Genomic DNA, 55761 nt, shown 5'->3' with positions numbered 1-55761 from the left:
ACGTAGTTGCCCAGACGGATACCACGCGAGTTGTCAGTGACCTTGCGGATCATCTGCGTCACGGCGGTGTCGGTGCCAGGGTTCTTTTGGTAGAAGCCGGACTTCTCGGTCAGCTCATAGGCAGCCATCGTCACAGGCAGGTAGCCGGTGCGCTGGTGCGAAGCGGCCTGCACCTTGGTTTGCGACAGGAACTCGAAGAACTTGGCCACGCCCTTGTATTCTTCCGACTTCTTGCCAGCCATCACCCACAGCGATGCGCCACCGATCACGGTGTTCTGCGGCGCGCCCTTGACGTCAGGGTAGTAAGGCAGCGCAGCCAGGCCGTAGGCGAACTTGGCGTTCTTGGCCACGTCGCCGTAGAAACCGGACGAGGTCTGGATCATCGCGCATTCACCGGCAGTGAACGATGCCTGGGCGGTGGAAGCACGGCCCTTGTAGACGAACTCACCGGCCTTGGCCGCAGCGGCCAGGTTGTCGATGTGCTTGACGTGCAGCGGCGAGTTGAGCTTGAGGCGGGCCTTGTAGCCGTTGGCCGAGAGGCCGTTGTGCTCGGTCGCGAACTCGACGTTGTGCCAGGTGGAGAAGGACTCCAGCTGGGTCCAGCCTTGCCATGCCAGGGTCATCGGGCAGCTGTGGCCGCTCTCCTTGAGCTTCTTGGCCGCAGCGAACACTTCAGGCCAGGTGGTGGGCGCCTTTTCCGCGTCCAGGCCTGCCTTCTTGAAGGCGTCCTTGTTGTAATAGAAGATGGTCGTCGAGCTGTTGAACGGGAAGCTCAGCATCTGGCCGTTGGGCGCGGTGTAGTAACCGGCCACGGCGGGGATGTAGGCCTTGGGGTCGAAGGACACGCCGGCGTCCGACATCACCTTGCCCACGGGCACGGTGGCACCCTTGGAAGCCATCATCGTGGCGGTGCCCACTTCAAACACTTGCAGGATGTGGGGCGCATTGCCCGAGCGGAAAGCCGCGATCGCTGCAGTCATCGACTCGTCGTACACACCCTTGAAGGTGGGCACAACCTTGTATTCCTTCTGGCTCTCGTTGAACTCCTTGGCCAGGTCGTTGACCCATTCGTTGTTCACGGCGGTCATGGAGTGCCACCATTGGATCTCGGTGACGGCATGGGCGGACAGGCTGGTAGTGGCTGCAATACCGGCAGCGATGACCAAACGCTTGAAGTGCATGAATGCTCCTAGGGGTTTATAAAACGCTCAAAAACGAATCGTATGTGGCGTTTGTGAATGTTCTGTGACGTTGTGGCATATCCGCTGGTTTTAGGCAACTGGGGAAAGCCAGCGCCCGTCCGTACAGCGTCAACAAATACAAGGCGTTACGATTGTAGTTCAGCCGCCATTCGTAATCGAGAGAAAAGTGTAACCTTAGGGCTTTAGCGGCGGCCCGGGTTTGGGGTTGTCACATGGGGCTGTCAAACAGTTGTGGTAGAGGAAACCGCTTGGCTCGAAATGCTCAATTTCGATCAAATAAGAAAAAATAGGAAAAAGGGCGCGGCGCCGGAGGCCGAGGCTGGCGCAGGGTGGGGCTGGCCGATGGTGCAGGGCAAAGTCAGACTGCGGCGTACCATGTTTTAGAAGGGCCAGCCATGCGTGCAAGCCCTGTGTCATAAAATCGGTGGCCCCACTGCTTACCCATATAAGGGAGCGCCCGCTCCCATACAGGTCCCACACATGAACGCACCGATTGCGCTGGCAAGCTTGCAAGCACAGGTTGACGGGCCCGCCCGTCTCCGCGAGATCCCCTACAACTACACCTCGTTCTCCGACCGCGAAATCGTGATTCGCCTGCTGGGCTCGCAGGCCTGGGATCTGCTGGACCAGCTGCGCCAGGAGCGCAAGACGGGACGTTCGGCCCGCATGCTGTACGAGGTGATGGGCGATATCTGGGTGGTGCAGCGCAACCCCTACCTGCAAGACGACCTGCTGCACAACCCCGGCCGCCGCAAGCAGCTGGTGGAAGCGCTGGAGCACCGCCTGGCCGAGGTGCAAAAGCGCCGCGCGCCCGCCGAGGACCCGGCGCGCGATGCCTTGGTGGGGCAGCTGATTGCAGCAGCGCAGGTGGCGGTGTCCGAGTTCGACACCACGTTGCAGGAGGCCACCGAGCTGCGCCGCAAGGTGCTGCGCACCTTCAAGCCGCTGACCGCGAAGGACAACGTCAAGTTCGACGGCCTCTCGCGCGTGAGCCATGTGACCGACGCGACCGACTGGCGCGTCGAGTACCCGTTCGTCGTGTTGACGCCCGACACGGAGGAAGAAATGGCCGTGCTGGTCAAGGCCTGTATCGACCTGGGGCTGACCATCGTGCCCCGCGGAGGTGGCACCGGATACACCGGCGGCGCCATTCCGCTGAGCTGGCGCAGTGCCGTCATCAACACCGAGAAGCTGGAGAAGATGTCCGAGGTGGAGATGGTGTCGCTGCCGGGCATCGACCACCCGGTGCCCACCGTCTGGTCGCAGGCCGGCGTGGTGACCCAGCGCGTGGCCGATGCCGCCGAGCGCGGTGGTTTTGTGTTTGCGGTCGATCCGACCTCGATCGAGGCCTCGTGCATCGGCGGCAACATCGCGATGAACGCCGGCGGCAAGAAGGCCGTGCTCTGGGGCACGGCGCTGGACAACCTGGCCAGCTGGCGCATGGTCACGCCCGATGCGCAGTGGCTGGAAGTCACGCGCCTGGACCACAACCTGGGCAAGATCCACGATGCGGAGATGGCCAGCTTTGAGCTGAAATACCTGGAGGCTGACGGCAAGACCCTGGTGCGCACCGAGCGCCTCGACATTCCCGGCTACAAGTTCCGCAAGGAAGGCCTGGGCAAGGATGTGACCGACAAGTTCCTCTCGGGCCTGCCGGGCATCCAGAAAGAGGGCTGTGACGGCCTGATCACCAGCGCGCGCTGGGTCGTGCACCGCATGCCGTCGCACACCCGCACCGTCTGCCTGGAGTTCTTTGGCAATGCCAAGGATGCCGTGCCCTCGATCGTCGAGATCAAGGACTATATGTTTGGCGAGCAAAAGCGCTGCGGCGTGTTGCTGGCCGGGCTGGAGCACCTGGATGACCGCTACCTGAAGGCAGTGGGCTATGCCACCAAGAGCAAGAAGCATGGCGGCCTGCCCAAGATGGTGCTGTTTGGCGACATCGTTGGCGACAACCCCGATGAGGTGGCGCGCGTGACCAGTGAAGTGGTGCGCATTGCCAACTCGCGCAGCGGTGAAGGCTTTATCGCCATCAGCCCCGAGGCCCGCAAGAAATTCTGGCTGGACCGCAAGCGCACGGCGGCCATCAGCCGCCATACCAACGCCTTCAAGATCAATGAAGACGTGGTGATTCCGCTGCCCCGCATGGCCGAGTACACCGACGGCATCGAGCGCATCAACATCGAGCTGTCGCTGAACAACAAGATCAAGCTGTGCGATGCACTGCACGACTTTTTTGCCAAGGGCAAGCTGCCGCTGGGCAAGCAGGATGACGCCAACGACATCCCGTCCGCCGAGCTGCTGGAAGACCGCGTGGCCCAGGCGCTGGTGCTGCTGACCGAAGTGCGCGGCCGCTGGCAGGCATGGCTCGATGGCGTGGCCGAGAATTTCCGCCAGCTGCAGGACCACAGCCTGCGCGCCAGCTGGAAGAGCGATCTGCGCGCGCCGCTGGCCGCCATCTTTGCCGGCTCGGCCTACCAGCCGATCATGGACGAGGTCATTGCCATCCACCAGCGCGTGCTCAAGGGCCGCGTGTTTGTGGCACTGCACATGCACGCCGGCGACGGCAATGTGCACACCAACCTGCCGGTCAACAGCGATGACTACGAAATGCTGACCACCGCGCATGCCGCCGTGGCCCGCATCATGGCGCTGGCGCGCAGCCTCGATGGCGTGATCTCCGGCGAGCACGGCATCGGTATCACCAAGCTGGAGTTCTTGAGCGACGACGAGCTGCGCCCCTTTGCCGAGTACAAGGCCAAGATCGACCCGCTCGGCCACTTCAACAAGGGCAAGCTGCTGCGCCCCGAAGAGCGCCGCCTGCTGCTGGAGCAGACCTATGCCGGCGACAAATCGCGCAAGTCGCTGATGTACGCCGATCTGACCAATGCCTACACGCCATCGTTCGGCCTGATGGGGCATGAGTCGCTGATCATGCAGCAAAGCCATATCGGCGCGATTGCCGATTCGGTCAAGGACTGCCTGCGCTGCGGCAAGTGCAAGCCGGTTTGCGCCACCCATGTGCCGCGCGCCAACCTGCTCTACAGCCCGCGCAACAAGATTCTGGCGACGTCGCTGCTGGTCGAGGCCTTCCTGTATGAAGAGCAGACGCGCCGTGGCGTGTCGATCCGCCACTGGCAGGAGTTCGAGGACGTCTCGGACCACTGCACCGTCTGCCACAAGTGCGCCACGCCTTGCCCGGTCAAGATCGACTTTGGCGATGTGACGATGAACATGCGCAACCTGCTGCGCCAGATGGGCAAGAAGAGCTTCCGTCCGGGCAACAAGGTCGCCATGGCCATGCTCAATGCGACCAACCCCGACACCATCAAGCTGCTGCGCAAGACCATGGTGGGCGTGGGCTTCAAGGCCCAGCGCCTGGCGGTCGATGTGCTCAAGGGTTTTGGCAAGCGCCAGACCGCGCACCCGCCTGCCAGCGTCGGCACCGCGCCGCTCAAGGAGCAGGTGATCCACTTCGTCAACAAGAAGTTGCCCGGTGGCCTGCCCAAGCAGACGGCGCGCGCGCTGCTCGATATCGAGAACAAGGACTACGTACCCATCATCCGGGACCCGAAGACCACCACCTCCGAGACCGAGGCGGTGTTCTATTTCCCCGGATGCGGCTCCGAGCGCCTGTTCAGCCAGGTGGGCCTGGCCACGCAGGCCATGCTCTGGCATGCCGGCGTGCAGACCGTGCTGCCACCGGGCTACCTGTGCTGCGGTTATCCCCAGCGCGGCTCGGGCCAGTTCGACAAGGCCGAGAAGATGATCACCGACAACCGGGTGCTCTTCCACCGCGTGGCCACCACCTTGAACTACCTGGACATCAAGACCGTGGTGGTGAGCTGCGGCACCTGCTACGACCAGCTGCAGGGCTACCAGTTCGACAAGATCTTCCCCGGCTGCCGCATCATCGACATCCATGAATACCTGCTGGAAAAGGGTGTGACCTTGCAGGGCAAGAGCTCCTACCTGTACCACGATCCCTGCCACACACCGATGAAGCAGCAGGACCCGATGAAGACCGTCAAGGCGCTGGTCGGTGACAACGTGCTCAAGAGCGAACGCTGCTGCGGCGAATCGGGCACCTTGGGCGTGACCCGTCCCGATATCTCGACGCAGATCCGCTTTCGCAAGACCGAAGAAATCCGCAAGGGTGAAGCGCAGCTGCGCGAGTCCGGCCAGGTGGAGGCCAAGGAGAACGTCAAGATCCTGACCAGCTGCCCGAGCTGCCTGCAGGGCTTGAACCGCTACCAGGGTGACCTGCAAAACGGGCTGCTCGAAGCCGATTACATCGTCGTCGAGATGGCGCGCGAGATTCTGGGCGACAACTGGATGCCCGACTATGTGCAACGCGCCAACAACGGTGGCATCGAGCGGGTGCTGGTATGACCCATCCTGCGATCGAACCGAACCCCAGCTGCCCGCTGTGCCATGGTACAGGCGGCCGTCTGGTGTGGCAGGGCGCTCGTGCGGGCGGTGCCTTGCGTGTCATCCATGCGGAAGAAGCGGGTTTTCCTGCTTTCTACCGGGTGGTCTGGGCTGCACATGTGGCAGAGTTCTCCGATCTGCCCGACGCGCAGCGCCAATGGTGCATGGATGCTGTGGTGGCTGTGGAGCTGGCATTGCGTGCAATGACCCCCGCGCCGCGCAAGATCAATGTGGCTGCACTGGGCAATATGGTGCCGCATCTGCATTGGCATGTGATTGCTCGCTACAGCGGCGACAGCCACTTTCCGGGCTCGGTATGGGCTGCGGCGCAACGTGAGCGCAACGCTGCGCTGGAAGCTGAGCTGACCGCGCAGCTGCCAGCCGCCGAGGCGCGCATGGTGGCTGCGCTAGAGCGCCTCGTTGCGGCATAATTGCTATTGTTTTTGATAGCATTGCGCACGCCAGTTGTGCGTAATGAGCTGTTTTATCCGCAGTGTGCGCTGCGGGGTTGTAAAGGAATCCCATGGCTGGCTTGAACCGCGATACCCCGACACCGACCGCGTTGACGGTGCATGGCGCAAGCCGCGTGCTGGAAGTGCAATATGCCGACGGCGCGGTATTCAAGCTGCCGTTCGAGCTGCTGCGCGTGTATTCACCGTCGGCCGAAGTGCAAGGCCATGGCCCGGGCCAGGAAGTGCTGCAGACCGGCAAGCGTGATGTGGCCATCGTGGCGGTGGAGCCGGTGGGCAACTACGCCATCAAGCCCATCTTCTCCGATGGCCATGAAAGCGGACTCTACAGCTGGCAGTACCTCTACGAGCTGGGCAGCCGCCAAAGCGCGCTGTGGCAGGACTACCTCGACCGCCTGCAGGCAGCAGGTGCCGACCGCGACCAGCCGATGCCAGGCAAGGCGGGCAGTGCCTGCGGACACCAGCATTGAGCCAGCGCCGGCCCTGCTGGGCCAAGGGCGGCGTGGTCATTCGGAAAAATTTTGTATTTAAAGCTATTAAAATAATAGCTTCAACTATCCGTCATCCATAGCCTTGGGCGTTTTATGCGTTGAAATGCATACCCTCGAATAATCCGGGGTATGGGGGTCGGACGTTACAGAGCTTGCTAGCATTCACACCATGAGCACCACCCACTTTGGATTTGAGACCGTTGACGAGAAGGACAAGGCGCGCAAGGTGCGCGGTGTGTTCGACTCGGTCGCGAGCAAATATGACGTGATGAACGACCTGATGTCCGGTGGCTTGCACCGGGTCTGGAAGCATTACACCGTCATGGTTGCCAACCTCAAGGAAGGCCAGCGGGTGCTGGACATCGCAGGCGGTACCGGCGATCTGTCGTTGGCGTTTGCGAAAAAGGTCGGCCACAGCGGCCAGGTGGTGCACACCGATATCAACGAGGCCATGCTGCGCGTGGGCCGCGATCGTCTGATCGACAAGGGGCTGAACCTGCCCACCACGGTCTGCGATGCGGAAGCCCTGCCTTTCCCGGACCAGCACTTTGACGTGGTGAGCGTGGCCTTCGGTCTGCGCAACATGACCAACAAGGACCAGGCGCTCAAGGAAATGTGCCGCGTGCTCAAGCCGCGCGGCAAGCTGCTGGTGCTGGAATTCTCCAAGGTGGCCAAGCCGCTGGAGAAGGCCTACGACTTGTATTCCTTCCAGGTGCTGCCACGTATAGGAAAGATGGTGGCCGGCGATGCCGACAGCTACCGCTACCTGGCCGAATCGATTCGCATGCATCCGGGCCAGGCTGAGCTCAAGGCCATGATGCAAAAAGCAGGCTTTGGCCATGTGGACTACCACAACATGACGGCAGGGATTACCGCCTTGCACGTCGGGATCAAATGCTGAAAAAGTAAGACGCGATACCGGTCGCAAAGCCAGGTGCCTGCCCAGCGCCCAGCGCAATACAACACAACAGACCGGAGTTGCTGAGAAGCGGGCGTGAACGCAATAGCCGGCGCCAAGGCGTGCCGGCACTAACAAAACGGAGCAAATATGACAAAACTGTGGTCAGTGGTCTTGGTGGTACTGCTGGCATTTGTGCACCTCGATGCCGATGCCAAGCGCATGGGAGGTGGCAAGTCCATGGGCCAGCAGTCCGGTAATGTGACCCAGCGGCAGGCCACGCCGGCGCAAGCGCCTGGCAACAATGCCACCGCACCTGCGCAGGCCCAGCGTCCCGCCACCCCGAATGCCGCCTCTGCTGCCCCCAAGAAGCCTTGGGGCGCGATGCTGGGTGGCCTGGCCGCCGGCCTGGGTCTGGCCTGGCTGGCCCATTCGCTGGGCTTTGGTGAAGCCTTCGCCAACATGCTGCTGATCGGCCTGGCCATCATGGCCGTGCTGGCCATCGTCAGCTTTGTGATGCGCCGCAAGGGTGCAGCTGCTGCACAGCCTGCGCAGTCGCCGTTTGCGTTCCAGGGTGCAGGCAATGCCGCGCCGCAAGCGCCGGTATCGGCACCGGTGGCCCCGCAGTACAACCCCGAGAAGGTCGGCAACGATGCATCGGCCCGCCCCTGGGAGCAGGGTGCAGCGCCCGCCGCTGCCGCTGGCGGCAGCATGATCGGCTCCGGCCTGGCCGGTGCGCAATCCTGGGGCGTGCCGGAAGGCTTCGATACCCATGGCTTCCTGGAAGCTGCCAAGCGCAATTTCGTGACCCTGCAATCTGCCTGGGACCGCTCGGACATCAACACACTGCGCTCGATGATGACCGACGACATGCTCGGCGAAGTCAAGGGCCAGCTGCAGGATCGTGAGCAGCACCGTGAAGGCGTGCAGCCCAACCAGACCGACGTGGTGATGCTCGAAGCCCAGTTGCTGGGCATCGAGGATGTGGGCAATGCCTACATGGCCAGCGTCGAGTTCTCGGGCATGATCCGCGAAGAAGCCCATGTCGGCCCGAGCCCCTTCCGCGAAGTCTGGAACATGACCAAGCCCAAGGATGGCACCAGCGGCTGGCTGGTGGCAGGCCTTCAGGCCCTTCAGTAAGCAAACCGTAAAACTCCACCGCTTTGCCTGTTAATGCTTACGACGGGCAGCGGACTTGGGGAATAATTGGGGACTATGGCAACACAGTCCCCTTTTTCTTTTCCGGGCGGCATTTTTGCGCGCATTCTGGAGTCGGCCCAACCCCCGCAGTGGCTGGTGTCGGAGGTGCAGCACCGCGTGGTGCTGTTCCTCAACCATGTGCTGATGCAGGAAAGTGCGGCCATGGAGCGCCTGGTGCGCCAAAGCGGACGCGTGGTCCAGGTGCAGTGGCGCAGTATCGTGCTGGCGCTGAAGATCACCCCCGCCGGCCTGCTGGACCTGGCTGGCGCCCAGGAAACCCCCGACTTGCGCGTGCAGGTGGTGGACGACTCGCCGCTGGCCTTGGCGCGCGGCGTCATCCAGGGCGAAAAGCCCGCCATCCGCATCGATGGCGATGTGCAGTTTGCCGCCGAGATCCAGTGGCTGGTGGACCATGTGCGCTGGGATGTGGAAGAAGATCTGGCCCGCCTGGTGGGTGACACCCCCGCGCATTGGCTGGCCCAGCTGGGCCAGCGCGTAGCGGCGGCGCTGCGCCAGTTCGTCAGCATGGGTGTGCGTACAGCCGACCGCTTTGGTGCCGGCCGCTTCAGCGCACAGGCCCAGCCGCCGGCGCCGCCAACGCCTCCCGGCTATGGTGCCGACAGCAGCGACACGGCCAGCGAGCGCAAACCGACATGACGCGCTTTCTACGCGGCTTCACCATATTGTGGGTGGTCTGGCGCTATGGTCTGCATGACATGGTGCTGTCGAGCTTCAACCATCCCTGGCTCAAGGGCATCACCCGGGTACTGCGCATAGGCCGCAAGTGGACGGAGCCGCGCGGCCAGCGCCTGCGTGAGGCGCTGGAGCAACTGGGCCCCATCTTTGTCAAGTTCGGCCAGGTGCTGTCCACCCGGCGCGACCTGCTGCCCCCCGATATCGCCGAAGAGCTGTCCCTGTTGCAGGACCGCGTGCCCTCGTTCGACCCGCGCATTGCGGTGCAGACCATCGAGCGTGCCTTCCGCAAGCCGCTGGCCGAGGTCTTTGTCAGCTTTGACGAAAAGCCCATAGCCAGCGCTTCGATTGCCCAGGTGCACTTTGCCACCATCCGCACCCGTGCGGGTGAGCTGCGCGATGTCGCCGTCAAGGTGCTGCGCCCGGGCATGCTGCCGGTGATCGACAGCGACCTGGCACTGATGCGCACGATGGCCGAGCTGGTCGAGAAATTCTCTGCCGACGGCAAGCGCCTCAAGCCGCGCCAGGTGGTGGCCGAGTTCGACACCTACCTGCACGACGAGCTCGATCTGATGCGCGAGGCCTCGAACGCCGCCCAGCTGCGCCGCAACATGGAAGGTCTGGACCTGGTGCTGATCCCCGAGGTGTTCTGGGATTTCTGCCACCAGGAAGTGATGGTGATGGAGCGCATGAATGGCGTGCCCATCAACCAGGTCGATACTCTGCGCGCTGCCGGCGTCGATATCCCCAAGCTCGCCCGCGATGGCGTGACCATTTTCTTCACCCAGGTGTTCCGCGATGGCTTTTTCCATGCGGATATGCACCCGGGCAATATCCAGGTGAGCCTGGAGCCCGAGAGCTTCGGCCGCTATATTTCGCTGGACTTCGGCATTGTCGGCACCCTGACCGAGTTCGACAAAGAGTATCTGGCGCAGAACTTCACCGCCTTTTTCCGCCGCGACTACAAGCGCGTGGCCGAGCTGCACATCGAAAGCGGCTGGGTGCCGCCCGACACCCGGGTCGATGAACTGGAGGCCGCCATCCGCGCGGTATGCGAGCCGTATTTCGACCGCCCGCTCAAGGAGATCTCGTTGGGCATGGTGCTGATGCGCCTGTTCCAGACCTCGCGGCGCTTTCAGGTCGAGATCCAGCCGCAGCTGGTGCTGCTGCAAAAGACGCTGCTCAACATCGAAGGCCTGGGCCGCCAGCTCGACCCGGACCTGGACCTGTGGAGCACCGCCAAGCCCTTTCTCGAGAAATGGATGCTCGACCAGATGGGCCCCCAGCGCCTGTGGCGCGAGCTCAAATCCCAGGCGCCGCGCTATGCCAAGCTGCTGCCCGACATGCCGCGCCTGGTGCACCAGTACCTGGCGCGCAACAGCCAGGGCCCGGACAGCGACCTGATGCTCAAGGAGTTGCTGGTGCAGCAGAAATTGACGAACAAGCTGCTGCAGATCATCATCTGCGGTGGTATTGGCTTCGTGCTGGGGCTGGTGGTGCTGCAACTGCTGATCCGCGTCCGAATTTTCTAATCCTCAATCCCCAGCCTTACCCTTTGCAGGAGTGACAACGTGCTGCTCTACATGGTGATCGCCTACCTATTCGTGACCATTGGCGTAGGTCTGTGGGCCGCCAAGCGGGTGAAGAATACCGCCGACTTTGCGGTCGCGGGCCGGAACCTGCCGCTGTTCATGATCATTACCACCACGTTTGCGACCTGGTTCGGGTCGGAGATCGTGCTGGGCGTGCCGGCCAAGTTCATCGAAGGCGGCCTGCGCAATGTGGTCGAAGACCCGTTCGGTGCCGGCACCTGCCTGATCCTGGTGGGCCTGTTCTTTGCGGCCAAGCTCTACCGCATGAACCTGCTGACCATCAGCGACTACTACCGCAAGCGCTACGGCAGCGCGGTGGAGATCATCTGCTCGCTGATCATCATGCTGAGCTATCTGGGCTGGGTCTCCGCCCAGGTCACGGCCCTGGGCCTGGTGTTCAACCTGCTCTCGGGCGGCGCGGTCAGCATCTCCATGGGCATGGTGATTGGCGTGGTGTCCATCCTGGCCTACACCTTGTTTGGCGGCATGTGGTCGGTGGCCGTCACCGATTTTGTGCAGATGATCATCCTGGTGGTCGGCCTCATGGTGCTGGCCTTTTTCGCCTCGGACATGGCCGGCGGCGCTGGCAAGGTCATCGACCTGGCCACCAGCCGCGATCTGTTCCAGTTCTGGCCCGAGCCGACCTGGCATGACATCGTCTTCTTCTTTGCCGCAGCCATCACGATGATGCTGGGCTCGATTCCGCAGCAGGACGTGTTCCAGCGCGTGATGTCGGCCAACACCGAGAAGTCGGCCGTGCGCGGCACGGTGATTGGCGGCTCGGCCTATATTTTGTTCGCCTTTGTGCCCATGTTCCTGGTAGCCAGCGCACTGATCATCATGCCCGAGGCCACGGCCAGCCTGCTCAAGGACGACCCGCAAAAGGTGCTGCCCACGTTGGTGATGGAGAAGATGCCGTTTGTGATGCAGGTGCTGTTCTTTGGCGCGCTGCTGTCTGCCATCAAGTCCTGTGCCTCGGCCACCTTGCTGGCCCCGAGCGTCACCTTCACCGAGAACATCTGGCGCCAGTTCCGCCCCCAGGTGAGCGACCGCGAGAACCTCAAGACGATGCGCATCAGCGTGCTGGTGTTCAGCGCCTGCGTGCTGGCCTATTCGATCCGCATGCAGGGCACCCCCATCTATGAGCTGGTCTCGGGCGCCTACCAGGTGCCGCTGGTCGGCGCCTTTGTGCCGCTGGTGATGGGCCTGTACTGGAAACGTGCGACCACGCAGGGGGCGCTGCTGGCGGTGTTCCTGGGCATCGGCGTCTGGCTGTCAGGCTTGAACATGGCCTGGGGCGCTGCGTTCCCGGCCCAGCTGGCCGGCGTGCTGGCTGCCTTCACCGGCATGGTGGCCGGCTCGCTGCTGCCGCAGGCCATCCGCAACCAGAAGACGGATGTGCAGGCCTTTGTGGCCGATACCGCGCCTGCTGCCGGCGCAGCAGTGGCGGGACGCTGAGCGAGCAGGGCTGGACGGCGGGCGTAGTGCTTAGCCTACGCCCGGGATCGGTTTTGCAACCCGCCTATAATCAAGAGTTTCCCTCCGTTTTCTTACACGCGCGATGCCTATTTACGCCTACAAGTGCAGTGCCTGCGGCTATGCCAAGGATGTTTTGCAAAAGATATCGGATGCGCCGCTGACGGACTGCCCCGAATGCAAGCAAGCCAGCTTTTCCAAGCAACTGACGGCCCCGGGGTTCCAGCTCAAGGGTACGGGCTGGTATGCCACCGATTTCAGCGGCAAGTCGGCCAGTGCCGCGCCAGCGGGTGCGCCTGCCGCTGAGGCGGCCGCGCCCGCAGCGGCACCCGCACCTGCGTCTGCACCCGCACCGGCTGCCAGCAGCAGCTCGGCGGTCTGAAAGCGGCGTGCGGTGATGGCGTCCCTGCGTAAATGGTTGCTGACCGGGCTGCTGGTCATTGTGCCGGGGGTCATCACGGTCTGGGTGCTCAACTGGATCATCGGCACGCTCGACCAGACCTTGCTGATCCTGCCGCAACACTGGCAGCCAGACGAGGTCCTGGGCTACCATATTCCCGGCTTTGGTGTGGTGCTGACCTTGGCGATCCTGCTGATCGTCGGCGGCATTGCGAGCAATTTTGTCGGCCGCAAGCTGGTCGCCTGGGGCGATGCGCTGGTCAGCCGCATTCCGGTGGTGCGCTCGATTTACTCGAGCGTCAAGCAGGTCTCCGACACCTTGTTTTCCGAGAGCGGCAATGCCTTCCGCACCGCCGTCATGGTGCAGTGGCCCCATCCCGGCATGTGGACCATCGGCTTTGTGACCGGTGCTCCCAGCGGTGAGCTGGACAGCCACCTGCGCCAGAACCCGGACAGTGCCGATACCGCTTTTGTCAGCGTCTATGTGCCCACCACGCCCAACCCGACGGGCGGCTACCTGGTGATGGTGCCCAAGCGCGATTGCATTGAATTGAACATGAGCGTGGATGCTGCGCTTAAATACATCGTCTCGATGGGGGTCGTGGCTGCGCCAGATGCCCCGGCGGGGTCTAAATAACTGAGAACTAAGGCACCTTTGTCGGTGCAGGAAGATTGGCTATGGCAATGCGTTCCCAATACTGCGGTCAAGTGACCGAAGCCCAGATGGGCGAAACCGTGAGCCTGTGCGGCTGGGTCAATCGCCGCCGTGACCACGGTGGTGTGATTTTCATCGACCTGCGTGACCGCGAAGGCTATGTGCAGGTGGTCTGCGATCCCGACCGCGCCGAGATGTTCAAGGTCGCCGAGGGCGTGCGCAATGAGTTCTGCGTGCAGGTCAAGGGCCTGGTGCGTGCCCGTCCTGACGGCACCACCAACGATTCGATCAAGAGCGGCAAGATCGAGGTGCTGTGCCACGAACTGAACGTGCTCAATGCGTCGGTAACGCCTCCGTTCCAGCTCGACGACGAGAACCTGTCGGAGACCGTGCGCCTGACCAACCGCGTGCTGGACCTGCGCCGCCCCGCGATGCAGCGCAACATGATGCTGCGCTACAAGACGGCCATTCAGGTGCGCAACTTCCTCGACAAGGAAGGCTTCATCGACATCGAAACGCCGATGCTGGGCAAGAGCACGCCCGAAGGCGCGCGTGACTACTTGGTGCCCAGCCGCGTGCACGACGGCGAATTCTTCGCGCTGCCCCAGTCGCCCCAGTTGTACAAGCAGATGCTGATGGTAGCCGGCTACGACCGCTACTACCAGATCACCAAGTGCTTCCGCGACGAAGACCTGCGCGCTGACCGCCAGCCCGAGTTCACGCAGATCGACTGCGAAACCTCGTTCCTGAACGAAGAAGAGATCCGCGCGATTTTCCAGCGCATGATCAAGGAAGTGTTCCAGACCCAGCTGAATGTGGATCTGGGCGAGTTCCCGATCATGACCTACCAGGACGCAGCCTTCCGCTTTGGCTCGGACAAGCCGGACCTGCGCGTCAAGCTGGAGTTCACCGAGCTGACCGACGTGATGAAGGACGTGGACTTCAAGGTCTTCTCCGGCGCTGCCAACATGAAGGGCGGCCGCGTGGTGGGTCTGCGTGTGCCAGGCGGCGCGCGCGAGCAGGGCGGTCTGTCGCGTGGCGACATCGACGCCTACACCGACTTCGTCAAGATCTATGGCGCCAAGGGCCTGGCCTACATCAAGGTTAATGAGCTGGCCAAGGGCCGTGACGGCCTGCAGTCGCCGATCGTCAAGAACATCCATGACGCCGCGATTGCCGAGATCCTCAAGCGCACCGAAGCGCAGGACGGCGATCTGATCTTCTTTGGCGCCGACAAGGAAAAGGTGGTCAACGACGCCATCGGCGCGCTGCGCATCAAGATCGGCCACAGCGCCTTCGGCAAGAGCACCGGTCTGTTTGAAGACCGTTGGGCACCGCTGTGGGTGGTGGACTTCCCGATGTTCGAGTATGACGAGGAAAACGACCGCTGGGCGGCCGTGCACCACCCCTTCACGTCGCCCAAGGACGGCCATGAGGACCTGATGGACACCGACCCCGGCAAGTGCATTGCCAAGGCCTACGACATGGTGCTCAACGGCTGGGAACTGGGCGGCGGCTCGGTGCGTATCCACCGCGCCGACGTGCAGTCCAAGGTGTTCACGGCCCTGAAGATCAGCGCCGAAGATGCACGTGCCAAGTTCGGCTACCTGCTGGATGCGCTGCAGTACGGCGCGCCTCCCCACGGCGGCCTGGCCTTCGGTCTGGACCGTCTGATCACCTTGATGACCGGCTCCGAGTCGATCCGCGACGTGATTGCCTTCCCCAAGACCCAGCGCGCCCAGGACCTGCTGACCCAGGCCCCATCGCCAGTGGACGAAAAGCAGCTGCGCGAGCTGCACATCAAGCTGCGCAACCCTGCCGGCGCGCAGTAAGCGGACCGCGCCGTGCATGGCCTTGCCTGATGCACGGCGCCGCCACAAGGCCAAAGCCCTCCGGGCTTTGGCCTTTTTTGTCATTCCGGGGCGCTATGCTCTGGCCTGACTGACAGATTGCAAAGGTAGCCATGCAAGCGATGACTGCACATTCCAACCGCAGCGGGTGCTGGGCACGCGGCATGGCCGTGGCCGCCATCGCGCTGGCCTTGGCCGGCTGCGGCGAGAAAAAGACCGAGCTGGGCCAGGGAGGCTCGGAAGTCTCCGGCTCGGCCGGGCCGGCGGGCGGCCAGGGCGCGCATGCCAGCCTGGAGCGCTGCGATGCGCCGATTGCCACCGTGGCCTTGCTGGAGAACCCGCGCGGCTACGTGATGCCCAGCAGCGTGAACCTGCCGCCAACCCCTGTGCCGCTGGTGCGCTTGCTGATGCAGCAAAGCGGCTGCTTTCGCGTGGTGGACCGGGGAGGTGGCCTGGAGGGCACCATCCGCGAAGGCGAGCTGCAGGATGCCGGCGTGCTGCGCCCCCATGGCACGGTGCAAAAGCGCAAGGGCTACGAAGCCCAGTACACGATGGTGCCCAACCTCACCTTCAGCGAGCAGGATGCCGGCCGGGGCCTGGCGGGCATCATCGCGATGATCCCGGTGCTGCGCGATATCGCAGGGCTGGCCGGTGTGGCCGAGCAGGTCAAGTTCAAGGAGGCGCAGACGGCCCTGTTCCTGACCGACAACGAAACCACCGAGCAGGTCGCCGCTGCTACCGGCTCGGCCCGTGCGACCGACCTGGGCGTGGGCGGCGTGCTGCTGGGCCGCCTGGGTGGCGGCGCTGGCATGGGCTGGAGCAATACCAATGAGGGCAAGGTGATTGCCGCTGCGTTCCTGAACGCCCACAACCTGATGGTGCAGCAGGTGCGGTTGCTGCAGGCCAAGACCTTGCCACCGGCCGTGGCCACCCGCAAGCCCGAGGCCAAGCGTTGACGATGCAAGCAGCCACAGGCGCCAGCCTGCCCTACAAACTGCCGCGCTCGGTGCTGGTCATCATCCACACGGCCGATCTGCAGGTGCTGCTGCTGCGCCGCGTCAGCCAGATGGAGGGCCAGGACTACTGGCAACCGGTGACCGGCAGCCAGGACAGCGATAGCGAGAGCTGGCAGGAGACGGCGGTCCGCGAGGTCTTCGAGGAAACCGGCATCGATGCCCGGCAGCCCGGCTGCGTGCTGCGCGACTGGCATCTGGAGAACACCTACCCGATCTACCCGGCCTGGCGCCACCGCTATGCGCCCGATGTCCGCATGAACACCGAGCATGTGTTCAGCCTGCAGGTGCCGTCCTACACCAAGATCGTGCTCAGCCCCCGTGAGCACACCGCCCATGCGTGGCATGATTGGCATGAGGCAGCACAGCGCTGCTATTCCATATCGAACAGCGAAGCCATTCTCTGGCTGCCGAGGTTCATAGCTTCATGACCGATACTCACGACGATTTACCGATACTGCGGGTGGCCACCTACAACATCCACAAGGGGGTGCAGGGCCTGGGACCCGTGCGCAGGTTGGAGATCCACAACCTGGGTCTGGCGGTCGAGCAGATGGATGCCGACATCATCTGCCTGCAGGAGGTGCGCAAGGACAACCGCAAGGAAGAGAGTTTCTTCAACAACTGGCCCGAGCAGAACCAGGCGGATTTTCTGACCCCGCTGGGCTACACCGCCGCCTACCGCACCAATGCCACTACCCGCTGGGGCGAGCATGGCAATGCGCTGCTCACCCGCTGGCCGATTCTGGAATCCAACCACCGTGACATCTCCGACCACCGCTTCGAGCAGCGTGGCCTGTTGCATGTGGCGATGGATATTGCCGGCCAGCGCATCCACACCATCGTCGTGCACCTGGGCTTGGTGCATGGCAGCCGTCTGCGCCAGACGGCGCTGATCCATGAGTTCATCAAGGCCCATGTGCCCGATGACGAGCCGGTGATTGTCGCCGGCGACTTCAACGACTGGGGCTTTCAGGTCAAGCGCATGCTGGCAGGGTTTGGCTTGTTTGAATACGACGAGCAGCCGCTGATGACCTATCCTTCGCGCCTGCCCGTCGTACAGCTGGACCATGTCTACGCCCGGGGCTTGACGCCCTGCGGCCTGTTTGTTCCCCGGGGCCGTATCTGGTGGCGCATGTCCGACCATTTGCCGTTGATTGCCGAGTTCCGCCTGCGCGACTGAGGCAAAAGCCGTTTTTCGGCTTTTGGGCGCCGCGTGCTATCGAATCCATAGCTTTTGCCCTTTTCTTGCGCTGGCCGAAGGGCAAGAAACACCTTATGCTTGCGGGTCTGCAATCGCTGCTACCATCCCCGCTATGTTTACAGAACTATCCGATCCGAATAAAGCACCCGCCAGCGACGAAGGCACGCCGGTGTCCGTCAAGATCCGTGAGCGGATAGTGGCAGCCCAGCAGCGCTTCCATGCCAACGACAACATCTCCGAGTTCATCGAGCCCGGTGAGCTCGAGCAGCTGCTCGACGAAGTCGAGAGCAAGATGCAGGGCGTGCTCGACAGCATGGTCATCAACACCAAGGACGACCACAACACCCGCAACACGGCGCGCCGTGTCGCCAAGATGTACCTGACCGAGGTGTTCAAGGGCCGCTATGTGCCCCAGCCCGAGGTCACCGCCTTCCCCAATGCCGAGCACCTCAACGAGCTGATGATCGTCGGCCCGATCACCGTGCGCAGTGCCTGCAGCCACCACCTCTGCCCGGTCATCGGCAAGGTCTGGATCGGCGTGCTGCCCAACAAGAACACCAATGTGATCGGCCTGTCCAAATATGCCCGCCTGGTTGACTGGGTGCTGGGCCGCCCCCAGATCCAGGAAGAGGCCATTGTGCAGCTGGCCGATCTGATCATGAAAAAGACCCAGCCCGACGGCCTGGCCGTGGTGCTGGAGGCCTCGCACTTCTGCATGTCCTGGCGCGGCGTGCGCGAGATGGACTCCAAGATGCTCAACTCCGTCATGCGTGGCGAGTTCCTGACCAACCCCAATCTGCGGCGCGAATTCCTGTCGCTGATTCCACAGCGCGCAGGCAACTGATCTGCACCCTGACCTTGTGACACCCGGGCCCGCCCCGGGTTATTTTTTTCCTGCCCCGTTTCTACCGTTTCGCCAGCCATGACGCTCCATGCTTTCACGCTCATCATCGCGGCCGGCATCATCCACGCTTTCTGGAACATCGTTGCCAAAAAAGCCGGGGGCGATGCCCGCTTCTCGCTGTTCACTTCGGTGCTCAATGCGCTGGTGTGGCTGCCGGTGGGCTGGTGGGTGGGCAAGGATGTGGTGCCGCTGTGGGGTACGACCGAATGGGCCTTTGTCTCGGCCAGCGCCTTGCTGCATATCTTCTACTTTGTCACCTTGCTGCGCGGCTACCGGGTGGCCGATCTGACCGTGGTCTACCCGCTGGCGCGCGGTAGCGGGCCACTGATCTCGTCGATGGTGGCGGTGCTGTTTCTCGGCGAGCATCTGTCGAGCCTGGGTGCCGTGGGCATTGCCGCCGTGGTCGCGGGCGTGTTCCTTATCGCAGGCGGCCCGGCCATGCTGCGCGCCGCCACCCGGCCCGGCCCCGGCGAGGCCCGGGACCGCACCATCAAGGGCCTGTACTACGGGCTGCTGACAGGCCTGTTCATTGCCGCCTATACGGTGGTGGACAGCTATGCCGTCAAGGTGCTGCTGCTGTCGCCGATCTTGCTGGACTACATGGGCAACCTGGTGCGGGTGGTGATGCTGGCGCCGCTGGGCGTGATGGATTGGGGCGAGACCCGGCGCCTGTGGCTGCAGCAGTGGCGCTTTGCGCTGGTCGTCGCCATCTTCAGCCCCATGGCCTATGTGCTGGTGCTGTATGCGGTGCAGACTGCGCCCATCTCGCATGTGGCGCCTGCGCGCGAGGTCTCGATGCTGTTTGCCGCGCTGATTGGCGGCAAGCTGCTGGGCGAGGGCGACCGCCTGCTGCGCATTGCCGGTGCGCTGCTGATTGGCGTGGGCGTGGTCGCGCTGGGACTGGGCTGAGCGATGCCAAGGGCCGCACTGCCGCCGGTACTGGGCTGCGATTTCAGCAGCAGCCCGAGCCGGCGCAAGCCTGTGGTGGTGGCCTGGGGCCAGCTGGATGCCGAGGCGGGCACCGTGGCGCTGCAGGGCTTTCACAGCTTTGCCAGCTTGGCCCAGTGGCAGGAGTTTTTGCAGCAGCAGCCTGCCTGGGTCGGGGGTTTTGACCTGCCGTTTGCGCTGCCGCGCGAACTGGTCAGCCAGCTGGGCTGGCCCAGCGACTGGCAGGCCTGCATGCAGCATTACGCCAGCATGGAGCGCAGCGAGATCCGCACCCTGTTCAAGGCCTTTTGCGATGCCCGGCCCGCCGGCGGCAAGTTTGCCCACCGCGCCGCCGATGGGCCTGCGGGCTCCAGCCCGTCGATGAAATGGGTCAATCCGCCGGTGGCCTGGATGCTGCACGCCGGTCTGCCCCGGCTGCTGGACGTGGGGGCGGATTTTCCAGGTCTGCTGCGCCGAGAAAGCGCCCGTGTGGCGCTGGAGGCCTACCCCGGCATGCTGGCGCGCGAGCTGATTGGCCGCCGCAGCTACAAAAGCGACGACCGCCAGCGCCAGACGCCCGAGCGTGCCCAGGCCAGGGCAGAGTTGCTGGATGCCTTGCAGCAAGGCCAGCACCGTTTGGGGCTGCGCCTGCTGGCTGATACCGCGCAACTGCAGACCATGGCGGCGGATGCCAGTGGCGACCACCTCGATGCCGCCATCTGCATGTTGCAGGCTGGCTGGGCGCTGGCCCAGCATGCGGCGGGCCATCCGCTGTATGGCCTGCCGCCCGGCATTGACCCGCTGGAAGGCTGGATCGTCACTGCGCCGCTGTCACGCCCGTAAGCGCAGGCAGATCTGTTCGGCTGGGCCGCAGGCCATAATGTGCCGGTTCTTCGCCGCTGGTCTGCGGCTCATTCCCGAGACATTCCTATGCCCACTTTCCAATCCCTGCTGGCCTTTTTTGGTGTTGCCGTGTTGCTGGCGCTATCGCCAGGGCCGGACAACCTGTTTGTGCTGATGCAATCGATCCAGCGCGGCTGGCGCGTGGGCATTGCCGTGGTCGTGGGCCTGTGCCTGGGCGTGGTGGTGCACACCACGGCGGTGGCGCTGGGGCTGGCAGCGGTGTTTGCCGCGTCCAGCATTGCATTCACGGTGCTCAAGTGGTGTGGCGCGGCCTACCTGGCCTACCTCGCCTGGGGTGCCTGGCGGGCACCGGTGGCTGCAGATGCATCTGCTGGCGGAGCGGCCGCCAGCGGAAGCGGTTGGACGGACATCGCGGGCACGGACCTGCTGGTCATGGTGCGCCGTGGCGTGGTGATGAACCTCACCAACCCCAAGGTGCTGATCTTCTTCCTGGCCTTTTTGCCGCAGTTTGCCGACCCCGCCATCGGCCCGGTCGGCCCGCAGATCTTTGTGTTTGGCGCCGTGTTCATCCTGGCGGCCTTCCTGGTGTTTGGCGCCATTGCGCTGTTCTCGGGCGCCTTTGGCAATCTGCTGCTGCGCTCGCCGCGCGCACAGTTCTGGCTCAACAAGATTACCGCCGTGGTATTTGTGGGCCTGGCGGTCAAGCTGGCCACCGCACAGCGCTGAGGCGCTGCCAAGGGCGCCTGCGCTGGCGGCGCATCAGCTGTGGTGGTAGCGGTATTCCTGCGTCTTGCCGCCATAGCCATAGGCGGCGGCGCGGGCATCGATCACATGCACATAGGACACCGGGTGCAACTGCGGCATCAGGCCTGCCATCGTGTCATACACCGCTTGCAGGTAGCGCGCTTTCTCCGCCTTGGTATTGGTCTCGTCGGTGATGCTGATATCCAGCTGAAAGGCCGACTGCCCCAGCTCCTCCAGCGTCTGGCCTGCAATCCACCAGTCCTGCGCTGCGACCTGGGTGAAGGCGATGGCAATCACCTCGGGGCGCTTGCCCAGAATGTCTTGCGTCAGCCGGGCAATGGCCTGGCTGATCTGTTGCTGGCGCTCCGCATGGCGGGGGCCGGAGAGTTGGATGGCGATATGGGGCATGAAAGGCTCCTGGGTGGGACGATGGGGCGATTGTGCGAGTCCTCTTTGCATTTGAAAAACGGGAAGATATGATCGTATCCATCTGTTATGCCGTTGGATAGACCATGGCCCATCTGGACCTCGCCCAGCTCCGCACCCTGATCGCCGTTGTCGAGGCCGGCAGCCTCACGGCCGCCGCGCCGCAGCTGTTTCTGTCGCAGTCGGCGGTGAGCGAGCAGGTCAAGAAGCTGGAAGACTGCATTGGCAAGCCGCTGCTGCTGCGCAGCAAGACCGGCGTGCTGCCCACGGCGGCCGGCACCCAGCTGCTGGGCCATGCACGGGCGCTGGTAGGCATGGCCGACCATGCCTTGCGTGACATGCGCGGCCTGGCACTGCAGGGGGCCCTCAAGCTCGCCGTTACCGACTACTTCAAACCCGATGCGCTGGCGCGCATGCTCAAGGCCCTGGCCGAGCGCCACCCTGCTGTGCGGCTGGAGGTCAGCGTGCTGCGCAGCGCCGAGGTGGAGGCCGCCTATGCCCAGGGGCAGTGCGACCTGGGCGTGGTGATGGCGCTGCCCCCTTTCAAACAGCGCCTGCAGTTGCTGGGGCCGGAGGAGCCGCTGGTCTGGGCCCGTGCCAGCCAATGGGTGGCCGAGCCCGGCCAGCCGCTGCCGCTGCTGGTGCTGCCCGACAGCTGCGCGCTGCGCCACTATGCCCAGACGCGTTTGCGCCAGCAGGGCGTGGACTATGTGGTGGCCCACCAGGCCTCTGGCGTTGCCGGCCTGCAGTCGGCCATTGCGGCCGGCCTGGGCGTGGCCTGCATCAATGCGGCGGTGCTGACCGAGGCGATGGCGCCCGTCCTGCCCGCTGCGGGCTTGCCGCGCCTGAGCCGTGTGCGTTTTGGCCTGCTGCCGGTGCAGGGGGCCGAGCCTGCGCTGGTGCAGCAGGTGCGGGCCTTGCTGCAATCGGATTGGGTCGCCTGAACCTTCACGAGGCCAGGGAGGGCGGCAAACCCAGGCCCTGGTAAATGCGCCGCATATGCGCCGCCAGCCGTTTGGATTGCGGCTGCTGGTTGTGCCAAGGCTGCACCAGGTTTTGCAAGGCCGTCCACTGGCCGCTGTGCCGCAGCGCGCTCCAGTACAGCTGGCTGAACAGGTCGCGCTGGGCATGGCTGCCGCCTATCTCTACCAGGCGCGCAATCAAGGGGCCCAGCAGCTGGGCAGCTTGCAGATACCGGCCCTGTGCATGGGCCAGCAGGCCCCGCGCCGCGGGCAGGCAGACATCCTGCCAGACGGTGCGCAGCCGGGGCTGCAGCTGCGCATCGGCATGGCTTTGCATGCTGGCCAGCAGCTGCTGCGCGGCCTGCCACTGCCCGGCGCGGGCGAGGCCGTACAGGTACTGCAGGTCGAGAAACGGCAGCACATGGTCATGCTGGCGCTGCAGCAGGTAGGGGCTGAGCTGCTGCCAGCGCTGACCCACATCGACGCCTTCGAGCTCCAGCCGCGCCAGCAGCGAGATGGAGCCGATCTGGTCCTGCGAATAGGCGGGCACCACTCCCCAGACCTGGCGGTCATGCAGCTGCAGCGCTTCGTCGTGGCGCGCATCCTCCATCAGGAACAGTGCCAGGTGCCACCAGTTGTGCGTCTGCATGAAGGAGTTGAGCCCTGTCCAGCTGCCGCTAGCGCCTTGCATGAAGGCCAGGCCTTCATCCACACGGCCTTCGGTCAGCAGCACATGGGCCAGCGCATGGTGGGCCCAGGGCTCTTTGAAACGCAGCTGCAGCGCATGGCGCGCTGCGCGCTCGGCCGGCCCGAGCAGATGGCATTGCTCATAGGCAAAGGCCAGCATGCCGTGGAAGTAGGGGATATCGGCGCAGTGCGGCAGGGCGTTCAGTGCCATGCGCAGCATGGCCGGTGAATCGCCCAGGTTGAAGGCATGGTAGTGCGCGAGCTTGAGCGCAGCCAGATCGCGGGGGTAGTGATGGACCAGCGCTTCCAGCCTGTGCGCGGCCAGGGGCGTGTCGCCATCGGCCCAGGCCTCGATGGCGGCCAGCCACTGCGCTTCGCGGTCATGGGCCTGCGCCAGCTGGGTGCGGGCGCGTTGCAAAAAGGGCCGCGCCTGCTGGGCGGCCTGGGCGTCTTCGGCAAACAGATGGAGCGCCGCGCACCAGGTCTGCACCAGCGGGCTGGGGTCCTGCGCGGCCATGTCCAGGATGCGCAGCACGCGCATCTCGCAGGCGGCAAAGCCTTCTGCAAAATCGTTCAGGTAGGGCAGGGCGGCCGCATCGCTGCTCACCGGGTTGCCATACAGGTCGTGCTGCATGCCCATGCGTTTGTCTCCTCGGCTCAGGCCTTGGGCGGCTGGGGCCAGGGCTTTTGCGGGCCACGGATCTGCTCGAAAGCCCGCGACAGCTGCAGCACGCCCAGGTCGTCAAAACGCGCGCCGGCAATCTGCAGGCCAATGGGCAGGCCGGCTGTGGTGTAGCCGCAGTTGATGGAGGCGGCCGGCTGCTCCGACATGTTGTAGGGCACGGTAAAGCCGATGTGCTCCAGCGGGCGCAAGGGGTCATTGGTCGGGGATGCCCATTCGGCCGCAAAGGCGACGTGGGGCGCCACCGGCGAGATCACAAAGTCGAACGCGCTGCAGGCCTTGACGGTGGCCAGGCGCACCTGGTGGAACTGCTGGCTGGCCTGGAAGACCGCGCTGCCGCTCATGCCCTCTGCGCTTTCGGCCCAGGTACGGATATACGGCAGCACCTTGTCGCGCTGCGCGCTGCTGAGTGCCTGCAGGTCGGTCAGCGAGCGCATGCGCCAGAAGCGGTCCATGCCGTCGAGCATCGCGGGCGTCATGAAGGCGGGCATCGGCGTGATCCGGGCGCCAGCGGATTCCAGCAGTGCAGCAGCCTGCTCAATGGCGGCGCGCACCTCGGACTGCAGCGGCAGGCCGCAGCCCGCATCGAGCAAGAGGCCAATGCGTTTGCCCCGGATAAAGTCCGCACCGGTGGCGGCCACGGTGCTCCAGGCCATCTCCTGCGGCGGCAGGCTCATGCTGTCGCGCGCATCGGGGGCCGACAGCACCTGCATCATCAGCGCCGAATCGTCCACGCTGCGGGTCATCGGCCCCGCAGCGCGGCCTTGGTACGGTGGGTCGATGGGAATGCGGCCCAGGCTGGGCTTGAGGCTGTAGATACCGCACCAGCTGGCCGGCAGGCGCAAGGAGCCACCGATGTCGGTGCCGATATGCAGCGGCCCGTAGCCTGCGGCTGCCGCCGCACCGCCACCGGCGCTGGAGCCGCCCGGGCCCTTGCTCAGGTCCCAGGGGTTGCGCGCCAGCGGGTGGAAGCTCGACAGGCCCGACGACAGCATGCCGTAGTCAGGCATCGTGGTCTTGCTGAAGCAGATGGCATGGGCCTCGCGCAGGCGGGCTGCGGGCGGCGCATCCGCAGCCGCAGGCACCAGGGTGACGGCCGCTGTGCCTGCGGGCAGTGGGTCGCCCTGGGTGGCGATGTTCTCCTTGATCGTCACCGGCAGGCCATCGAGCAGGCCGGCGGGTGCGCCCTTGTGCCAGCGTGCTTCGCTGGCGCGGGCCTGCGCCAGCGCCTCTTCAGGCCGGTACAGGTAGGTGGCGCACAGATGCGGCTCCCACTGCCCGACATGGTCGATGACGGATTGCATGACATCGACAGGGGAGAGTTCTTGCTTTTGGTAGGCGGCCAGCAGCGCTGTGGCGGGCCAATCGTGCAACGCGGTCATATCGGGCAGGGGGTGTGAAAAGGGTAGGGACGCGGAAAGAAAAAACGCCCATCTCGGCAGGCCGTAGATGGGCGGTGTGCTGGTTTGAAGCCTAGCGCAAGACCGGGTTCAAGCCCAGTACATGGATGACAGGTCGTTGATGAAGATCGGCATGTCCTTCCACAGGCCACGCACGTTCTTCGCGGCAATGGTCACCCACTGCGGCTGGTACAGGTAGACGTTCGCGGCATCTTCGGCCAGCAGGCGCTGGGCCTCGCCCAGCAGGCGCGAGCGGTCGGCCGGGCGGGCTTCGAGCTTGATCTGTTCGAACAGCTTGTTGAACTTTTCGGACTTGTAGCCCCAGTAGTAATCGGGCCGGGTGTAGTTCTCCAGGTCGAAAGGCTCGACGTGCGAGATCAGCGACAGGTCGTAGTTCTTGTTGGTGTAGGTGCCCGAGAGCCACTGCGCCCATTCCACGTTCTGCAGCTTGACCTCGACGCCGATCTTGGCCAGTTGCGCGGCAATGATCTCGCCGCCCTGGCGCGCATACGGCGTGGGCGGCAGGGTCATGCTCAGGCTCAGCGGCGTCTTCACGCCAGCCTCGGCCATCAGCTTCTTGGCCTTTTCCACATCAAAGGGGTTGATGCCGGTGGTGTCCACATAGCCATAGGCGCCGGGCACGTAGTGGCTGCCAATCGGCACGCCCAGGCCTTCGGCCGCACCGGCAATGACGGCCTTGCGGTCGATGGCGGCAGACAGTGCGCGGCGCACACGCACATCGTCCAGCGGCTTGCGGCGCTCGTTGATGGCGACGATGGTCTTGGCGCGCGAGCCGGAGATGACCACCTGGTAGCGCGGGTTGGTCTTGAACTGGTCGATGCCACGGGCCGAGACACGCGCGAAAATGTCCACATCACCGGCCAGCAAGGCGGCCACTTGCGCGGCGGCATCCGAGATGAAGCGGAAGGTGGCGCGGCGAATGCGGATGCTGCTGGGGTTGCGGTACTGCGGCCAGGCATCCAAGGTGATCGATGCCCCTTTGCTCCAGTTGCCCAGCTTGTAGGGGCCGGTGCCGATGGGCTTGGTCGCGTTGCTGTCAGCGCTCTTGGGCTCCACGATGATCGAGGTGGCCTGGCCCAGCACGAACAGCAGGTCCGGGTCGATTTCCTTGTTGAGGATCACCACCGTGTGGTCGTCCACCACCTGGGCCGTGAGGTTGGCGAAGGTACGCTTGTCCTTGTTGGTGCTCTTCTCACCAGCTGCGCGGTCAAAGGAGAACTTGACGCTGTTGGCGTTGAAGGGCTCGCCATTGTGGAAGCTCACCCCTTTGCGCAGCTTGAAGGTGTAGGTCTTCAGATCGGGCGAGACCTCCCAGCTCTCGGCCAGCAGCGGCGAGACGCTGCCGTCCGAATTGATCTTGGTCAGCGTCTCGTAGAGGTTGTAGTGGGTGATCTCGGCAATCGACGAGGCGGCGCCGGCGGTGGGGTCCAGCCCTGGCGGCTCCAGGGTCATGCCCAGCACAACGGTGTCTTTCTTGGCCTGCGCCTGGGCGATGCCAGGCAGCCACAGCGGCAGCGGTGCCAGGGTGCCTGCAGCAAGCAGGTGTCTACGGTTCAGCATCCGGTACTCCTTGGATAGGGGTTTATTCAATTTATGGGGAAAGCTGGGCAGTGGCGCCGCCGTTGCCGGGCGCGCCGGGAAGCTCAAGCACGGTTATACAGGACTTGCGCCAATCCCTGCTGGCATGCGGTGACGCCGGGGCCTGACCTGGGGCACGGCCTGCACCAGTTTTTGTGTATAGGGGTGCTGGGCATGCTGGAACAGCTGGGCGGGCGTGCCGCGCTCGACGATCTCGCCCTGGTAGAGCACCACCACCGCATCGCAGAGGTGGTTGATGACGGCCAGGTCGTGGCTGATGAGCAGGTAGGTGATGCCGTGCTCACGCTGCAGGTCCTGCATCAGGTTGAGCACCTGGGCCTGCACCGACACGTCCAGCGCACTCACGGGTTCATCGGCGATGATCAGCCGGGGCTTGGTGATCAGTGCGCGGGCGATGGCAATGCGCTGGCGCTGGCCGCCGGAGAACTCATGCGGGTACTTGTCCACATCCTGCGCGCGCAAGGCCACCTGCTGCAGTACCTGGCTGGCGCGCTCGCGCTGCTCGGCACGCGAGCTGGTGTTTTGGGCCTGCAGCGGTTCGCTGACGATGCGCTCGACGGTCTGGCGCGGGTCGAGCGAGCCATAGGGGTCCTGGAAGACCATCTGGAAATCCTTGCGCGCGCGTTGCAGCGCCTCCGCTTCCATGCGGTGCAGGTCCTGGCCTTCCAGCAGCACCTGGCCGGCGGTCGGCTGGTCCAGCGCCATCACCAGGCGCGCCAGGGTGGACTTGCCCGAGCCCGACTCGCCGACGATGCCCAGGCTCTGGCCGGCATGCAGGTCAAAGCTCACGCCCTTGAGGGCGCGCACCGTCGGAGGCGCGGAAAACAGCTTTTCGCGGGGCAGCGTGTAGGTGCGCACCAGGTCGCGCACTTGCAGCAAGGGGGTGTCGTGGGAGGCTGCCGTCATGCGGGGGTCTCGTCAGGGGTCTCGGTGGCGATGGCGTAGGCCTCGGGCCGCAGGCAGTGCACCTGGTGCGTCTCGTGCGGATGGGTCGATGGCAGGGCCACACGGGGCGGCTTTTGCACAAAGCAGGGGGGCTGGGTAAAGCTGCAGCGCCCGGCAAAGGTGCAGCCAGCGGGCAGGTCGACCAGCTCGGGCACCGAGCCGGCAATGGTGTGCAGGCGCTGGGGCTGGCCCTGCAGGCGCGGCTGCATGCTGGGGCGCGCGGCCAGCAGGCCCCGGGTGTAGGGGTGGGCCATGTGCTCGAACACGGCCTCCGTGCTGCCCGATTCGACGACGGTGCCGCCGTACATCACGACCATCTTGTCGACGTTCTGCGAGATCAAACCCAGATCGTGCGAGATCAGCAGCAGGGCCATCTGGCGCTCTTCGACCAGGCCATTGATCAGGTCCAGGATCTGCTGCTGGATGGTGACGTCCAGCGCCGTCGTGGGTTCGTCGGCGATCAGCAGATCCGGGCCGCAGGCCAGCGCCATCGCGATCGTGATGCGCTGGCGCTGTCCCCCCGAGAACTGGTGCGGATAGGCATCAAAGCGCTGCGCCGGCTGGGCAATGCCGACGCGGTCGAGCAGCGCAATTGCTTCTTCACGGGCCTGGCGCGCGCTCCAACCCTTGTGCAGCCGCAGCGGTTCGCTGATCTGGCGGCCGATGGTGTGCACCGGGTTCAACGCCGTCATTGGCTCCTGGAAGATCATCGCAATGCGGTTGCCGCGCACACTGCGCCACCAGCGGTCGGGTTGCTGCACCAGGCTTTGGCCATCCAGCGTGGCGCTGCCATTGACCTGGGCCGATTCCGGCAGCAGGCCCATCAAGGCCATGGCCGTGATGGATTTGCCGCAGCCCGATTCGCCAATCAGGCCCAGCGCCTGGCCGCGCTCGATCTGGAAGCTCACATCGCGCACGGCGCGGGCAGGGCCCCGGTGGGTTTGCAGCACGATCTCGAGCTGCTGTACATCAATCAATGCCATGGACACTCCTTAGAACGTCAACACGTTCTTAGCGCTTGCGGGCGAGACGGGGGTCGAGCAGGTCGCGCAGACCGTCGCCCAGCAGGTTGAGGCCCAGCACCGACAGGGCAATCGCCACACCGGGGAAGACGGCCAGCAGCGGCGCCTGGAACATCAAGGTCTGCGCCTCGCTCAGCATGCGGCCCCAGGATGGCTGCGGTGGCTGGGTGCCCAGGCCCAGGTAGGACAGCGCGGCTTCTGCCAGGATCGCAATCGCAAAGCGGATGGTGCATTGCACGATCAACGTGGCCGAGATATTGGGCAGCACATGCTGCCAGGTGATGGCCCAGGCGCCCTTGCCGCAGGCGCGCGCAGCGGTGACGTATTCGCGCCCCCAGATGGTGTTGGCCGAGCCGCGTGCAATGCGGGCGAACATCGGAATGTTGTAGATGCCGATGGCCACGATCGCGTTGACGATGCCCGGGCCGAAGACGGCGGTCAGCATGATGGCCGAGAGAATCGCGGGGAAGGCCAGCGAGAAATCGGCCAGGCGCATGATGGCTTCTTCGACCCAGCCGCGTTTGGCAGCGGCCAGCAGGCCCAGCGCCGTGCCGACCACGACGCCGATGCCCACGGCAATGACGCCGACCAGGATCGAGGCCCGGGCGCCCAGCAGCAGCTGGGAAGCGACATCGCGGCCATAGGCATCGGTGCCCAGCCAGTGGGCGAGCGAAGGCCCTTGCAGCTTGGCCTCCATGTTCATCTCGAAGGCCGAGTAGGGCGTCCAGACATAGGACAGGCCAGCCGCGAGCAGGAGCAGTGCTGTGAGCACCAGTCCGATCATGAAGCTGGGGTTGCGTGCGGCGCGGCGCCACAGCGCGTTGCGGGGTGCGGTATGGCCCGGCGCTGTGCTGGCCGGGGGGGTAGGCAGGGTGGGGGCGACGGAGGTAGGTGGCTGCATGGCGTGCTCAGATATCGCTGGCTTTGGTGCGGGGGTCGATCCAGGCATAAAGCAGGTCCACCACGAAATTGACGATCACCACCATGGCTGCCAACAGCATCACACAGTTACGCACCACCATCAGGTCCCGGTTGGCAATGGCCTGAAAGATCAGGCGGCCCATGCCGGGCAGGTAAAACACGTTCTCGACAACGATCGTGCCGGCCATCAGCTCGGCAAACTGCAGGCCCATCACGGTGACCACCGGCACCAGTGCATTGCGCAGCACATGGCCATACAGCGCTGCACGCTGCGACAGTCCCTTGGCCCTGGCGGTGCGGACAAAGTCCTCACGCAACACTTCGAGCACCGACGAGCGGGTGATGCGCGCCAGGATGGCGGCCTGCACCACCGCCAACGACAGCGCTGGCAGCAACAGCGACTTGACCGCTGCCCAGGGCGAGCCGCCCGAAGCCTCGGTCCAGCCCGGAAAGCCGCCCGCCGAGAACCATTTGAGCTGTACCGAAAACAGCAGGATCAGCAAAATGGCGAACCAGAAATTGGGAATCGCAATACCCAGCTGGGCGAGGCCCATGACGCTGACATCACCGATCTTGTTGTGGCGGCTGGCGGCATAGATGCCGGCGGCCAGTGCAACGACGGTGGTGATGGCCATGGCCATCAGGGCCAGCGGCAAGGTGAGCGCCATGCGCTCGGCAATCAGTTCAATGACGGGGGTGCCGTAGCTGTAGCTGTTGCCCAGGTCCAGGTGCACGAGTCCCGAGATCCAGTGCACGTAGCGCTCCCACGCAGGTTGGTTGAGCCCGAGCTGCTCGGCCAGTTCCGCCACCGCTTCGGGAGCGGCATCGGGCCCCATCAGCATCTGGGCGGCGTTGCCCGGCAGGATCTCCAGCACGAGGAAGACGACAATCGAGGTGCCCAGCAAGGTGAGCAGCAAGGTGAGTGTGCGCTTGAGAATGAATAAGCCCATGGATAGCCATCGTGGTTAGGAAAGGCGCGCAGACTGCAGGTGCTGGTTGTATTTTTTCGCAGCGGCAAGCATAACGCGAACAATTCCGACACACCATACATGCTTACTCGCAGTGCCACGAGTATGGCTAAGGCGCACGCGGGATAATGTCGCTCATGTCACACTTCTTCCCCCGTGCTGGAATCTTGGAGACGCCGCCATGGCCTTGATGATTACCGACGAGTGCATCAACTGCGATGTCTGCGAGCCCGAGTGCCCCAACGATGCCATCTCGATGGGGGAGGACTACTACGAGATCGATCCGCACCGCTGCACCGAATGTGTGGGCCATTTCGATGAGCCTCAGTGTGTGCAGATCTGCCCGGTCGCCTGCATTCCGGTGCACCCCGATTTTCAGGAAGACAAGCCCACGTTGATGCAGCGCTATTTGCGCTTGCAGGCCGACAAGGCGTTGTGACAGGTCAGCGGCGCTGGCTGCTCCAGGCGATGAGTAGGGTCTGGCCGCTGCGCTGACCTTTGCCCGCCCTCAGGCAGCGGGAGGGCGTGGCGGCTTGGGCCGCTGGGGCTTGGTGGTGTGGATCTTGAGGGTGGCCTTGTCCATGTCGCCGGCCAACAGCTCGGGCGATGCCTGCAGCGCATGGATGATGCTGTCTTCCATCAAGCTGCGCTGGTCTGGCGCTGGTTTGCGCAGCACCCAGTTGGGCACCTCCTGCTTGTCACCGGGGTGGCCGATGCCGATGCGCAGGCGCCAGTAATCGGATGATCCCAGCTGCGCATGGATGTCGCGCAGGCCGTTGTGGCCGCCGTGACCTCCGCCTCGCTTGAGCTTGACCTGGCCCGGCGGCAGATCGAGTTCGTCGTGCACGACCAGTATCTCTTCGGGCTTGATTTTGAAAAAGCGTGCGAGCGCGCCGACCGATTTGCCCGACAGGTTCATGAAGGTCTGGGGCTCCAGCAGCCAGACCGACTCGCCTTGCACCGAGGTGCGTGCGACCAGGCCGTAGTAATTGCGGTCGGGTACCAGCTGCAGGCGCAGGTCGCGGGCCAGTGCATCGATCCACCAGAAGCCGGCGTTGTGGCGTGTGCCTTCGTATTCAGGGCCGGGATTGCCGAGGCCAACAAACAGCTTGATCATGGGCGGATGGAGTGAAGTGGGGGGAGGAATGAAAAAAGGCTGCATTGACCAGCAATGCAGCCTCTGGCTTGCAGACGCCAGAGGCGTCAGCAGCTTGCCGTGCAATTAAGCAGCAGGCGCTTCGCCTTCTGCGGGTTCAGCAGCAGCAGGAGCGGCCACGGACACCAGCGCAGGGTTGGTTTGTGCAGCCAGCTTCACGCCCTTGGGCAGAGCGATGTCCTTCAGGTGGACGGTCGAACCCTTTTCCAGCTTGCTCAGGTCCACCGCGATGAATTCGGGCAGGTCCTTGGGCATGCAGATCACCTGGATTTCGGTCACAACCGGGGTCACCAGGCACTTGTCGATCTTGACAGCTGGGGACTCTTCAGCACCGCTGAAGTGGACGGGCACCTTCATGGTCAGCGCGGTGTTGGCATCGACGCGTTGGAAGTCGATGTGCAGCACCAGCTGCTTGTAGGGGTGGTATTGCACGTCGCGCAGCAGCACTTGGCTCTTGGCGCCGTCCAGGTCCAGTTCCAGCACGGATGCGTGGAAGGCTTCCTTCTTCAGTGCGTACCACAGGCTGTTGTGGTCCACTTCGATCAACTGAGGCTCAGCAGCAGCACCGTAGATGATGCCAGGCGTACGGCCAGAATTACGCAGGCGGCGGCTCGCACCCGTACCTTGCTTAGCGCGCGCAAAAGCGACAACGTTCATTTCATTACTCCAATGGGGGATGAACCGCGACCAGTTCACCCGGTTAAAAAGGCCGCTGCAAATTGCAGCGGCCAGCGAAAACTATCTATTTTAGCAGAAAGCAGAAAAAGGGCCTTGCGGGCCCTTGGTTCACTCGGCTTCCTGGAACAGGCTCATCACCGATTCGCCGGTGGCAATGCGGTGCATCGTCTCACCGATCAGCGGCGCCACCGACAGCTGGCGGATCTTGCTGCAGTTGCGGGCATTGGGCGACAGCGGGATGGTGTTGGTCACGACAACTTCGTCGAGAGCCGCGCCATTGCCGATACGCTCGATGGCCGGGCCCGAGAAAATGGGGTGCGTGCAATAGGCGTAGACCTTCTTGGCGCCACGTTCCTTCAGCACTTCAGCCGCCTTCACCAAGGTACCTGCGGTATCGATCATGTCGTCCATGATGACGCAGTTGCGGCCATCGATGTCACCGATCACGTGCATGACTTCGGAGACATTGGCCTTGGGGCGGCGCTTGTCGATGATGGCCAGATCGCAATGGAGTTGCTTGGCCAGTGCGCGTGCACGCACCACACCACCCACGTCCGGCGACACGACGATCAGGTCTTCGTAGTTCTTCTGGCGCAGGTCGCCCAGCAGCACAGGCGATGCATAGATGTTGTCGACAGGAATATCGAAAAAGCCCTGGATCTGGTCGGCATGCAGGTCCATGGTCAGCACGCGGCTGACGCCAGCGGCTTGGAGCATGTTGGCAACGACCTTGGCCGTGATGGGCACGCGGGTCGAGCGGACACGGCGGTCCTGGCGGGCATAGCCGAAATAGGGGATCACGGCACAGATGTGCTCGGCCGATGCGCGCTTCAACGCGTCGACCATCACCAGCAGTTCCATCAGGTGGTCGTTGGTGGGAGCGCAGGTGGGCTGCACCACGAACACATCGCGGGTACGAACGTTTTGCTTGATCTCGACGGTGACTTCACCGTCAGAGAAACGGCCTACGTCGGCGTTACCCAGGGAGGTATGGAGGTGTTGTGCAATTTCAGAGGCAAGCTCGCGGTTGGCGTTGCCTGTGAAAACCATGAAGTCTGGATGATGGTCTTGCATAGCGTCCCAGTGGGTATGGGTTAGCTGTGTGCGTTGCTTGTACGCGGTAAGAAATATGGCAGGGGAAGAAGGATTCGAACCTTCGCATGCCGGAATCAAAATCCGGTGCCTTAACCAGCTTGGCGACTCCCCTACAAGAATTGGTGCTAAGCATCACCAATCCTTTAAAACTTTCAGTCTTGGGTCCAACCTCTGAGAGGGTGTTCCATCAGACTTGTGCAATCTTTCACTGTCCAGTCTTGTGAAAAACTGCTCTGGCAGCTATTAGCTTGCATTTTCTTCACTGCGAAAACTGCGCTACCTGAGCCCGTCATTCTAGCATGTAATCCTTGTGATTTCAAAAAGTCAGAAACTTTTTTTATCGAAGGGCACAGGCTTTCTGCGACCGGCTGCAAGTCGTTTCGACCGAAGTCAAAGTTCTCTGCAGCGAAGCTCGTCATTGTAGCAGCTTCTGAATCGCGTTTTAGGTTCGGACTTGAAAAAATTAATTTCGTATCCAGACCCTCTTGCGGCTTCACAACTACCAGCGCGGTGTCTGCTAGTTGCTGCTCGTTTTCGAGTGGACGTATTATGTCACCGATTCCTTCGACCCAAGCCGACTTTCCAAAAATAAAAAAAGGAACATCGGCGCCCAAGGTCAGCCCGATGCGCTGCAGTTCGCTGCGCGAGAGTTTCAGATCCCAGAGCTGGTTGAGCGCCAGCAAGGTACTGGCCGCATCCGATGAGCCGCCGCCCATACCAGCCTGGGCTGGCAGGTTTTTGTGCACGCCGATGTGCACACCCTGGCGGCAGCCAGTGGCCTGCTGCAAAGCCCTGGCGGCGCGGGTGATCAGGTCATCGGCAGGCAGCGGCGTGTTCAGGTCTTCGCGGCTGATCTGGCCGCCGCTGCGCAGCTCGAAGTGCAGGGTGTCGGCCCAATCGATCAGCATGAACACCGACTGCAGCAGATGGTAGCCATCGGCGCGTCTGCCGGTGATATGCAGGAACAGGTTGAGTTTGGCAGGCGCAGGAACGTCGTACAGCGTACGCATGGATCTCGGTCTCACAAAAAAATCATCGCGCGTCGAGGACGATGCGCAGGCTCGCCTCGGGACGTGGATCGATGCGGCGGGCCAGAATTTTCCCTTCGCTGTGGGCCTCCAGGTCGGCCTGCCAGCCGGCCGCCTCGGTGGGTTTGCCCTGCAGCCAGTCAAACAGCGCGGCAATCGGCAAGCTGGTGCCCAGCAAGCTTTGTGTCAACTCGTCGAGCGAGCTGGCCTGGCGCGTCTGCGTGCCTTGCTGCGCGCTGGCCTGGCCGGGCGACCATTGCACGCGCGCGACGATATTGCCCAGCGGGTTGAGCAGCACCAGTTCGCCCGATGCGGGGCTTCCGGACAGCTCGAAGCTGCCACTGGTGCTCTGCGGTGGGCTGTCGAGCACCTGCACCGACATGCGGCCCGACCAGTAGGTCACGCCCGGTGCGGCCTCGAGTTGGCGCGCTGCGGTACTGCAGGCCGAGAGCATGGGCAGCAGGGCAGCGCCTGCTGCGGCCAGGCAGAGGTGTCTGCGCTGCACCTTCATGGTTGGATGCCCAGGCGCTCGAAGGTCTTCTTGACCATGTCATTGTTCGGCGCTGTCTTCAGAACGGTGCGCAACAGCTCTTCGGCGGGCCGGTTCTTGCCCTGTTTCCACCAGACTTCGGCCAGATGGGCACCAATCTCGGCATCGGGTTGCTTGGTGTAAGCCTGCTCCAGCAGTTCGGCGGCGCGATCGAGGTTGCCCAGCTTGAACTCCACCCAGCCCAGGCTGTCGGTGATGAAGGGGTCGCCGGGTGACATGCTCAGCGCCTTCTCGATCAGCCGCTTGGCTTCGTCGAGCTTGAGGCCGCGATCGGCCAGCGAGTAGCCCAGCGCGTTATAGGCATGGTGAAAATCGGGCTGCAGCTCGATCAGCTTGCGCAGCTGGGTCTCGGCCAGCTCCATGTTGTTCATGCGCTCGGCGAGCATCGCTTGCTCGTACAGCGCGTCCGGGTCCTGCGGTTGCAGTGCGACCAGGCGGCTCTGCAGATCCAGCGCCTGTGCATAGTTCTTGGCGGTTTTTTGCAGCTGCACCTGCGCGGCCAGCTTGGCGCGCGCTTCGCCGGCATTGCCTTCGGGCAGCTGGTCCAGCAAGACCGCCGCAGCATCGTAGTTGCCCTGCTGCATCTGAATGGAGGCCTTGCGCAAGGTGGCCAGCGCGGTGTTGCCGGCCTTGGCGATCTCATCGGCCCAGCGGTCGGCCTCAGCCCATTTCTGCTGGGCCTCGGCCATCTGCTCGCGCAGCATCAGGCTTTGGATGCGCACTTCACGCTGCAGCACCGCCGAGGGGAATTTGTCGATCAGGGTGTCGAGCTTGAGCAGCGAGACATCGGCCTCGGTGTACTGCTTGAGCTGGGCTTCCAGCGCCGCCTTCAGCATCCAGGCATCGGCGGATTCGGGGCTCAGGCGCGTGGCGTTTTCCAGCTGGGTTTTGGCCTCGGCAAAGCGCTCGGCGTTCATCAGGCTGCGCGCATAGGCCAGGTGGGCCTCGCCGCTCTTGGATTTGTTCAGAAAATCCACCACCAGCGATTCAACGCCGGGTACACCGGCGTTGACCAGGTCGGCCGCCAGCTTGGCCGCGCTCTCGTTGTCGGGATTGAGTTGCAGCGATCTGCGGGCAGAGGCCAGTGCCTCGGTCTTCTGGTCTGCGGCCAGCTCCATGCGGCCGATGGCGGCCCAGGCCTCGGGGCCGGTGGCGGGGTTTTCGAGTTCGGGGGTCAGCGCCTCGCGCACGATGCGGGCGGCCAGGGCCTGGTCACTGAGGCGCCGGTAGATGCTGGGAATGGCGCGAATCCATTCCAGCTTTTCATCGGGCTTGGCCAGCGCGATTTCCTGCTTGAGCAGCGGACCGGTTTCCTCGCCATGGTTGGTCGAGAGCATCACCTGCAGCATGTAGCGGCTGGCCGCGCGCGATTGCGGGAAGGCGCTTTTCCAGGCCTCGGCCACTTCGGTGGCGCGGCTGGCAGAGCGCGACAGCAACGCCAGCTGCGCGCTGCGCTGGTAGACCTTTTCGTCGCCCGAGCGGCGGGCTGCGTCGAGCAGCAATTCCACGCTGGTCGCCGCATCACCACGGTAGGCGTACATTTCGCCCAGCAGCAGTTCGTAAAAAAGCTCCGCATCCAGCTCGACTCTGGCGTCGTCGGCCCGCTGGGCTGCCGCCAGCGCCAGCTGCCGCTGGGCAGCGCCGGGCTGCGGTGCTTGGGCAGGCGCTGCAAACGCGGGTGCCATCAGGCCGGAGGCCAGAAAATAAGCCAGTAAACGAAGTTTTTGCGTCATCGGCCCATAATAAACGATGCCCAAGGGCCTTGCAGAAGGAAGAAAGTGCCAGAGTTACCAGAAGTGGAAGTCACGCGGCGAGGACTGATTGCGCCGCTGCAAGGCGCGCGCATTGCGTCCGTGCGGATCGGAAAACCTTTGCGCTGGCCGCTGGGCATCGAGACCGCAGCGTTGGCTGGCCGCACCATCACCGATGTGCAGCGCCGGGGCAAGTACATCGTGCTGGCGCTGGACCAGGGTGTGGTGCTGATACACCTGGGCATGTCCGGCAGCCTGCAGGTCAGCCCGATGGATGCGCCTGCCGGCCCGCATGACCATTTCGACCTGTTCACCGACCAGCACCTGCTGCGCCTGCATGATCCGCGCCGGTTTGGTGCGGTGGTGTGGTCGCCCGACACCGAATCGGGCATGGCCGCGAAGCTGTTGGCCAACCTGGGCGTGGAGCCCTTGGGCGCCGGCTTCAGCTTTGAGCACCTGTGGGCCGGGCTGCAAAAATCGCGCATGCCTATCAAGCAGCTGCTGCTGGGCGGCCAGGTGGTCGTCGGCGTGGGCAATATCTACGCCAGTGAGGTGCTGTTCCTGGCCGGCATAGCGCCCACCAAACCGGCCAACCAGACCACGCGGCCCCAGGCGCGGCGCCTGCATGCGGCGATTGTCGAAGTGCTGACCCGCTCGATTGCACTGGGCGGCAGCACCTTGCGCGACTTTGTCCAGGTCAATGGCTATGCCGGTGCTTTCCAGGCGCAGGCCAGCGTCTATGGCCGGGCCGGAGCGCCTTGCCCGCGATGCGGCCAGCCGGTGCAGGTCATCAAGCAAGGGCAGCGCAGCACCTATTTCTGCAAGCGCTGCCAGAAATAAACACAGATAAACACAGGGCTGGCGGGCCGCTCCAGCGCGGCCGCCCCCACAGCCCCCGATAACTATTCCATCCCCCGAGAACAGCGATTGTGAGCCGATTTTCCGAACAGATCGTGGCCTGGCAGACAGTCCACGGAAGACACCACCTGCCTTGGCAGAACACCCAGGATGCCTACCGCGTCTGGCTGTCCGAGATCATGCTGCAGCAAACCCAGGTCAGCACTGTGCTGGGCTACTACGAGCGGTTCTTGCAGCGCTGCCCCACGGTGGCCGATCTGGCTGCGGCCAGCGATGAAGAAGTCATGGCGCTGTGGAGCGGCCTGGGCTACTACAGCCGCGCACGCAACCTGCACCGCTGCGCCAAGGAGGTGATGGACCGCTTTGGCGGTGCGTTCCCGCACACGGTGGAAGAGCTCTCGTCCTTGCCCGGCATTGGCCGCTCGACCGCAGGCGCGATCGCCTCGTTCTGCTTTGCACAGCGGGCTGCCATTCTGGATGCCAATGTCAAAAGGGTGCTCACCCGCGTGCTGGGCTTTGAGGACGACCTGGCCAGCAGCGCTGCCGAGAAAAAGCTCTGGGCGCTGGCCGAAGACCTGCTGCCCACCACCGACCTGGCGCGCAACATGCCGCGCTACACGCAGGGCATGATGGACATGGGTGCCACGATCTGCACCGCCAAAAAGCCCAGTTGCCTGCTCTGCCCGGTGCACGGTGATTGCGTGGCGCACCGCCAGGGCCAGCCCGAGCGCTATCCCGTCAAGACCAAGAAATTGAAGCGCAGTGCCGCCAGCTGGTGGCTGCTGTGCTGGCAACGGCCCGATGGCGCCATCTGGCTGGAAAAGCGCCCGGCACCGGGCATCTGGGCCGGCCTGTTCTGCATGCCGGTCTGCGACAGCGAAGAGGCACTGCTCCAGCAGGCGGCCCGGCACGGTGCCACGTCAGCGCCGGTGCATGGCGCCGCTTTTTTGCATGTGCTTACCCACAAGGATTTGCATCTGCATCCAGTGCGGGTCCCCGTTGCTGCGGATTTTGTGCCGGCACAGCCGGGCCAGTGGGTGCTGCCCGCACAGTGGCCGGATGTGGGCCTGCCTGCACCCGTTCGCAGTCTGCTGCAGCGCGGGTTCTGAGGCGGGCCGGGGCAGCAGGCACTGGCGTCGATTGCAGTGCTTGTCCTGCAATGGGCACCGCTGGGCGGCGCTTAGACTGCAGCCATCTTTTTGCTTTGAAAGTGCGCCATGGAACCCACTGTCCATCCGTTCTCGTCCCTGTTCCAGCAACTGGGCCTGCCCGATGACGATGCATCGATTCGCGCGTTCATCGAAACGCACCGCCCGCTGCCCGACACCTTGCTGATGGCAGACGCTCCGTTCTGGTCGCCCGCACAGGCGCGCTTTTTGCGGGAGAGCATCACCGCCGATGCCGATTGGGCGAACGTGGTGGACCAGCTCAGCGTCGCTTTGCGCACCGAATAGCCAAGGCTTTATCCGCTGTGCTTGCCGCCCAGTTCGCGGTGGCGCTGCAAGGTGGTCCAGCGGTCTCCAAAGTGCTGGGCCAGCGCATTGACCAGGTAGACCGAGCGGTGCTGGCCGCCGGTGCAGCCCACCGATACCGTGGCGTAGCTGCGGTGGTTTTTCACCAGCTCCGGCAGCCAGTTGTCCAGAAAGCGGATGATGTCGTTTTGCATCTGCAGCACCTTGGGCTGCTGAGCCAGAAAGTTGGCGACCGGCGCTTCCAATCCTGTGTGCGGGCGCAGCTCGGGCTCGTAGTAGGGGTTGGGCAGCATGCGCACATCGAACATGTAATCGCTGTCTATCGGGATGCCGTGCTTGAAGCCAAAGGACTGGAACAGCAAGGTCAGGCTCGATTGCGGTGCCTGGATCCAGTCCTTGATCTGCGCCTGCAGCTGCGAGCCGCGCATATTGCTGGTGTCGATGACATGGGCCTGTTCGCGCAGATCGGCCAGCAACGCGCGCTCTTCCTCAATCATCTGCACCAGCGCGCGCGGGCCTTCCTGCAGTTTTTCGTTGGTCAGCGGATGGCGCCTGCGGGTTTCGGAAAAGCGGCGCATCAGCGTATCGCGCTGCGCATCCATGTAGATCAGCCGTACCTGGGCGCCAGCGGCGCGCAGGCGGTCGAGCTGCGCAGGCACCAGGTACAGGCCCTTGGCACTGCGCGCATCGATGGCGATGGCCACGCGGCTGCCATGCTGCCACTGCTCCAGCGACACCAGCGCCTGCAGCAGCTCGGGCGGAAAGTTGTCCACACAGTAGTAGCCCACGTCTTCAAGCGCGTGCAGCGCCACGGACTTGCCCGAGCCGGCCATGCCGGTGATGACCACCACTTCGAGCGGCTGTGAGAGGGATGTCTTAACGGTCATTCATTCCTCCGGCAATCATCTCTTGGGCATGGGCCCGGCTCGTCGCAGACAGGTTCTCGCCGCCGAGCATGCGGGCAATTTCATTGATCCGCTCGTCATCGGCCACGGTGCGGATATGGCTGGTGGTGCCGCCCTTGCTGCGCTGCTTGGCCACCAGGAGGTGGTGGTCGCCGCGCGCGGCCACCTGGGCCAGGTGGGTCACGGCCAGCACCTGTCGGTCGCGCCCCAGTGCCCGCATCACGCGGCCGACCGAATCGGCCACGGCGCCGCCAATGCCCGAGTCGATCTCGTCAAAGATCAGTGTGGGTGCCTGGCCGAGCTGGCTGGTCGAGATCGCAATTGCCAGCGAGATGCGCGAGAGCTCGCCGCCCGAGGCCACCTTGGCGATCGGCTTGGGGTCGGTGCCCGGGTGGCCGGCCACCAGCAGCTCCACATCGTCGATGCCATCGCTGCGCGGTTCGCGCGCCGGGCTGACCTGCGCCACAAAACGGCCGCCGGCCATGCCCAGGTCCTGCATCGCCGCAGTGATGGCCTTGGACAGGCGCTTGGCCGCCTGTTGGCGCGCCTGGCTCAGCGTGGCGGCTACCTTTTGGTAGGCCTCCTGCGCCTGCTGGGCATTCTTGGTGAGCTGCACCATGTCGGACGAGGCCTCCAGCGCCAGCAGCTCGGCATGCCAGCCCTGCAGCAGCGCGGGCAGGTCTTCGGGCGCACGCTTGTAGCGGCGCGCCAGCGATATCCAGCTGCCCAGGCGCTGGTCCAGCTGTTCGAGCTTGTCCGGGTCCAGCTCCGCATGGCGCAGGTAGCCGTTGAGCGAGCGCATCACGTCTTCGAGCTGGGCCAGGCAAGACTCCAGCGACTCGGCCATCGCGGAGAAACCGGGCTCCACATGGGCCTGGTCCTGCAGCGCGTGCAGGCTGCGGTTGACCTGCGTGATGGCGCCACCGTCTTCGCCTTCCAGGCTGGCGATGGCATTGTTGGCCGCATCCATCAAGGCCTGGGCATTGGACAGGCGCCCGTGCTGGGTGTTGAGCTCTTCCCATTCCTGGGGGCCGGGCGCGAGCTTGTCGATTTCGGCAATCTGCCAGAGCAGGCGTTCGCGCTCGCGCTGGTGGGTTTCTTCCATGCTGCGGGCCTGTTGCAAGGCCTTGTCGGCACTGCGCCACAGCGCGTAGGCGCGCTGGGTGGGCGTGCTGTCGGCGCCGGCATAGGCATCGAGCAGCTGGCGCACCGATTCGGGCTGGGTCAGCCCCTGCCAGGCATGCTGGCCATGGATATCGACCAGCGCGCCGGCAATGCTGCGCAGCTGCGTGGCGGTGGCGGGCACGCCATTGATCCAGAACTTGCTCTTGCCCTGCGCATCGATCACGCGGCGCAGCAGCAGGGTTTCTTCGCCCGGCATGTCGTTGTCGCTGAGAAAGCCTTCCAGCGTGGCAGGCGTATCGAACTCGGCCATCAACTCGGCGCGGCTGGCGCCCTGGCGCACAAAGCCGGTGTCGGCGCGGTGCCCCAGCACCAGCTGCAATGCATCGATCAGGATCGATTTACCGGCGCCCGTCTCGCCCGTCAGCGCCGTGAAGCCGGTCTGGAAATCCACCTCCAGCTGCTCGACGATGACGAAATCACGCAAGCCAATGCGTCTGAGGCTCATGGCGTGATGCCCCCTTCGTTCCAGCCCAGCTTTTTGCGCAAGGTGGCGTAGTAGTTCCAGCCACGGGGGTGCAGAAAGCGCGCCTTGTGCGGCGCGCTGCGCACCAGAATCTTGTCACCGCGCAGGATGGAGGCCAGCGACTGCATGTCGAAATTGGCAGCGACATCGCGCCCGCCAATCACCTCGATCGAAATTTCCTGCGTGTCCGGAATCACGCTGGGCCGGTTGGACAGCATGTGGGGTGCAATCGGCGCCATCACCCAGCAAGGCACCGTCGGGTGCACGATGGGGCCGCCGACCGACAGCGCATAGGCAGTCGAGCCCGTCGGTGTCGCAATGATCAGACCGTCCGCACGCTGGTTGGCGACCAGCTGGCCATCGACCTCGACCCGCAGCTCGACCATGCCCGAGGTACCGCCCCGGTTCACCACCACATCGTTGAAGGCCAGGGCCTCGAAGACGCATTGGCCTTCGCGCATCACGCGGGCGTGGATCATCGAGCGCACTTCTTCTTCGTATTCGCCGGCCAGGATGGCCGACAGCGGGCCCATGAAGGTCTGCAGCGGCACGTCGGTCACAAAGCCCAGGCGCCCCTGGTTGATGCCGACCAACGGCGTGTTGTACTGGGCCAACTCGCGTCCCACACCGAGCATGGTGCCGTCACCGCCCAGCACGATGACCAGGTCGCAGCGCTCACCGATCTGCTGCATGCTGAGCGTGGGGTAGTGTTCCATGCCGGTGAAGGCGGCGGTTTCCTTCTCCAGGAATGCAGTGCCGCCCTGGGCCTCGATATAGCAGGCGATCTGGCTGAAGGCCGCATAGGACTGCTGGCGCACCTCGGCAGTGGGGGGCGCATGGTGTTTGCCGATCAGGGCAATATGTTGAAAGCGAGACTGCATACGCAAATTACATCACCAAAGTGACGCAATCTTTTTGAATTTCTTGAGCAGCCCCAGGTTGCAGCTGCTGCCTGCCCTGCGAAGGCATGCCGCGCCGGTAGCCAGGGCTGGGCCTGAAGTCACTCGGGCGTGTGCAGGCAGACGCACCGGGCAGCCACAGCGCCATTGTTGCATGGCTACAAAAATCCAGAGCAGCGCAGCCCTTCCGAGCGTTGCGGCGCTCCGGTGTTCGGGCATCCGGCACTGCCCCGGCCCCTGCATTACCCTCGGTCCGCGCAATACCTGCCGCCAGGACCGGCGGACACGGATAAAATGCGCCCATGCTCGATGACCGTGCCCGGCTGCTGCTCAAAACCCTGGTGGAACGCTATATTGCGGATGGCCATCCGGTGGGATCCCGTGCACTCACGCAGGAGCCCGGACTGGATTTTTCGCCGGCCACCATCCGCAACGTGATGGCCGACCTCGAAAGCCTGGGCCTGATCGCCAGCCCCTACACCTCCGCCGGCCGCATTCCCACCGCCAAGGGCTACCGCCTGTTTGTCGACACGATGCTGACGGTGGATGCGGACCAGGTCGTCGCCGCCGAAATTGCGCCTGAGCAACCGCAAAAGGTCATCACCAGCGCCGCAGGCGTGCTGTCGGAGCTGTCGCAGTTTGTCGGTGTGGTGCAGGCGCCGCGCAAAAGCTCCTCGTTCCGGCATATCGAGTTCTTGCGCCTGTCGGAAAAGCGCATTTTGCTGATCCTAGTCTCGCCCGAAGGCGATGTGCAAAACCGCGTGATCTTCACCGAATCGGACTATTCCCAGAGCCAGCTGATCGAGACCGCCAACTACCTCAATGCCCATTACGCCGGACTGGCGATGGAGCAGGTGCGGCAGCTGTTGCGCAAGGAAGTCGACAGCCTGCGCGACGAGATTGCCGCGCTGATGCTGGCGGCGGTGAATGTGGATGAAGATGCCGAAGCCGCCCCGCATGAACTGGTGATTGCCGGCGAGCGCAACCTGCTGGCCGTCAGCGATTTCAGCAACGACATGACCAACCTGCGCCGGGCCTTTGACCTGTTCGAACAAAAGACCCAGATCCTGCACTTGTTGGAGAATTCCAACCGCGCCGAAGGTGTGCAAATCTACATCGGCGGTGAGAGCCAGCTGCTGTCCGTCGAGGAGCTTTCGGTGGTCAGCACCCCCTACCAGGTCAATGGCAAAGTGGTGGGCACCCTGGGCGTCATCGGCCCCAAACGCATGCCTTACGAGAAGATGATTCAGATCGTTGGAATCACCTCAAAGCTCGTCTCCAACGCACTGAGCCATCCGAAATAAACGCTAGAATGCAAAGCTTCACTCGCCGGGGATCCCGGCAAGTGGTGGTGCCGGGGCGTTAGCTCAGTTGGTTAGAGCAGAGGACTCATAATCCTTTGGTCGCGGGTTCAAGTCCCTCACGCCCTACCATATTCATTGGCTGCACAGCTATCATTTTTGATGCTGTGCGGCTTTTTTATTGGTGCTTATGTGCATAGCTTATGCACTGTCTTGCTGGCAAAGCGGCGCCGATTGCCTGGTAGAGCTCAGGCCTCGCCCTGGACCTGGTCCATTGCGGGGGGCGTCAGGAATACATCTCCTGCAGTGCCTTGAGACAAGCTTGCGTTACGTGGGTTTTCAGATCGCCCCGTTTATCAATGAGGCGTGACTTGTCTACTGCTCGCATCTGGTCCAAAAGAATCAGTCCCTTGCTGCTTTGAAATGTCACCGGAATGCGGAATGGGGCAGCATGGCTGCCGGTTGTCATCGGTGCGACCGTAACGATGCCCAATGCGAGGTTCATTTCATCGGGCGACAGCACCACGCAAGGGCGCGTCTTCTGGATTTCCTTGCCCTGTGTGGAATCAAGATTGATGAGCCAGATTTCACCGCGCTTGACACAGTGGCTTGCGCTCACCATTCGACAGGTCCCCCGGTAAGTTGCGGGCTGGAGGTTTCTTCTCCCCAAACAAGATCTGCATCCGCTGCGTTGCCGAACTCGCCCATGACAAGACGGTCATCATTCGATTGAGCTATGGCAGCCGCAGCCTCTGCCCAGCCGCTGCGTAAAGCAGGCTGGGCCTTGATGACGATCGATCCATCGATGACTTCGACGTCAGCTACCTGTGCTGTGTCCAGGCCGGCCTGAGCCAGCAAGGCTTTCGGTAACACGACTCCCTTGCTGTTGCCGAATGCGCGAATGGTGAGCTGCATAGTCACTCCTTAGTTATAACTATGTTATTACAATCCAGATTTCAGCGCAAGCTCGGTAGAGTCGGTATCCAACGGGAAGGAGCCGTTCATAATCAGCCCCCAATATGTTCGAGAGGCCCATTTCTCATGGTGGACAAATCCTGGTTGCAGCAGCAGGTGCTGGAGCGGCTTGCGGCGGACCTGTTGCAGGTCGAGCAGGCAGTGAGCGTTGCGCATGAAGCGGCGACGCATGAGGAAAACATTGCCGAAAACAAGTACGACACCTTGGGTCTGGAAGCGGCCTACCTGGCGACGGGCCAGGCGCGCCGCGCAGAAGCCATCCGCCAGGCGCTGGTCCAGTGGCGGCTCTTTCGCCCGCAGCCCTATAGCGCCAGCCAAGGCATACAGCTGGGTGCGCTGGTTTGTCTGCTGGGTGCGGATGAGAAACAGCAGCAGATCTTTCTCGGCCCTGAAGGGGGAAATATGAAGCTGCTCATCGGTGCTGAAACCATCCAGGTCATCAGCACCCAAGCCCCGTTGGGCAAGGCGCTGCTGGGCAATGGCGAAGGGGACGAGGTGACCTTGGAGCTGGGGCAGGCCAAGCAGCAGTGGGAAGTGCTGTGCGTGCACTGAGGTTCTCAACGCTGACGGCCCTGGTGCTGCAGCTGTAGCCCGGCTTTGGTTTGGGCCTGCGTGCGTCCCCGCAGAATGGCCGCCAGTGCGGGCACGGGTTCGATCTGCCCGGCTTGGCGGTCAGGGCCCGCTGTCAGCGCAAAGCTGGCGTCGCTTGGGGTGTAGCGAGGTGTATGCGATGGACGCTGGCTTAGCCCCTTCCCCAAACCGTCGAGCGCGACGTATTGAACATCTAAATCTTCTGATAAACGGGAGTATCAGGTGCCGGACCAGGGGCGGTTCGGGGCTGAACACCGGTGTCAGCGAACATGCGGAAAGCGCTGGCGAACCGAAGTCCTGCATAGGCCGGTGCGGACGGTAAAGGCGGGGAGGGACCTGGTCGCGAGCGGCACGATGTCCTGTGTCCCATTGTGCCGACGAGAAGTCAATGGTTGGCGTGGCGTGCAGATGGCATCGCCAAGGACCCACTCGATGATTTTGTTCGCCGCCTCACAGGCGGTGGGCGCCGGTGGCCTCCCACTCCTGGCTTTCTTGATGACAAGGCGTGGTGCGATTCTGAGCCCAGCTCAGCGACGCCTGAACTGCGGATTGCCTTGAACCAAGCCCTGATCGAACCGCGAGACGCGCTATCGCGGGAGGCAGCATGCGCTACATCAAATAATTGCAAAAAACTATTGAAAAATTAAAGTCAATAGTCGTAATTCCGGGTTTGAAAAATATCGCAATGTGCCATCATGAAATCAATGTTTATTCGTTAGCCGATAAAAATTATCAGATTAACTCATGACGAATTGGAATACCTGGCATGGGTCGCAAGCCAGGGGCAACATCTGATGCAGGCCGTATGGCGCAGTAACGTTTGATAGTTGGAGGTCCCATTGCATCCATATGAGATGCGCTTTTAACCAAGGAGGGTGGTATGAGGAGAGTATACCTAGGGATGGTGCTGCCATCGGTAATATTTAGCACGGCTTACGCACAAGACGCGTTTGAGTTAGCCATCGTGGGCGATCCGCAGCTTTCCTGGAGCTGTCTCAGCGAAGGGGCTTCATTGCCCAATACTTACTGTGCCGATCCAAAAAACCGAAGCAAAAGCAAGGAGGTTCAGGCGGAGGAGTTCAATAAAATTTTCATGGACAGCATTCTCAAGCTCAAGGAAGCGGGAGGTGATAAATTCAAAGGGTTGGTGATCAACGGAGATCTGACTGAGTTTGGCGATCAAAAAGGGAATTTTGAAAAATTCAAAAGACTGTATAAATTGAATGACAGGAATTACAGGGATGAACTGAAATTCGACATCTGGCCAGGCTTGGGAAATCACGATTATCAGAATAACATCAACGATTGTGGACTCAGGGCAACGCCGGTGTGGAATAAGTGCGCCGCAGTGATGATGCAGTTCATGGGGGAGTGGATGATAGATGCCAAAAGCCGTGGATCTATCCAGAATTACGATATGCCGGTTTTCAGGAAGAACCCGCTGCAGGCACAGAACCAGAGAAATGTGACAGGCAGTCTTTCCTATTCATGGCAGATTGGTGAATTTCACTTCGTACAGCTGCAGAATTATCCGACCTATACCGTGAACTTTAAACGAGGGTACAGCTCCGGAATATCTTCCTGGACCATGCGTGCTGTCAGTGCCAACCACAAAGAAAAGGATTCTGACGTGGGTTGGTTGGAAAAGGACCTGCGGGAAGCAGTAAAGAGCGGTAAGCGAATTATCTTGAACTGGCACCAGTTTACCGCTTATGACCGTCGGGGCGATGAATCCACCCATTGTCTGCGCAATGATACGAACAATGGCAAGGTCACATTCTGCCAACGTGATGTCGATGCATTGAAAGCGATGCTCCAGCCCTTCGCATCGAATATCGACGCCATTTTTATTGGGCACCACCATCGTCGGATGGGAAAGTGGGCGGCTCATACACTGTCGCTGCAGCAAGGTCGCCATGCGATAGAGGTTCCGGTGTACTACTCGGGGTCACCCGTCGCAGGCCGGTACTTGAAGGCAACGTTCAACAATACCAACAAGAAGTTCTGTCTCCATTCGGTTCAGGCTGGAAATGTACAGGCTCAGCAGGAATTGGTAGCAGACTGCCGGAAATGATATTTTCTGTGCATTGAACTGGCTAAGCCTCCTCTTGAAAATGGGAGGCTTTTTGCTTGCTAAAGGCAATCAAGCAGTGGCAGGTGTTATTGATTCAGTCGAATGACCGGGCACTCGGAGGCTGATTGAGCTTGGCGTGTGGTCAGGTGCTATTTTGAACTTCACATTGCTGATGTGATATATATATTATTTTTATGAAGAGCTTCATATTTATTGTCTTAATGATTGCTGGTGCTTCATTTGTCTTCCATAGATTTATGAATGCCAGCGCACCTGCCAGCCAATCTGCAATGTATGCCCCGTTGGAGAATGAGAGTTCTCAGGCCGCCTCTGAAAAGGTAGCGGTATTGGATGGTCGGTTGAAAACAACCGTTGCCCCCACACAGGCTCCTGAGCTTGTATTCAGTGTGGGCGACATTCCCTCAGAGGATGAAAAGCTCTTGGAACTCGCAACACTTCCTGAGTACGGTTATCGGCTTTGGTTGATGCTGAAGACATGCGAAAAAACAAGCGATGACGCACATTCAGCAGCATATGACGCGGAGGATAAATTGCTGGCAGAGGCGTGCCTGCGGATTGCAGCTGCCATTGGAGATAGAAGCAAAGAAATGATCAGGCGAGCAGCCGAAGCTGGTGTTGTGCAGGCGCAAATGGACTATGTCAATTACGCAGTTTTTAATACGGAGAATTCGGATTCGGTGATCTTGCAGCCAGAGCAAATACCGATGGAAGATAAAAAACTTGCGCTGGATTTTTTGAATGCGGCAGCAAATTCTGGTGCGGTTGAAGCCATGATCATGCTGGCAGCTGTCTATGACGCAAATGTGCTGACACCTGCCAGCCGTGTGACAAGTTATGCGTGGGATTACGCAGCCCATTTGACAGGGCTTGCTGATAATAGCGATGCGCTTTTGGATGAGCGAGAGAGAAATTTGACGCCTGAGGAATTGAGGGATGGGCGCAGGCTCGGGGAAGGTTTTTATGGGGCCTGCTGCCGCCATCAACAATGATGGCCTTGCCATCGTGCCTTGCACGAATTCATCAGGTCATGCAATGATCAAAGAGTGTGCCGTGCCGGATGCGTGCTGCCGTCCGTGCACAGACTGAGCCATCCACAGCGCTGGGCCGTTGGCTGATGGCGCCAGGAAACGACGAAGTTGTGACGGGAAAAAAATGCCTGGCTACATGGAAAACCGCTGGCTAGCAAAAACGACCACTGGAGTGAAACCCAGTAGGTCGCCCCACGATGAAACAAGGAACCGCGGCAATCGCTGTACCTTGGGTCGATCATATTCGCAAATGAGAATTATTCGCAAATAACCACTTGCGTACCAGGGCAATCCTGCGCCGCGGCACCTGTGGCACGCACCGTCGCACCCCGCCGGGCGGCGGTGGCGCGTTGGTCCAGATCAAGGCGGAGGCGATGGCTCCCGGACTGCGTACCGATTTGCCACGCTTGCGGCGTAAGATGGCTGCGCCTCGCTGTGCGCATCACGGATGGTGCCCCTGCAGCGTGGCAGCCCCCGTGTATATGCCGGCTGGTGCTGCCATCGCTGCGGTATGCGAGGTACTCCTCGAACGGAATAGGACCTTCATCATGACTGTCAAAGCCTACGGCGCCCACGCGGGTGACCAACCTCTTGAAGCGCTGCATATCGAGCGGCGAACGCCAGGCGCCCAGGATGTGCAGATTCGCATTGCCTACTGCGGTGTCTGCCATTCCGACATCCACCAGGTGCGCTCCGAATGGGCCGGCACGCTCTACCCCTGTGTGCCGGGGCATGAGATTGTCGGCGAGGTGGCGGCCGTGGGCGCAGACGTCACTGAGTTCAAGCCGGGCGATCTGGTCGGGGTTGGCTGCATCGTCGACAGTTGCCAGCACTGTGTGGACTGCGGCATGGGGCTGGAGAACTACTGCAACCACATGGTCGGCACCTACAACGGGCCTACCGCCGATGCGCCGCGCCATACCCTGGGCGGCTATTCGCAAAGCATTGTGGTGCACCAGCGCTATGTGCTGCGGGTCAGCCATCCACCGGAACAGCTGGCCGCCGTGGCGCCGCTGCTGTGCGCCGGCATCACCACCTATTCGCCTCTGCGCCACTGGCGCGTGGGGCCGGGCCACAAGGTGGGCGTGGTGGGCATTGGCGGGCTGGGCCATATGGGCATCAAGCTGGCGCACGCGATGGGCGCGCATGTGGTGGCGTTCACCACGTCCGAATCCAAGCGCGATGCGGCCAGGGCGCTGGGCGCCGCCGAGGTCGTGGTCTCACGCAATGCCGATGAGATGGCCGCCCATGCGCAAAGCCTGGACTTCATCCTCAACACCGTCGCCGCGCCGCATGACCTGGACCCGTTCTTCCATCTGCTCAAGCGCGATGGCACGATGACCCTGGTGGGTGCGCCGTCGACCCCGCATCCATCGCCCGGCGTGTTTGGTCTGATCATGAAGCGGCGTAGCCTGGCAGGTTCTTTGATCGGTGGTATCCCCGAGACCCAGGAGATGCTCGACTTCTGCGCCGAGCACGGAATTGTGGCGGACATCGAGCTGATCAAGGCCGAGGAGATCAACGACGCCTACGAGCGCATGCTGCGCGGCGATGTGGCCTACCGCTTTGTGATCGACAACGCCACGATCTGATCCGTCGATAGCCTGACGATCTAAGCCCATGCAGTGCATGCCTACCGGCAAGCACTGCATTTTTCTTGTGGGTTGCGGCGGAACTTGTGCCCCGGGGCCGCCTCAGACAGCGGCCTTTTGTTTTTTGGTATTGGCCGCTATGTTGTCACGTCGCTCCCTGGTTATGTCTGGCAGTCTGTCTGCGGTGATGGCTGCGCTGCTGCCGATGGGCGAAGCGCTGGCACGCAGCCCGCAGCCGCCGCGCAACATGCCGGTGCTGTTCATCGGCCATGGCAGCCCGATGAATGCCATCAGCGCCAACCCCTTTACCCAGCACCTGCAAAGCTGGGGCAGCAGCCTGCCCAGGCCCAGCGCCATCCTGGTGGTGTCCGCCCACTGGCTCACGCGCGGCAGCACCGGGGTGACGGTGAATGACAAGCCCGCCACGATCCACGATTTCTCGGGCTTTCCGGCCGAGCTGCATGCGATGCAGTACCCGGCCGCCGGCCACCCGGCGCTTGCGGCGAAGGCGGCCGCGCTGGTGCGCAGCGGCCAGGCGCAGCTGACGGACCAATGGGGGCTGGACCACGGCACCTGGACCGTTCTGCACCACCTCTATCCCCAGGCTGACGTGCCGGTGTTCCAGGTCTCGATCGACTACAACCAGCCCGGCCCCTACCACTATGCGGTGGGCAAGGAGCTGGCTGCGTTGCGTGCGCAGGGCGTGCTGATCATCGGCAGCGGCAATATCGTGCACAACCTGCGGGCAACGGTGCGCGGCGCGCCCGAAGGGCTGATGGCCGCCCGCGACTGGGCCCAGCAGTTTGACGAAGCGGCCAAGCAGGCCTTGTTGGCAGGCAACCAGGAGGCCCTGGTGGCCTACCAGCAGTTGCATGCCTCCGCCCGGATGGCCGTGCCCACGCCGGACCACTACTGGCCCTTGTTGTATGCGCTGGGCGCTGCCCACGGCAGTGGTCCGGCGCGCCAGGTGTTCGAGGGCTTTCAGTCGGGCACCATCAGCATGCGCTGCCTGCAGTGGGATGCCTGATCAGCGCAGGCTGAGGAGCGCTTCGGCCAGGCGCTGCACGCCCCGCTCAATCTCGGGCAGGTCCAGCAGCGCATAGCCCATCACCACGCCGGCTTGGGCGTGCCCGGCAGGCTGCCGGTACAGCGGGCTGATCGGGTAGACGCGCACGCCGCGCTGCGCTGCCGCTTGCACCAGCTGCGCCTCCTGGCTGGCGGCCAGACCAGGGAACCATACCGACAGATGCAGGCCGCTGGCCGCACCCTGTATGCGCACCTGGGTGCCCAGATGCCGCTCCAGCGCCTGCAGCAAGGCCTGCTGGCGCGCATGCTGTTTGCGCCGCATGCGCCGCACATGGCGGGCATAGCTGCCGTCGTCGATCAGCTGGGCCAGCGCGCGCTGGGGGCCGGTGGCGGTGTGGCGGTCGGTCAGCAGCTTGGCCTGGGCAAACAGGCTGGCCAGCGCCGGGGGCAGCACCATATAGCCCAGGCGCAGCTGGGGCGACAAGGTTTTGGAGAAGGTGCCCACGTGGATCACGCAGTCCGCGCTGTCCAGCGACAGGAGGCTGGGCTCGGGCCGCACGCCGTAGCGGTAGTCGCTGTCGTAGTCATCCTCGATCACCCAGCAGCGCTGCGCACGTGCCCAGTCGAGCAGCGCATGCCTGCGGGCCATCGGCAGGTAGCCGCCCAGCGGAAACTGGTGGCCCGGCGTCACATAGGCCAGCCTGGCGGGCGCCTGCGCGGTCAGCGCGGCCAGTTGCGCGGTCTGCAGGCCATCGTCATCCACATCGGCGCAGAGCAACTGCGCGCCATAGGCCTCAAACACCTGGTGCGCCATGCGGTAGCCGGGGTTCTCGACGACCACCGGATCGCCCGGGTTGAGCAGCAGCCGGGCGCAGAGATCCAGCGCATGCTGCGAGCCGTTGACGACCAGGATCTGCGCGGTCGAGCAGGCCAGGCCGCGCGTCTGGTGCAGGTGCTGCTGCAGCGCCTGGCGCAGCTCGGGCGCACCCAGCGGCGATGCGTACTCCAGCCGCTGGCTGCGCTGGCCTTCGGCCCGGCGCAAGGCCTTGAGCCAGGGCAGGGTGGGGAAGTCGCGGCCCGCCAGCGGCCCGTAGACAAAGTCGATCACCCCGGCGGGATCGGGCGCAGCCGGGCGCAGCGGCATGGCCTGCAGCCGCTGGGCAAAGGCGGACAGGCGCTCGGTATCGGGCTGCGTTCGCTGCGGCTCGGAGGCCGCGGCACCCCGGCCCTGCGCGCGGATGCGGTCAGCAGCCCCTGCGGCCACACGCGTGGCCGCCCCGGGCCGGGTATCGACAAAGCCGTCCGAGGCCAGCTGCTCATAGACCAGGCTCACGGTGCCGCGCGACACCCCCCGCTCAGCGGCCAGCGCCCGGGTCGAGGGCAGGGCGGTGCCGGCCGCGTAGCTGCCATCGCCAATGCGCGCGCGGATGTCGCGGTACAGGCTGCGGCTGCTGGGGCGGGTGGGCGAAGGTGCTGGCATTGCGGGCAACTGGACCAGTGATTTTGTTGAAAACTGGCTATTTTTAACCAGAAGCTGGAGCCGCACAATCCGGGCTTGGCCGTGACCCAGCTCGGGAATGGCAGCTGTTTTGACAGGATGAAAGAATGTTCAAAGGTTTGAGTGCGTTCGCGCTGACCCCCATGGATGAGCACGGCATCGATATGCCGGCATTGGCGCAGCTGGTGCAGCGCCTGGTGACCGCTGGTGTCGATTCCATCGGCGCGCTGGGTTCCACCGGCAGCTATGCCTATCTCTCGCGCGCGGAACGCGCTCAGGTCGCAGCGCTGGCGGTCGAGCAGGCCCAGGGCGTGCCGGTGGTCGTGGGCATTGGCGCGCTGCGCACCCGTGATGTGCTGGCCTTGGCCGATGATGCGCAAAAGTCCGGTGCCAGCGGCCTGCTGCTGGCCCCGGTCTCGTACCAAAAGCTGACCGACGACGAGGTCTATGGCCTCTTCCAGGCGGTGTCGCGTGCGGTGTCGGTGCCCATCGTCGTGTACGACAACCCCGGCACCACGCGCTTTGAATTCAGCGACGCGCTGCATGGCCGCATCGCGCAGTTGCCCCATATCGCCTCGATCAAGATCCCCGGCGTGCCGGCAGATGCGGCCGAGGCCCAGGCACGTGTGCAGCGCTTGCGCGCTGTTGTGCCGGCCCATGTCAGCATTGGCGTCAGTGGCGATGCCTTGGGCGCCAAGGGCCTGGTGGCGGGTTGTGATGCCTGGTATTCGGTCATCGGCGGCCTCTGGCCCCAGACCACGTTGGCGATCACCCGCGCTGCGCTGTCGGGCCAGGCAGCGCTGGCGCTGGCGCTGTCCAACCGCCTGGCGCCGCTGTGGGCCTGGTTCCAGCAAAAGGGCGGCAGCCTGCGCTCGGTCGCGACTGCGGCCGAGCTGATGGGCCTGGTCCGCTCGCCCTGCCTGCCGCTGCCGCTGCACACCTTGCAGGGGGCCGACCGCGAGGCACTGGCCGCGATGCTGAAAACGCTCGATCTGGCCTGAGCCCGCGCCGCACTCAAACCGCTATGTGCCGGGCCTGCGCGCGCAGCAGATCCATAAAGCGCTGCTGCTCCTGCGAGGCCTCCTGGTCCTTGCGCGTCAGCATGCCAAACGGGGCCATCGGCACATCGATCTGCACCGGCAAGGTCTTCACCAGGCCCATGCGCAAATAGTCCTTCAATGCCGAGTCGGACAGCAGCATCACCGCATCGGTCAGCTGCACCAGTTGCTGCATCGAATAGACGGAGCTGCACTCGGTGACGTCGGCCGGCACCGGCAGCTCCAGCTGCTGCAGCAGCTGGTCCAGCGCGATGCGCGCCGGCGTGCTGGCCGGCTGCAGTATCCAGGGCCAGTCGCGCACCAACTCTTCCCAGCTCAGCTTGCGGCGCCGCGCCAGCACATGGCCGCTGCGCACCACCACCAGCAGGCGTTCATTGCCCAGGGCCTCGAAGTCATAGGCCTCGCTGTCGCCGGCAATGCGGCGGCGCGCAATGGCCAGGTCAATGCGGCGCTGGTCCAGCAGGCGCAGCACCTGGTCGCTGGTGTCGCCCATGATGCGCAGGCGCAGCTGCGGGTTCTGCGCTTTCATCTCGGCCACGGCCGTCATCACCAGGTCGGGCGCCGCGCCCATGATGGTGCCAATCGCCAGGTAGCCATAACCGCCTTGTCGGCGCACCGCCAGGTCCTCGGCGCAGCGGTCCAGGCTGTTGAGCAAGGCCTCGGCAAAGCGCACCAGCTGCAAGCCCAGCGCGGTAGGGCGCATGCCGCGCGGCAGCCGCTCATACAGCTGGCAGCCAAACATGTCTTCGATCTCGCGCAGCATGCGGGTGGCAGCCGGTTGCGACATCGACAGGCTGATCGATGCGCGGTGCAGATTCAGGCTCGATCCCAGCGCCACCAGCATGTGCAGATGCTTGTAGCGCAGGCGGTTGAGCAGGCTGCGTTGCAACGGTGGTGTGGCCGGTAAAGCGGGTTTTGCAGACATAAATAAAAGGTATCGGATATGACTGAAATTTGATTTGTTAGGCATCAATCATGCGCGTACATTCAGCTCCACACAAGAACGAATATCCCTTCCAGGAGACAAACATGAACGCCTTCGCGCACACTTTTTTCAGACCCCCCGCCTCACGACGGCGCTAGCGCAAGCCGCGCCCCACCGGCGCAGCAACCGCTACGCCAGCTTCTCCTTTCTCGCTCCTGCAGCGCCTGCTCTTTCGTAGGCGTGCTGGCCGCGCATTGTCTTTAAGGATTTGTCGTGAAAAAACTCCCCGCTCCCCTGCTCGCCAAGATTTCCTGGCGCCTGCTGCCCTTCCTGCTGCTGATGTACATCATGGCCTTTCTGGACCGGGCCAATGTGGGCTTTGCCAAGGTGGCCTTCCAGGCCGATACCGGCATCAGCGACGCTGCCTTTGCGTTTGGTGCCGGCGTGTTCTTTGTCGGTTATGCGCTGCTCGAAGTGCCCAGCAATCTGATCATGCACCGCATCGGCGCACGCATCTGGATGTGCCGCATCATGGTCACCTGGGGCCTGGTGTCGGCCGCGATGATGTTTGCCCACAATGAAACCACCTTCTATGTGCTGCGCTTCCTGCTGGGCGTGGCCGAGGCGGGCTTCTTCCCCGGCGTCATCCTGTACCTCACCTACTGGTTCCCCGCTGCGCACCGGGCGCAGGCGATGGGCTTTTTCTACTTCGGCGCGCCGCTGGCCTTCATCTTTGGCAGCCCCTTGTCGGGCCTGCTGCTGGAGCTCGATGGCATGGGCGGCTGGCACGGCTGGCAATGGCTGTTTGCCGTGGAAGGCCTGATGGCCGTGGCCGTCGGTATCTGGTCGTACTTTTACCTGACCAACCGCCCGGCCGACGCCCAGTGGCTGACGGCCGACGAGCGCCGCCAGGTGCAGGAGATCATCGACAGCGAAGAGCGCGCCAAGGGCGGCCACCAGCACAGCCTGCTCGCTGCCATGTGCCA

53 protein-coding genes and 2 tRNA genes (2 of these 55 running past the window's edge) are annotated in these 55761 nt (G+C 63.3%); 32 read left to right on the top strand and 23 right to left on the bottom strand.

Going from position 1 to position 55761, the window contains the following annotated elements; translation table 11 throughout:
* On the bottom strand, positions 1 to 1181 hold the 5' portion of the coding sequence (gene ugpB, locus ACCQ08_RS10445) for a sn-glycerol-3-phosphate ABC transporter substrate-binding protein UgpB (protein ID WP_239810816.1). Its footprint begins 136 nt before the window's first position; only the first 1181 of its 1317 coding nucleotides appear in the window; its start codon is at positions 1179 to 1181; its stop codon lies beyond the left edge, outside the window.
* A gap of 501 nt (positions 1182 to 1682) precedes the next feature.
* On the opposite strand from ugpB, the gene ACCQ08_RS10440 reads away from it, so the two are divergent.
* The 18 genes from ACCQ08_RS10440 to ACCQ08_RS10355 all read left to right on the top strand — a co-directional run bounded on the left by ACCQ08_RS10440 (position 1683) and on the right by ACCQ08_RS10355 (position 20995).
* Positions 1683 to 5594 carry a DUF3683 domain-containing protein gene (locus ACCQ08_RS10440; RefSeq protein WP_373449749.1) on the top strand — a complete coding sequence of 1304 codons (3912 nt, stop codon included), beginning with the start codon at positions 1683 to 1685 and terminating at the stop codon, positions 5592 to 5594.
* A complete protein-coding gene (locus tag ACCQ08_RS10435; protein ID WP_373449748.1) occupies positions 5591 to 6064 on the top strand; it encodes an HIT family protein in 474 nt (157 codons plus the stop codon). Before ACCQ08_RS10440 ends, ACCQ08_RS10435 begins: the two co-directional genes overlap by 4 nt.
* 92 nt (positions 6065 to 6156) lie before the next feature.
* Positions 6157 to 6573: a DUF971 domain-containing protein gene (locus ACCQ08_RS10430; RefSeq protein ID WP_312416408.1), complete on the top strand. Its 417-nt coding sequence runs from the start codon at positions 6157 to 6159 to the stop codon at positions 6571 to 6573.
* A gap of 190 nt (positions 6574 to 6763) precedes the next feature.
* Positions 6764 to 7495 carry a bifunctional demethylmenaquinone methyltransferase/2-methoxy-6-polyprenyl-1,4-benzoquinol methylase UbiE gene (gene ubiE / locus ACCQ08_RS10425; protein WP_312416405.1) on the top strand — a complete coding sequence of 244 codons (732 nt, stop codon included), beginning with the start codon at positions 6764 to 6766 and terminating at the stop codon, positions 7493 to 7495.
* A 147-nt stretch (positions 7496 to 7642) separates the two neighbouring features.
* On the top strand, positions 7643 to 8632 hold the full coding sequence (locus tag ACCQ08_RS10420; RefSeq protein WP_373449747.1) for a Tim44 domain-containing protein: 990 nt from the start codon (positions 7643 to 7645) through the stop codon (positions 8630 to 8632).
* A gap of 75 nt (positions 8633 to 8707) precedes the next feature.
* Positions 8708 to 9349 (top strand): hypothetical protein, encoded by a 642-nt coding sequence (locus ACCQ08_RS10415; protein WP_239810821.1) that lies wholly within the window; start codon positions 8708 to 8710, stop codon positions 9347 to 9349.
* Complete coding sequence (ubiB, locus tag ACCQ08_RS10410; protein WP_239810822.1) at positions 9346 to 10917, top strand: ubiquinone biosynthesis regulatory protein kinase UbiB; 1572 nt, start codon at positions 9346 to 9348, stop codon at positions 10915 to 10917. The genes ACCQ08_RS10415 and ubiB overlap by 4 nt, the downstream gene beginning before the upstream one ends.
* 39 nt (positions 10918 to 10956) lie before the next feature.
* Positions 10957 to 12435 carry a sodium:solute symporter family protein gene (locus tag ACCQ08_RS10405; RefSeq protein WP_312416397.1) on the top strand — a complete coding sequence of 493 codons (1479 nt, stop codon included), beginning with the start codon at positions 10957 to 10959 and terminating at the stop codon, positions 12433 to 12435.
* 103 nt (positions 12436 to 12538) lie between these two features.
* Entirely contained in the window at positions 12539 to 12835 is a 297-nt protein-coding gene (locus ACCQ08_RS10400; RefSeq protein ID WP_312451938.1) for an FmdB family zinc ribbon protein, read from the top strand.
* Between the two features lie 15 nt (positions 12836 to 12850).
* Positions 12851 to 13489 (top strand): DUF502 domain-containing protein, encoded by a 639-nt coding sequence (locus tag ACCQ08_RS10395; RefSeq protein ID WP_312416391.1) that lies wholly within the window; start codon positions 12851 to 12853, stop codon positions 13487 to 13489.
* Positions 13490 to 13530: 41 nt separating this feature from the next.
* The gene (gene aspS / locus ACCQ08_RS10390) at positions 13531 to 15339 is read left to right on the top strand and encodes an aspartate--tRNA ligase (RefSeq protein ID WP_312416388.1); all 1809 of its coding nucleotides are present in this window, start codon (positions 13531 to 13533) and stop codon (positions 15337 to 15339) included.
* A 140-nt stretch (positions 15340 to 15479) separates the two neighbouring features.
* Positions 15480 to 16313, top strand: a complete 834-nt coding sequence (locus tag ACCQ08_RS10385; RefSeq protein ID WP_373449746.1) for a curli production assembly/transport component CsgG — start codon at positions 15480 to 15482, stop codon at positions 16311 to 16313.
* 2 nt (positions 16314 to 16315) lie between these two features.
* Complete coding sequence (gene nudB / locus ACCQ08_RS10380; protein WP_373449745.1) at positions 16316 to 16801, top strand: dihydroneopterin triphosphate diphosphatase; 486 nt, start codon at positions 16316 to 16318, stop codon at positions 16799 to 16801.
* On the top strand, positions 16798 to 17553 hold the full coding sequence (locus tag ACCQ08_RS10375) for an endonuclease/exonuclease/phosphatase family protein (protein ID WP_239810829.1): 756 nt from the start codon (positions 16798 to 16800) through the stop codon (positions 17551 to 17553). The genes nudB and ACCQ08_RS10375 overlap by 4 nt, the downstream gene beginning before the upstream one ends.
* A 133-nt stretch (positions 17554 to 17686) precedes the next feature.
* Positions 17687 to 18418 (top strand): GTP cyclohydrolase I, encoded by a 732-nt coding sequence (gene folE / locus ACCQ08_RS10370; protein WP_239810830.1) that lies wholly within the window; start codon positions 17687 to 17689, stop codon positions 18416 to 18418.
* Positions 18419 to 18496: 78 nt separating this feature from the next.
* Complete coding sequence (locus ACCQ08_RS10365; protein WP_239810831.1) at positions 18497 to 19387, top strand: DMT family transporter; 891 nt, start codon at positions 18497 to 18499, stop codon at positions 19385 to 19387.
* A gap of 3 nt (positions 19388 to 19390) precedes the next feature.
* On the top strand, positions 19391 to 20248 hold the full coding sequence (locus tag ACCQ08_RS10360) for a DUF429 domain-containing protein (protein WP_373449744.1): 858 nt from the start codon (positions 19391 to 19393) through the stop codon (positions 20246 to 20248).
* Positions 20249 to 20335: 87 nt separating this feature from the next.
* On the top strand, positions 20336 to 20995 hold the full coding sequence (locus ACCQ08_RS10355) for a LysE family translocator (RefSeq protein ID WP_373449743.1): 660 nt from the start codon (positions 20336 to 20338) through the stop codon (positions 20993 to 20995).
* A gap of 33 nt (positions 20996 to 21028) precedes the next feature.
* On the opposite strand, the gene ACCQ08_RS10350 is transcribed toward ACCQ08_RS10355, so the two are convergent.
* On the bottom strand, positions 21029 to 21421 hold the full coding sequence (locus tag ACCQ08_RS10350; RefSeq protein WP_239810834.1) for a tautomerase family protein: 393 nt from the start codon (positions 21419 to 21421) through the stop codon (positions 21029 to 21031).
* Between the two features lie 104 nt (positions 21422 to 21525).
* Between ACCQ08_RS10350 and ACCQ08_RS10345 the strand changes: the two genes are divergently transcribed.
* A complete protein-coding gene (locus ACCQ08_RS10345) occupies positions 21526 to 22383 on the top strand; it encodes a LysR substrate-binding domain-containing protein (protein ID WP_373449742.1) in 858 nt (285 codons plus the stop codon).
* Between the two features lie 4 nt (positions 22384 to 22387).
* Here the strand turns inward: ACCQ08_RS10345 and ACCQ08_RS10340 are convergent, their stop codons facing one another.
* The 7 genes from ACCQ08_RS10340 to ACCQ08_RS10310 form a co-directional block, all read right to left on the bottom strand.
* Entirely contained in the window at positions 22388 to 23728 is a 1341-nt protein-coding gene (locus ACCQ08_RS10340; RefSeq protein WP_373449741.1) for a tetratricopeptide repeat protein, read from the bottom strand.
* Between the two features lie 17 nt (positions 23729 to 23745).
* The gene (locus tag ACCQ08_RS10335; RefSeq protein WP_373449740.1) at positions 23746 to 25152 is read right to left on the bottom strand and encodes an amidase; all 1407 of its coding nucleotides are present in this window, start codon (positions 25150 to 25152) and stop codon (positions 23746 to 23748) included.
* Positions 25153 to 25260: 108 nt separating this feature from the next.
* Positions 25261 to 26751, bottom strand: a complete 1491-nt coding sequence (locus tag ACCQ08_RS10330) for an ABC transporter substrate-binding protein (RefSeq protein ID WP_373449739.1) — start codon at positions 26749 to 26751, stop codon at positions 25261 to 25263.
* A gap of 93 nt (positions 26752 to 26844) precedes the next feature.
* Positions 26845 to 27696, bottom strand: coding sequence for an ATP-binding cassette domain-containing protein (locus tag ACCQ08_RS10325; RefSeq protein ID WP_373449738.1), 852 nt, complete (start codon positions 27694 to 27696; stop codon positions 26845 to 26847).
* Entirely contained in the window at positions 27693 to 28718 is a 1026-nt protein-coding gene (locus ACCQ08_RS10320) for an ABC transporter ATP-binding protein (RefSeq protein WP_373449737.1), read from the bottom strand. The genes ACCQ08_RS10325 and ACCQ08_RS10320 overlap by 4 nt, the downstream gene beginning before the upstream one ends.
* A gap of 28 nt (positions 28719 to 28746) precedes the next feature.
* On the bottom strand, positions 28747 to 29658 hold the full coding sequence (locus ACCQ08_RS10315) for an ABC transporter permease (protein WP_373449736.1): 912 nt from the start codon (positions 29656 to 29658) through the stop codon (positions 28747 to 28749).
* 7 nt (positions 29659 to 29665) lie between these two features.
* Entirely contained in the window at positions 29666 to 30628 is a 963-nt protein-coding gene (locus tag ACCQ08_RS10310; protein WP_312416349.1) for an ABC transporter permease, read from the bottom strand.
* Between the two features lie 199 nt (positions 30629 to 30827).
* Between ACCQ08_RS10310 and ACCQ08_RS10305 the strand changes: the two genes are divergently transcribed.
* The gene (locus ACCQ08_RS10305; protein WP_239810842.1) at positions 30828 to 31085 is read left to right on the top strand and encodes a YfhL family 4Fe-4S dicluster ferredoxin; all 258 of its coding nucleotides are present in this window, start codon (positions 30828 to 30830) and stop codon (positions 31083 to 31085) included.
* Positions 31086 to 31154: 69 nt separating this feature from the next.
* Here ACCQ08_RS10305 and pth read toward each other — a convergent pair whose 3' ends face one another.
* From pth to ACCQ08_RS10270, 7 genes are all read right to left on the bottom strand, one after another.
* Entirely contained in the window at positions 31155 to 31763 is a 609-nt protein-coding gene (gene pth, locus ACCQ08_RS10300; protein WP_373449735.1) for an aminoacyl-tRNA hydrolase, read from the bottom strand.
* Positions 31764 to 31868: 105 nt separating this feature from the next.
* Positions 31869 to 32459 carry a 50S ribosomal protein L25/general stress protein Ctc gene (locus tag ACCQ08_RS10295; protein ID WP_116927040.1) on the bottom strand — a complete coding sequence of 197 codons (591 nt, stop codon included), beginning with the start codon at positions 32457 to 32459 and terminating at the stop codon, positions 31869 to 31871.
* Between the two features lie 129 nt (positions 32460 to 32588).
* The gene (locus tag ACCQ08_RS10290) at positions 32589 to 33554 is read right to left on the bottom strand and encodes a ribose-phosphate pyrophosphokinase (RefSeq protein ID WP_239810844.1); all 966 of its coding nucleotides are present in this window, start codon (positions 33552 to 33554) and stop codon (positions 32589 to 32591) included.
* Positions 33555 to 33610: 56 nt separating this feature from the next.
* Positions 33611 to 33687, bottom strand: a tRNA-Gln gene (locus ACCQ08_RS10285).
* Between the two features lie 40 nt (positions 33688 to 33727).
* Entirely contained in the window at positions 33728 to 34585 is an 858-nt protein-coding gene (ispE, locus tag ACCQ08_RS10280; protein WP_239810845.1) for a 4-(cytidine 5'-diphospho)-2-C-methyl-D-erythritol kinase, read from the bottom strand.
* A 22-nt stretch (positions 34586 to 34607) separates the two neighbouring features.
* The gene (locus tag ACCQ08_RS10275) at positions 34608 to 35114 is read right to left on the bottom strand and encodes an outer membrane lipoprotein LolB (RefSeq protein WP_373449734.1); all 507 of its coding nucleotides are present in this window, start codon (positions 35112 to 35114) and stop codon (positions 34608 to 34610) included.
* Complete coding sequence (locus ACCQ08_RS10270) at positions 35111 to 36886, bottom strand: tetratricopeptide repeat protein (protein ID WP_373449733.1); 1776 nt, start codon at positions 36884 to 36886, stop codon at positions 35111 to 35113. The genes ACCQ08_RS10275 and ACCQ08_RS10270 overlap by 4 nt, the downstream gene beginning before the upstream one ends.
* A 45-nt stretch (positions 36887 to 36931) precedes the next feature.
* Here ACCQ08_RS10270 and mutM point away from each other — a divergent pair, with 45 nt between their 5' ends.
* The 3 genes from mutM to ACCQ08_RS10255 all read left to right on the top strand — a co-directional run bounded on the left by mutM (position 36932) and on the right by ACCQ08_RS10255 (position 39216).
* Complete coding sequence (gene mutM / locus ACCQ08_RS10265; RefSeq protein WP_312529508.1) at positions 36932 to 37744, top strand: bifunctional DNA-formamidopyrimidine glycosylase/DNA-(apurinic or apyrimidinic site) lyase; 813 nt, start codon at positions 36932 to 36934, stop codon at positions 37742 to 37744.
* An 86-nt stretch (positions 37745 to 37830) separates the two neighbouring features.
* Positions 37831 to 38871, top strand: coding sequence for an A/G-specific adenine glycosylase (gene mutY / locus ACCQ08_RS10260; protein ID WP_369460549.1), 1041 nt, complete (start codon positions 37831 to 37833; stop codon positions 38869 to 38871).
* 108 nt (positions 38872 to 38979) lie between these two features.
* Complete coding sequence (locus ACCQ08_RS10255) at positions 38980 to 39216, top strand: DUF2789 domain-containing protein (RefSeq protein ID WP_239810849.1); 237 nt, start codon at positions 38980 to 38982, stop codon at positions 39214 to 39216.
* An 8-nt stretch (positions 39217 to 39224) separates the two neighbouring features.
* Here ACCQ08_RS10255 and rapZ read toward each other — a convergent pair whose 3' ends face one another.
* Genes rapZ through ACCQ08_RS10240 form a run of 3 tightly spaced genes read right to left on the bottom strand, consistent with a single transcriptional unit; the run spans position 39225 to position 42668 of the window.
* Positions 39225 to 40121 (bottom strand): RNase adapter RapZ, encoded by an 897-nt coding sequence (gene rapZ / locus ACCQ08_RS10250; protein WP_373449732.1) that lies wholly within the window; start codon positions 40119 to 40121, stop codon positions 39225 to 39227.
* Complete coding sequence (gene recN, locus ACCQ08_RS10245) at positions 40111 to 41769, bottom strand: DNA repair protein RecN (protein ID WP_312451896.1); 1659 nt, start codon at positions 41767 to 41769, stop codon at positions 40111 to 40113. Before recN ends, rapZ begins: the two co-directional genes overlap by 11 nt.
* The gene (locus tag ACCQ08_RS10240; RefSeq protein ID WP_239810852.1) at positions 41766 to 42668 is read right to left on the bottom strand and encodes an NAD kinase; all 903 of its coding nucleotides are present in this window, start codon (positions 42666 to 42668) and stop codon (positions 41766 to 41768) included. The genes recN and ACCQ08_RS10240 overlap by 4 nt, the downstream gene beginning before the upstream one ends.
* Before the next feature lie 320 nt (positions 42669 to 42988).
* Here ACCQ08_RS10240 and hrcA point away from each other — a divergent pair, with 320 nt between their 5' ends.
* Positions 42989 to 43990: a heat-inducible transcriptional repressor HrcA gene (gene hrcA, locus ACCQ08_RS10235; protein WP_239810853.1), complete on the top strand. Its 1002-nt coding sequence runs from the start codon at positions 42989 to 42991 to the stop codon at positions 43988 to 43990.
* Between the two features lie 52 nt (positions 43991 to 44042).
* Positions 44043 to 44119: transfer RNA gene (locus ACCQ08_RS10230), tRNA-Ile, on the top strand.
* A 154-nt stretch (positions 44120 to 44273) separates the two neighbouring features.
* Here the strand turns inward: ACCQ08_RS10230 and ACCQ08_RS10225 are convergent.
* On the bottom strand, positions 44274 to 44609 hold the full coding sequence (locus ACCQ08_RS10225) for a type II toxin-antitoxin system PemK/MazF family toxin (protein WP_373449731.1): 336 nt from the start codon (positions 44607 to 44609) through the stop codon (positions 44274 to 44276).
* Positions 44603 to 44902, bottom strand: coding sequence for an AbrB/MazE/SpoVT family DNA-binding domain-containing protein (locus ACCQ08_RS10220; protein WP_239810855.1), 300 nt, complete (start codon positions 44900 to 44902; stop codon positions 44603 to 44605). Before ACCQ08_RS10220 ends, ACCQ08_RS10225 begins: the two co-directional genes overlap by 7 nt.
* Positions 44903 to 45031: 129 nt before the next feature.
* Here ACCQ08_RS10220 and ACCQ08_RS10215 point away from each other — a divergent pair, with 129 nt between their 5' ends.
* The 5 genes from ACCQ08_RS10215 (at position 45032) to ygiD (ending at position 51295) form a co-directional block, all read left to right on the top strand.
* Positions 45032 to 45514 carry a GreA/GreB family elongation factor gene (locus ACCQ08_RS10215; protein ID WP_373449789.1) on the top strand — a complete coding sequence of 161 codons (483 nt, stop codon included), beginning with the start codon at positions 45032 to 45034 and terminating at the stop codon, positions 45512 to 45514.
* A gap of 919 nt (positions 45515 to 46433) precedes the next feature.
* Positions 46434 to 47627: a metallophosphoesterase gene (locus ACCQ08_RS10210; protein WP_373449730.1), complete on the top strand. Its 1194-nt coding sequence runs from the start codon at positions 46434 to 46436 to the stop codon at positions 47625 to 47627.
* Positions 47628 to 47821: 194 nt separating this feature from the next.
* A complete protein-coding gene (locus ACCQ08_RS10205; protein ID WP_373449729.1) occupies positions 47822 to 48637 on the top strand; it encodes a hypothetical protein in 816 nt (271 codons plus the stop codon).
* A 587-nt stretch (positions 48638 to 49224) separates the two neighbouring features.
* Positions 49225 to 50268 carry an NAD(P)-dependent alcohol dehydrogenase gene (locus tag ACCQ08_RS10200; RefSeq protein WP_373449728.1) on the top strand — a complete coding sequence of 348 codons (1044 nt, stop codon included), beginning with the start codon at positions 49225 to 49227 and terminating at the stop codon, positions 50266 to 50268.
* 163 nt (positions 50269 to 50431) lie between these two features.
* On the top strand, positions 50432 to 51295 hold the full coding sequence (gene ygiD, locus ACCQ08_RS10195) for a 4,5-DOPA dioxygenase extradiol (protein ID WP_373449727.1): 864 nt from the start codon (positions 50432 to 50434) through the stop codon (positions 51293 to 51295).
* Here ygiD and ACCQ08_RS10190 read toward each other — a convergent pair whose 3' ends face one another.
* Complete coding sequence (locus tag ACCQ08_RS10190; protein WP_373449726.1) at positions 51296 to 52774, bottom strand: PLP-dependent aminotransferase family protein; 1479 nt, start codon at positions 52772 to 52774, stop codon at positions 51296 to 51298. It lies immediately after the preceding gene.
* 125 nt (positions 52775 to 52899) lie between these two features.
* Between ACCQ08_RS10190 and ACCQ08_RS10185 the strand changes: the two genes are divergently transcribed.
* Positions 52900 to 53793, top strand: a complete 894-nt coding sequence (locus ACCQ08_RS10185; RefSeq protein WP_373449725.1) for a dihydrodipicolinate synthase family protein — start codon at positions 52900 to 52902, stop codon at positions 53791 to 53793.
* Between the two features lie 13 nt (positions 53794 to 53806).
* On the opposite strand, the gene ACCQ08_RS10180 is transcribed toward ACCQ08_RS10185, so the two are convergent.
* Entirely contained in the window at positions 53807 to 54775 is a 969-nt protein-coding gene (locus tag ACCQ08_RS10180) for a LysR family transcriptional regulator (protein ID WP_373449724.1), read from the bottom strand.
* 273 nt (positions 54776 to 55048) lie between these two features.
* Here ACCQ08_RS10180 and ACCQ08_RS10175 point away from each other — a divergent pair, with 273 nt between their 5' ends.
* Positions 55049 to 55761, top strand: the 5' portion of a protein-coding gene (locus ACCQ08_RS10175; protein WP_313336606.1) for an MFS transporter. The gene runs 586 nt beyond the window's last position; the window shows 713 of its 1299 coding nt (coding positions 1-713); its start codon is at positions 55049 to 55051; its stop codon lies off the right edge, out of view.

Origin of the sequence: Comamonas sp. SY3 (genome assembly GCF_041730275.1) — a bacterium.
GTDB classification, from domain to species: Bacteria; Pseudomonadota; Gammaproteobacteria; order Burkholderiales; family Burkholderiaceae_C; genus Comamonas; species Comamonas sediminis.
This window is presented reverse-complemented; position numbering and strand designations above follow the sequence as displayed.

Bases quoted from the DNA above. Each gene is read 5' to 3' on its own strand.
- ACCQ08_RS10440 (WP_373449749.1), top strand. From the start codon at position 1,683: ATGAACGCACCGATTGCGCTGGCAAGCTTGCAAGCACAGGTTGACGGG.
- pth (WP_373449735.1), bottom strand. From the start codon at position 31,763: ATGATCAAGCTGTTTGTTGGCCTCGGCAATCCCGGCCCTGAATACGAA.
- ACCQ08_RS10360 (WP_373449744.1), top strand. From the start codon at position 19,391: ATGCCAAGGGCCGCACTGCCGCCGGTACTGGGCTGCGATTTCAGCAGC.
- ACCQ08_RS10185 (WP_373449725.1), top strand. From the start codon at position 52,900: ATGTTCAAAGGTTTGAGTGCGTTCGCGCTGACCCCCATGGATGAGCAC.
- ACCQ08_RS10340 (WP_373449741.1), bottom strand. From the start codon at position 23,728: ATGGGCATGCAGCACGACCTGTATGGCAACCCGGTGAGCAGCGATGCG.
- ACCQ08_RS10240 (WP_239810852.1), bottom strand. From the start codon at position 42,668: ATGCAGTCTCGCTTTCAACATATTGCCCTGATCGGCAAACACCATGCG.
- ACCQ08_RS10400 (WP_312451938.1), top strand. From the start codon at position 12,539: ATGCCTATTTACGCCTACAAGTGCAGTGCCTGCGGCTATGCCAAGGAT.
- ACCQ08_RS10365 (WP_239810831.1), top strand. From the start codon at position 18,497: ATGACGCTCCATGCTTTCACGCTCATCATCGCGGCCGGCATCATCCAC.
- hrcA (WP_239810853.1), top strand. From the start codon at position 42,989: ATGCTCGATGACCGTGCCCGGCTGCTGCTCAAAACCCTGGTGGAACGC.
- ACCQ08_RS10350 (WP_239810834.1), bottom strand. From the start codon at position 21,421: ATGCCCCATATCGCCATCCAACTCTCCGGCCCCCGCCATGCGGAGCGC.
- folE (WP_239810830.1), top strand. From the start codon at position 17,687: ATGTTTACAGAACTATCCGATCCGAATAAAGCACCCGCCAGCGACGAA.
- ACCQ08_RS10310 (WP_312416349.1), bottom strand. From the start codon at position 30,628: ATGGGCTTATTCATTCTCAAGCGCACACTCACCTTGCTGCTCACCTTG.
- ubiB (WP_239810822.1), top strand. From the start codon at position 9,346: ATGACGCGCTTTCTACGCGGCTTCACCATATTGTGGGTGGTCTGGCGC.
- ACCQ08_RS10315 (WP_373449736.1), bottom strand. From the start codon at position 29,658: ATGCAGCCACCTACCTCCGTCGCCCCCACCCTGCCTACCCCCCCGGCC.
- ACCQ08_RS10435 (WP_373449748.1), top strand. From the start codon at position 5,591: ATGACCCATCCTGCGATCGAACCGAACCCCAGCTGCCCGCTGTGCCAT.
- ACCQ08_RS10355 (WP_373449743.1), top strand. From the start codon at position 20,336: ATGCCCACTTTCCAATCCCTGCTGGCCTTTTTTGGTGTTGCCGTGTTG.
- ACCQ08_RS10420 (WP_373449747.1), top strand. From the start codon at position 7,643: ATGACAAAACTGTGGTCAGTGGTCTTGGTGGTACTGCTGGCATTTGTG.
- aspS (WP_312416388.1), top strand. From the start codon at position 13,531: ATGGCAATGCGTTCCCAATACTGCGGTCAAGTGACCGAAGCCCAGATG.
- ACCQ08_RS10210 (WP_373449730.1), top strand. From the start codon at position 46,434: ATGAGGAGAGTATACCTAGGGATGGTGCTGCCATCGGTAATATTTAGC.
- ACCQ08_RS10430 (WP_312416408.1), top strand. From the start codon at position 6,157: ATGGCTGGCTTGAACCGCGATACCCCGACACCGACCGCGTTGACGGTG.
- ACCQ08_RS10270 (WP_373449733.1), bottom strand. From the start codon at position 36,886: ATGACGCAAAAACTTCGTTTACTGGCTTATTTTCTGGCCTCCGGCCTG.
- ACCQ08_RS10200 (WP_373449728.1), top strand. From the start codon at position 49,225: ATGACTGTCAAAGCCTACGGCGCCCACGCGGGTGACCAACCTCTTGAA.
- ACCQ08_RS10375 (WP_239810829.1), top strand. From the start codon at position 16,798: ATGACCGATACTCACGACGATTTACCGATACTGCGGGTGGCCACCTAC.
- ACCQ08_RS10385 (WP_373449746.1), top strand. From the start codon at position 15,480: ATGACTGCACATTCCAACCGCAGCGGGTGCTGGGCACGCGGCATGGCC.
- ACCQ08_RS10290 (WP_239810844.1), bottom strand. From the start codon at position 33,554: ATGCAAGACCATCATCCAGACTTCATGGTTTTCACAGGCAACGCCAAC.
- nudB (WP_373449745.1), top strand. From the start codon at position 16,316: ATGCAAGCAGCCACAGGCGCCAGCCTGCCCTACAAACTGCCGCGCTCG.
- ispE (WP_239810845.1), bottom strand. From the start codon at position 34,585: ATGCGTACGCTGTACGACGTTCCTGCGCCTGCCAAACTCAACCTGTTC.
- ACCQ08_RS10415 (WP_239810821.1), top strand. From the start codon at position 8,708: ATGGCAACACAGTCCCCTTTTTCTTTTCCGGGCGGCATTTTTGCGCGC.
- recN (WP_312451896.1), bottom strand. From the start codon at position 41,769: ATGAGCCTCAGACGCATTGGCTTGCGTGATTTCGTCATCGTCGAGCAG.
- ACCQ08_RS10305 (WP_239810842.1), top strand. From the start codon at position 30,828: ATGGCCTTGATGATTACCGACGAGTGCATCAACTGCGATGTCTGCGAG.
- ACCQ08_RS10320 (WP_373449737.1), bottom strand. From the start codon at position 28,718: ATGGCATTGATTGATGTACAGCAGCTCGAGATCGTGCTGCAAACCCAC.
- ACCQ08_RS10190 (WP_373449726.1), bottom strand. From the start codon at position 52,774: ATGCCAGCACCTTCGCCCACCCGCCCCAGCAGCCGCAGCCTGTACCGC.
- ACCQ08_RS10205 (WP_373449729.1), top strand. From the start codon at position 47,822: ATGAAGAGCTTCATATTTATTGTCTTAATGATTGCTGGTGCTTCATTT.
- ACCQ08_RS10220 (WP_239810855.1), bottom strand. From the start codon at position 44,902: ATGCAGCTCACCATTCGCGCATTCGGCAACAGCAAGGGAGTCGTGTTA.
- ygiD (WP_373449727.1), top strand. From the start codon at position 50,432: ATGTCTGGCAGTCTGTCTGCGGTGATGGCTGCGCTGCTGCCGATGGGC.
- ACCQ08_RS10180 (WP_373449724.1), bottom strand. From the start codon at position 54,775: ATGTCTGCAAAACCCGCTTTACCGGCCACACCACCGTTGCAACGCAGC.
- ACCQ08_RS10255 (WP_239810849.1), top strand. From the start codon at position 38,980: ATGGAACCCACTGTCCATCCGTTCTCGTCCCTGTTCCAGCAACTGGGC.
- ACCQ08_RS10330 (WP_373449739.1), bottom strand. From the start codon at position 26,751: ATGCTGAACCGTAGACACCTGCTTGCTGCAGGCACCCTGGCACCGCTG.
- ACCQ08_RS10325 (WP_373449738.1), bottom strand. From the start codon at position 27,696: ATGACGGCAGCCTCCCACGACACCCCCTTGCTGCAAGTGCGCGACCTG.
- ACCQ08_RS10275 (WP_373449734.1), bottom strand. From the start codon at position 35,114: ATGAAGGTGCAGCGCAGACACCTCTGCCTGGCCGCAGCAGGCGCTGCC.
- ACCQ08_RS10295 (WP_116927040.1), bottom strand. From the start codon at position 32,459: ATGAACGTTGTCGCTTTTGCGCGCGCTAAGCAAGGTACGGGTGCGAGC.
- ACCQ08_RS10345 (WP_373449742.1), top strand. From the start codon at position 21,526: ATGGCCCATCTGGACCTCGCCCAGCTCCGCACCCTGATCGCCGTTGTC.
- ubiE (WP_312416405.1), top strand. From the start codon at position 6,764: ATGAGCACCACCCACTTTGGATTTGAGACCGTTGACGAGAAGGACAAG.
- ACCQ08_RS10335 (WP_373449740.1), bottom strand. From the start codon at position 25,152: ATGACCGCGTTGCACGATTGGCCCGCCACAGCGCTGCTGGCCGCCTAC.
- ACCQ08_RS10225 (WP_373449731.1), bottom strand. From the start codon at position 44,609: ATGGTGAGCGCAAGCCACTGTGTCAAGCGCGGTGAAATCTGGCTCATC.
- rapZ (WP_373449732.1), bottom strand. From the start codon at position 40,121: ATGACCGTTAAGACATCCCTCTCACAGCCGCTCGAAGTGGTGGTCATC.
- ACCQ08_RS10395 (WP_312416391.1), top strand. From the start codon at position 12,851: ATGGCGTCCCTGCGTAAATGGTTGCTGACCGGGCTGCTGGTCATTGTG.